Below are 57,671 nucleotides of genomic sequence, written 5' to 3'. Positions count from 1 at the left end.
GCGGCCCAGCCCTTCTGGTTGCTCGCGACCAACGCGACCCGCTGGGTTGGGCCAGGGGCGGCCGACAACCGGAGAACGCCCCCGCCCACGACCACGGCGGCGACCGCGGCGGCGACCAGCGTGATGCGGGGCCGGAGGGTCGCGATGGCCGTCGGGATGAAGAAGACGAGGAACTCCACGCCCCACGGGCCGAGGACGGACGCGGTCTGGGTGACCACCGGCACCTCGGCTTCGCTGGTCACGAGGGTGCCTTCGATTCCCATCGGACTGATCACGTATGCCAGGTACAGCACGGAAACCCACGCGGCGGGCGCGGCGATCACGGCCAGCGGCGGCGGGAGCGCGCGGTAGACCGTGACCGCCAGGGCGAACGTGACACCGAACCCCGTGGTGACGACCAAACCCCATGGCCACAGGGAAAGGTCATGCGACCCGGCTGACCAGTACCAGAAATTGGTCGAGCCGGCGAAGCCCGCCACGAAACCGGCTCCCGCCGCGGCCCAGCCGGACAGCTTCCTGGCCACCAGTAACAGCGGTAAGGGGAACAACCAGGCCAGTGCCGGGATCGGGGAGAGTCCCGTGCCGAAGTACAACAGCGCGGCCGACGCGACGGTCGCCGCTGGAGGAAGCCACTTAGCGGAGCCCATTGAGCACCCTTTCGACGGTTCGGGCGCACAGTGCGCGGAACTCCGGCTCCGGCAGGTCGATCCGGCCGCCGTGGTACTGCTGGAGCAGGCCGACCACCGGACTGGTGATGGCGAGCGTGACCTCGAGGATGTCGTCCTGGCGCAGTGCGCCGTCCCGCATCGCCCGCGCCACCGTGTCGAGCATCGGGGCGAAGGCGGGGGAACCGCCCGCCCGGAAGTCGTCTGGGAACTGCCGTGCGTCCGGACGCCGCTCGGCGACCAGGTAGACGTACAGGTTCGGTTTCCCGAGTGCGAAGTCGAGGAACAGGTTCAACAACTGTTCGGTTCGAGTGGTGAAATCACCTTCCGCGGCTGCGGTTGCCCAGCCGGCGGTGATCTCTCCGACGGCGTCGTCGACAGTTTTGTGGAGCAATGCTTCGCGATTGGGGAAGTGTCGGTATGTGGCCATGGTGGTCACGCCCGCGTCGGCCGCGACCCTGCGCATGGTGACCGCCTGTGCGCCCTCGGCCAGGAGGATCGTCAGCGCCGCGGCGGTGAGCCGGGCTGGCGTCGGTGTCATGTGTACAACGTACACGTCTCATGTGTACGTTGTACACCCGCGCTCTTCGCGCTACTGACCATTGACGTGACCGTAGCGCGTCTGTAACGCTTGGTCTTCCGACCGCAAAAAAATGACAACCGGCCGAAAAATCTGTGGTAGACGGCCGGAAGATCCAGCTTCTCGTGCAACCTGCTCCCGGACGAGAGGTCAGCCACCATGACCAGATTCCGGCTGTCAGCCTTGTTCGTCGCCACGAGCCTTGCCCTGGTGGGCCTGGTCACGCCCGCCGTCGCGGGCCCGGGTGGCGACGTCGGCAGCATCAACGACGGCAATCAGAACACCTATTGGCGAAGCGACGGCCGCCCCGCTCAGCTCGACCTCGGCCAGTCGCGCAGCATCTCCGGCGTCGTGCTCAAACTGCCTGCCACGTGGACGGCGAGGACGCAGCACCTGTCCGTGCAAGGCAGTCACGACGGCGTCGGCTTTTCGACCATCGTGTCCGCCAAGGACTACAAGTTCCAGCCAAGCGACAACAACACCGTCCAGATACCCTTTGCCGCCACGGTAACCCGGTACGTCCGCGTCGACTTCGCCGGAACCGGAGGCGCGCTCGCCGAGATCGAGACGACCCCGACGATTCTGGCAGGCCCGAACCTCGTGCTGGGCAAAACGATGACCGCGAGTGGCTCGGCCGGCGGCTACGGACCCGGCAACAGCAACGACTCGAACCAGAGCAGCTACTGGGAAAGCACGAACAACGCGCTCCCGCAGTGGCTGCAGGTCGACCTGGGCGCCTCGGTCAGCACCACCCAGATCGTGCTGAAGCTCCCGGTGGCCAACTGGGGCGCCCGCACGCAGACGTTGGCCGTGCAGGGCAGCACCAACGGCAGCACGTTCACCGACATCGTCGGCTCGGCCGGGTACCAGTTCAACCCGGCGACCAACAACACGGTCACCATCAACTACTCCGCGACGACGCAGCGGTACCTGCGGCTGAACATCACCGCGAACACAGGCTGGCCCGCGGGACAGGTGTCCGAGTTCGAGGTCTACGGCCCCGCCACCGGCGACACCCAGGCGCCGAGCGCACCGGGGAACCTGCGGTACACCCAGCCGGGCTCCGGCCAGATCGACCTGGCGTGGAACGCGTCAACGGACAATGTCGGTGTCATCGGGTACGACGTGTACGCCAACAACGTCCTGCGCACCACGGTCACTGAACTGTCCTACACGGACAACCAACCGGACAGCGCGACGGTGACGTACTTCGTGCGCGCCAAGGACGCAGCGGGAAACCAGTCACCCAACAGCAACGGCGTCACGCGAGCGGGAACCGGCAACGGCGGCACGAACCTTGCTGTCGGCAAACCGATCACCGCGTCATCCACTGTACACACGTTTGTCGCGACGAATGCCAACGACAACGACGTGAACACATACTGGGAGGGCGCGGGTGGTTCATATCCGAACACACTGACCGTCCAACTGGGTTCCAATGTGGATACTAGTGCGGTTGTCGTGCGGCTCAACCCGGCTGCGGTCTGGGGGCCGCGTACGCAGACGATCGAAGTGCTCGGCCGCGAGCAGGGCGCTTCCGGGGTGACCAGCCTGGCCGCCGCGAAGGCGTACAGCTTCGACCCGGCGACCGGCAACTCCGTGACGATCCCGGTCTCCGCGCGGGTCGCCGACGTGCGGCTGCGGTTCACCGCGAACTCCGGCGCGCCCGCGGGCCAGGTCGCCGAGTTCCAGGTGATCGGTGCCGCGGCGCCGAACCCGGACCTGACGATCCCGACGTCGTCGTGGTCGCCGTCGTCCCCGGTGGAGACGGACTCGATCACGGCGAGTGCGACCGTCCGCAACGCGGGCGCAGTCGCCTCCGCCGCCACGGAAGTCAACTTCTACCTGGGCACGAACAAGGTCGGCACCGCCCAGGTCAGTGCGTTGGCGGCTGGTGCGCAGGCCACGGTCTCGACGAACATCGGTGCCCAGACGGCGGGTTCGTACCAGTTGATCGCGAAGGTCGACGAGACCAACCGCGTGATCGAGCAGAACGAAACCAACAACACCTTCACCAACGCCACCGCGCTCACTGTCAGCCCCGTGTCCAGTTCGGACCTGATCGCCTCGCCGGTCGGGTGGACGCCGGACAACCCGTCGGCAGGCAACACCGTCAACTTCTCGGTCGCGATCAAGAACCAAGGCACCATCGCGTCAGCGAGCGGCGCGCACAACGTCACCCTGCAGGTGGCGAACGCGGACACGGGCGCTGTCGTCGCCAACCTCAGTGGTGCCCACAATGGCGTGATCGCCGCTGGAGCCACGACGGCGCCCGTGGCCCTTGGCACGTGGACCGCGGCCAACGGCCGGTTCACGGTCAAGACCGTGATCGCCAACGACGGCAACGAGTTGCCGGTCAAGCAGGGCAACAACACCACCACGCAGACGTTGTTCATCGGCCGGGGCGCGAACATGCCCTACGACCACTACGAGGCCGAGACGGGCGTACTCGCGGGCGGTGCTTCGGTCGTCGGTCCGAACAGGACGATCGGAGACCTCGCCGGTGAGGCGTCCGGGCGGCGGGCGGTCACGCTGAACTCGACCGGCGCGTCGGTGGAGTTCACCACCCGGCAACCGACCAACACGCTGGTGACGCGGTTCTCCATCCCCGATTCGGCCGGTGGTGGCGGCATCAACGCCACGCTGGACATCTTCGTCAACGGCACGTTTCACAAGGCGATCAACCTGACCTCGCGTTATTCGTGGGTGTACGGCAACGAGGCCAGTCCGGGCAACAGCCCCGGCGCGGGTCCGCGGCACATCTACGACGAGGCCAGCGTGCTGCTCGACAGCACGATCCCGGCCAACAGCAAGATCAGGCTGCAGAAGAGCGCGTCGAACACGAGCACGTACGCGATCGACTTCGTGGACTTCGAGCAGGTGGCCGAGAAGCCCAACCCCGACCCGGCCAAGTTCACCGTGCCCACCGGCTTCACCCACCAGGACGTGCAGAACGCGCTCGACAAGGTGCGGATGGACACCACGGGCACGCTGGTCGGCGTGTACCTGCCGCGGGGCGACTACCAGACCGGCAGCAAGTTCCAGGTGTACGGCAAACCGGTCCAGGTGGCCGGTGCGGGACCGTGGTTCTCGCGGTTCCTCGCGCCGGGCAACCAGGAAGGCACCGACATCGGGTTCCGCGTCGATGCCGCGGCGGGTGCGTCCCAGTTCTCCGGGTTCGCCTACTTCGGCAACTACGTCAACCGGATCGACGGGCCGGGCAAGGTCTTCGACGCCAACGGCGTCAGCGGCCTGACCATCGACAACGTCTGGACCGAGCACATGGTGTGCCTGTTCTGGGGCGCGAACGTGCAGAACCTGACGATCACCAACTCGCGCATCCGCAACATGTGGGCCGACGGCATCAACATGACCAACGGCAGCAGGAACAACCGGCTCAGCAACATCGACGCCCGGTCCACCGGTGACGACAGCTTCGCGCTGTTCGCCGCGACCGACGCCGGCGGCAGCGGGCAGAGCGGCAACGTGTACGAGAACCTGTCGTCCACCACGACATGGCGTGCGGCCGGCCTCGCGGTGTACGGCGGGCAGAACAACACCTTCCGCAACCTGTACATCGCCGACACGTTGACGTACTCCGGTGTCACCATCAGCTCGCTGGACTTCGGCTACCCGATGGAGGGCTTCGGGCCGGGCGTCACGTCGTTCGAGAACATCTCGCTGGTCAGGGCGGGCGGGCACTTCTGGGGCGCGCAGACGTTCGGCGCGATCTGGATGTTCTCGGCCAGCAAGACCTACCGGGGCATCCGGGTGTCCCATGTGGACATCGTCGACCCCACCTACAGCGGGATCATGTTCCAGACGAAGTACACCGGCAGCCAGCCGGAGAACCCGATCACCGACACGGTGCTGACCGACATCTCGATCAGCGGCGCGCGGCTGTCCGGTGACCAGTTCGAGGCCAAGTCCGGATTCGGGTTGTGGGCCAACGAGATGCCCGAGCCCGGCCAGGGTCCGGCGGTCGGCGCCGTGACGTTCGACAACCTGAGATTCGCCAACAACCACCAGGACGTCAGGAACACCACGACCACCTTCACCATCACCATCGACAACTGACGTCCCCCGTCCCCGGGGCCGTGCCGCCAGCGGTGGCACGGCCCCGGTTCCACGTCCCTCGTCGGATGATCCATCCAGACGTTGGGTGTGACCAGCACTAATGGGGGCTTGACGGGAGCACGCCCACCCGCAAACTGATGGAGCAGGATGTGGAGGGGGTGCGAGGATGCCGTTGTCCTCGGTGGTGCGCGGCCGCTGTCGGGAGTTGTTGCCCGACGGCGAGAAGATCAGATATCTGTTCCCGGCGAGTTCGGTCGCCGCGATGGCGGACTACTTCATCGTGGTCACCGACAACACCGTCACCGTGCTCGGATGCCGGTGGTTCAGCCGTCACCGGCCGTCGAACGTGCGGGCGACCTACCCGCGGCGGACGAAGCTCGGCCCGGTCGAGCTGTACGGCTCGTTGTCGCCGACCGTCACGATCGGACCGCTGCTGCTGGAGATCGACGACGAGTACGTGTCGGTCGTGCGGGCGGCGGACGCGGAGATCCTGACCCCGGACTACCTGCCGCCGGACCCGCTGCCGGATCTTTAGTCCAGAATTTCCGAAAGTCTGCGGGTCATTGGCCAGGCGCCTTCGGAATCGTTGGCGATGACCGTGTAGGTGAGGCCGGATTCCGGCTCGTGCGTGCTGCGGAACGACACACCCGCGTCGTAACCCTCGAGCATCACGTTCTTCGTGCCGACCGGCAGCCAAAAGCCAAGTCCATAGTGGAGTTTCTCGTCGTATTCACTGCGCGGACGGGTCATGGACCCGACCCGATCGGGAGGCACGATCGCCCCTTTGTACAGCGCCGACCAGAACGCGGTGAAGTCCGCCGCGGTCGAGTAGACGCCGCCGTCGCCGTTACCGCGTATCGGCAGGTGAAAGATGTTCGTCCGTTCGCCGATATACCCGACGGCCGTTCGCGGACCCGGTTCATCTGTCCGCAGGAAGTCGGTCGACGTCATTCCGGCCGGAAGGCACACGCGTTCGCGCACGAGATCGTGAAACGGTGTTCCCGACACGCGTTCGGCGATCAGGGCGAGTACGACATATCCGCCGTTGCAGTACGAGAACTCAGTGTCCGGCGGGGACTTCTGCGGATGGCCGTCGAGTATCCGCACGTAATCCTCGGTGTTCACCAATTCGTGTGGCCCGACAGGCAGGAGATAGGGCAGTTCGTCGCCGTCGAGGTCCTCTTCCTCGTAGAACTCGCCGATGCCGGACCGGTGCCCGAGCAGGTGTTCCACGGTGACCGCGTCGTCGATCAGCGGCAGGTCCGCGCCGAGCACCGAACGCGCGGTCGTGCCCAGCTCCAGCGCGCCTTCGTCGACGAGGCTCATCACGGTCAGCGCGGTCAACCCCTTGGTGCCGCTGGCGATCGCGAACCTCGTGTCGAGCGTGTTGGCGACCTGGTAGCCGCGGTGGGCGAGGCCGTAGGCCTTGGCGAACTGGACCGTGCCACGCCGGTCGACGGACACGACTCCGGCGAATCCGGTCTCGACGGCGATTCGGTCGACTTCCTCGGCGAGCATGCGCGCAGCGTAATCGGAGCTTCAGCCGATCTCGCAATCATTTACCGGTGTACCCGGGTACCCTGGGAAGGGTTCGGATCGGGGACTGGGGGATGCCTTGATCGGATCCATACCGCAGGGGGCGGGATGATGGGGGTCAAATCGTGGGCGATATGGCGAGAACTACGACCAGCTCAAGCCGGTTACGCCCTGCTCGTCGGGGTGGCGGCGGCGGCTTTGTCGATCAACGCGGCTATTCGGTGCACACCGGACCGCCATGAGTGGATCGTCTTCGGCGTGCTTGTCACGTGCGTGCTGATCTACACGGAAGCGTCCCGGCCGATCGAGCGGGAATGGCGCACGCTCACCGACAGTCCGCATCTGGACGTGCATGCGATCTGGGTCTTCGCAGGTGCGCTGACACTGCCGCCCGGATTGGGCGCGGTGGCGATCGTGGCCTGTTACGGCTATCGGTGGCTGCGTGTCGACGGGCAACTGCCGTACCGGGAAGTGTTCGGTATCGGGTCGGCGGTCGTCGCGGCATTCGGGGCGCAACTCGTGCTCACGCTGACCGGCAACGAACAATTCCTCGGTACGCGTGATCTGCGGACTTTCGCTGTCGTGGTCGCGGCCGCGGTGGTGTTCCTCGTGGTGGAGACGACGCTGACCACGATCCTGGTGCCCGGCAGCGTGGACTACGCGCACGAGGCGGCGAGCGTCGGTCTGGGGGTGCTGGCGGGGTGGGCGTTGACCGAGTGGCCGCCGGCGATGCTGTTGATCATCGGTGTGACGCTGGTGCTGCACCGGAGTGTGCTGATCCGCCAGCTGCGGGAGTCGGCGAGGTCGGACGGGAAGACCGGTCTGCTCAAGCCGGACGCGTGGCACACGGCGGCGTCGACCGCGCTCGGCCGTGACGTCGACGCCAGCCTGTTGATGATCGACGTGGACCACTTCAAGCGGGTCAACGACGTGCACGGCCACCTCGTCGGCGACACGGTGCTGCGCACGGTCGCGCAGACGCTGAAAGCCGAAGTGCGCGAGGGGGACCTGATCGGCCGCTACGGCGGTGACGAGTTCGTGGTGTTCCTCTCGGACACCACGGGTGAGGACGCGATGGCGATGGCCGAACGGATCCGCCGCAGTATCGTCCGCACCGTGTCGCACTCCATCGTGGACATCTCGGTGTCCATCGGGGTGGCGGCCCGCGTCAGACCGAACCAAGGCCGCCTGGACGACCTGCTGCACGCCGCGGACGTGGCGCTGTACGCGGCGAAGGGCGGCGGCCGCAACCAGTCGGCTATGTCGACAGCGTGACGACCTGGTTGCGGCCGTTGGACTTGGCTGTGTAGACCGCCGAGTCCGCGGTCAGCATGAGTTGTTCGAGCGTGGTGCCGCTGGTCGGGTAGATCGCCACGCCGATGGACGCGCTGAGGTTCTTGATCAGCGTCTCGCCGTTCTCCGTCTGCGCCAGCACCTCGAGTTCGGTCACGCGCTTGCGCAGGCGCTCCGCGGTGGTGACGACATCGGTCGGTTTCGAGTCGGGGATCAGCACCGCGAACTCCTCGCCGCCGAACCGGCCGGGGGAGTCGTAGTCCCGCAGTTCCTCCTTGAGCATTCGGGCGATGGCCTTCAGCACTTCGTCGCCTGCCAAATGGCCGTAGGTGTCGTTGACCCTTTTGAAGTAATCCAGGTCGACCATGAGAACACCGAAACCCGAGCTCTGCCTGGCCGCCCGGGACAGCTCGTTGCGGGCCGCCTCGTGCCACGCGGTCGCGTTGAGCAAGCCGGTCTTCTGATCGGTAATCGCCAACTCTTCCAACTGCTTGACCAGCACCGCGCGGTGCAGGACCAGCAGGGGCGGCAGGATCAGCACGATCAGGTACGGCACGTTGTCCAGTGCCAGCGCGGCGAGCGCACCGAGGCACAGCGTCGCGATCTCCAGTGCGAACTCGGCGCCCGCGACGATGATGTGGCCGGACCGGCCGTGCATCACCGCCGCCATCGCGGCGAGCAGGTAGTTCACGACGATGAAGATCAGCGCCGCGATGATCACGATGATGGGCAGCGCGACCGCCGGGGGCCAGCCGTTCATCCGTTGCAGGAAGGTGCCCACCGCGAGCACACCGGCCGACGCGTAGGCGCTGAGGATGATGATCGCCGCGGAGAACACCACCCGGTGCTCCGGACGCGTCCCCAGCTTGCGCTGGACGCGCAGCCACAGGTGGCCGTAGATCACGGTGATCAGGACGCCAGTCAGGATCGGCGGCAACACGATCACGCCCGCGAAGGTCCAGACGGACGTCATGTTGCCGTGGATGGCTCGGGTGATCAGCCGCCGGGCCTTCTCGATTCTCCGGCTGGCTTCGGCTTGCAGCACGGCGAGTACGGAGAGTGCCGCGAACTCCCACCACTCGCGGGGTTCCACCTCGGCGTTGACGAGAAACACGACGGACAGACCGAGTACGGTCGCTTCGACGGTCAGAAAGTACCGCACGAGGGAGCGTGGTTGTTTCCACAGGCTCCACTTGGTGATCGAAAACCTGCGTTCGTCGTTCCTGCTCGGACCGCTCACCGTAGTCGCCGTTCGACTGGTAGAACTTGGGCAAGCTCACGCTACACTGTCGTTGCCGAATCAAGCTCCGGAAGAGGTATCGGCCATGCGCGGTTTTGAGTACTGAAATTCGCAGCTCAGCTGGCGATGTTTCATCAACCGGTGAGTTTCTGAACGGCGGTGGTCTTTGCCAGGACCACCGCCGCAGGGAGCGCCGCGACCGCCGCGACCGCGCCCAAGACGGCGACGGTCTGCGGGACACCGATCCCCTCGGCGATCACCCCACCCAGCACAACGCTGATTCCCTGCGCTGTCAGGGCGCCTGAGCCCAGCAGGCCCATCACCTGGGCCCGCCCGTCGGCCGGGGTCAACGTCCCGAACGACGCGCCGACCTGAACCTGGAACGCCGCCAGGATCCCGCTCAGCGTCAGGATCACCAGCACCATGGGCAAGGTCGGCTGGAACGCGCAGAGCGCCAGGACCAGACCGGTGAGGATGGCCATCGGGCCGATGAGCTGTACCCGCCGCTCGGGCCCGAGGAACTTGGTGAACAGCCAGGCGCCGATGACCAGCCCGGCGGCCGGTGCGCCCATCACCAGGCCGACCGTCCTGGTCGGCTCGCCGAGTTCGGCCACCCACGCCACGGCCAGGCCTTCCGGCGCCACGTACAGCCCGGCGATCATGGCGAGCACGAACAGCGACCGCAGCTCGGGAACCTTGCCGATCAGACGTGCGCCGTGGATCGACGACGACCAGAAGGGACGCCGGGCGCTGGGGTGCTGCGGGGCGGGCCGGTAGGGCACGCCGAAACGCACCAGCAGCGCGGACGCGATGAACGTGATGGCGTCGAGCGCCAGTGCGACGTACGGGTTGATCAGGGCGACGACCACACCGCCCGCGGCGAAGCCGAGCAGCTGCGCGGACTGGATCGTGATGCTGCGGACGGCTAGACCGGCGACGTACGCCTCGCCGCTGAGCACTTCCGGCAGCAAGGCCAACCGCGCCGATCTGAACGGTCCGCCGACCAGCGCGACGCCTGCCATCGCCACGCAGACGGCACCGAGCGGCATCCAAGGCAGCGCCATGAGTACGACGAGGGTCGCGGACACGACGTCGCAGACGATCATGACCTCGCGCCGCGGGAAGCGGTCTGCCAGGCCGGACAGCAGCGCGGAGCCCAGGAACGAAGGGGTGTAGCTCAACGCGATGGTGAGCGCGGCGAGCGCCGCCGAGTTGGTGCGCGCGTAGACCAGGACGGCGAGCGCGACCCTGGCGAGCTGGTCGCCGATCTGGGAAAGCGCTTCAGCCGCCCACAGCGCGCGGAACTCGCGCACGCCGAAGGCCGCCCTGAAGCCAGAACGCTGCTGCGCCAACTGCCCCATGCTCCCCCGTCACCGGCTGCTTGTCATGTCGACACCCAATGTAGGTGCCGACGGTCACTAAGCCAATACCGCGCGGAACCGGCAGTTCACGCGTCTGGTGTATGTGAACACACAGGGTGATCGACAGCGGGGGCCGGGTCGGCGCCAACGCGCCGACCCGGCACCTACCTCCTGTGGAGTGGCCATCGAGCTGTCGTCGATCCGGCGGCGAATCGGACCGGATAGCGAAAATATGACGCTGGGGGCTAGCTCATGCTCATCCGAAAGGGGTATCAAGAACCCTTATGGCTGAGTTGGAGCTACGCCACCTCCGAGCGGTCTGCGCGATCGCCGAAGAGGGCAGTGTGACGAAGGCCGCAGCGCGGCTCGGACTCACCCAGCCCGCACTGAGCGCCCAGTTGCGCTCGGTTGAGCGGCTGGTCGGTGGGCAGTTGTTCGAGCGAACGCCCGCGGGCAGCGTGCCGACCGATCTCGGTAGGTACGTGATCCGTTCGGCGCACGTGGTCCTCGACGACCTGTCCCAGCTGCTGTCCTCCGCACGCGAACGTGCCAGCGTCCCGTCGCAGGGCCCGTTCGTCGCCGCGGCGATGCCCATGTTGTGGGTCAGCCAGCTGGTGGACGAGTTGCGCGCCCGGTTCCGATGTACCGAGGTGCGCACCGAGATCGACTGGTCGTGGCAGACCCTGCTGGACATGCTCGTGTCCAAACGCGCCAACCTGGCGGTCTTCGACTACTTCGAGGGTGTCGATCGCAGGCACCTCACCGGCATCGAGGTCCGCACGCTGCTGCACGAGCCGCAGTTCGTGGCGGTCTCCGCGGAGAGCCCGTTGGCCGGTTACGAGGTCGTGCCGTTGGGTGAGCTGGAGAAGTACGACTGGGTGGCGTTGCCCCCGGAGTACGACAGCGCCCGCATGCAGCTGCACACCGCCTGCGCCGCGCTCGGGTTCACGCCCCGGATCACGCACCACGTCATCGAGACCGGCAACGCGCGGGCGCTGGTCGCCAACGGCGCTGTGTCGTTGGCCTCGCCCGCGTCCCGCAACTGGGACGGGATCGCGATCCGGCCGCTGGCCGGTGACCCGATCTCGATCCGGGTCATGGTCGCGACCCGCAACGACGGCCTGGTGGCCGGCCGGGCGCACGAGGCGTTCGCGTGTGCCGCGCATGCGTACCGGGCTGTGGTCGACCGGAATCCGCACTTCACGAAGTGGTGGGCGGACCACCCCGAGGCGCATGTCGAGCTGGACGCGGCGCTGCGGCTGGCCCGCCCCAGCTCACCCCAGTGACTCCCGGTAAAACATGAAAATAGCTCATGTGGTGGCTGACGGCTGAGCGTGCGCCCCGGTATGCAGGGGCGCATGCGCAGAGTTGCTGTTGTAGCCGCCATCGCGGCCGTGAGCATGTCTCTGGTCCCTGCCGTAGCGGTCGCCGCCCCGCCCGTGGGGCCGTGGAACCCGGTCGGCTCCGACCGGGCCCGCCCCCTCGACGAGAGCCAGGGCCTCGCCAGCGTCGTCCGTCCCAGCGGGACGACGTTCCGTTACACGGGGATCGGCACCATCCCGTCGGGTGTGTCCGGTCGCGGGTGGAACCACGTCGGCGACCCCGGTGCGGGACAAGGCTTCTACGTGGAGCCGTACCAACGCGACGACCGCGGTGCCAAGCTGTTCCGCGTACAAGCACCGGACAACTCGTGGTCGGAGTACACGCACGCACTGGAATCGTGGGAAGCCAACAACAACTCGTTCTCGGCGGTGTCGCCGGACGGACAGTGGATGGTCGCGGGCGAGTGGGGCACGATGAGCCGCCTGCTCGTGCACCCGATGCCGGGGATCGCGTTCACCACTCCCGGTCGCAACCTGCCGCTCGCCGGGCAGATCCGGCTGTCCAGGCCGGTCAGGGACGTCCAGGGCTGCGACTTCACCTCGCCGACGCAACTGCTGTGCTCATCGGATGATCCCGAAGGGACACTGTTCGGCACCACGAAACCGTTGCTGCAGGTGGATTTGGCGTCCCCGTTGACCGGGGGCGACGTCACCGGCACGGTCACCGCGCTGGGGCAGCTGCCCATGGAAAGCGGTTGTGGCGGCGATTTCGAGGTCGAGGGAATCGACTACGACGAACGCGACGGCACACTCCGGGTGGTCGTGTTGTCGCCGGGCATCTGCCTGTTGTTCGACAGCAAGACGTGGCGGTTCAGGAAATAGCTTTGACCTTCCAGCAACCGGAGACTTTAACGTCGCTCGCCGTCGGGAGAAAGGACGGCGAGCGATGCCACCCAAGAAACAAAGCCACCAGGTGACGATGGCGCTTCCCGCCGGTGAGGCGCCGGTCGCCGAGCTCGGCAAGATGCTGGGCATGACCGGGGTCAACCTGGTCGCGTTGAAAAAGGAATACGACTCGCTGACCGCGGCGCAGCGCGGCGAGATCGTGCCCGCCGTGATCACGATCTTCGACGACCGGTCGTTCCAGTTGACGCTCAAGACACCGCCGACCTCGTTCCTGATCAAGCAGGCGGTGAACGGAAGCAGGACGTTGACCCGCGAGCAGTTGCGGGCGATCGCGCAGCGCAAGCTGCCGGATCTGAACACCGTCGACATCGACGCGGCGATGCGCACGGTCGAAGGGACCGCGCGCTCGATGGGCGTGCGGGTCAGCTAGTGGTTCGTGACCACTGGCCCGGCCAGCGCTCGATCGAACCGAGGGTGCCGTCGCCAAATCCGGTTGTCCACAACCGGTCGGTAACCCTATGACCAGGGGCTATCGCCGGTAGACTGGAGCGGGGACGCCCCCCGGGTTGGGTGGGGGACTGTGTTGGGGCTTGGCGGCGGCAGCGGTTTGTTGCTGGCTTGTCGTTTCAGGAAACGGGCTGCCAGGTTCGGCGGCCCGTTTCCCGTGCGGAGCCAAGGATTTGAGCTTGTGCGGTGGGGTCAGCGGTTCGGGCGCAGCGTCCAGAGCACGACCACCTCGGCGGTCGTCTCGCCGTCGGCGTTGCGGATGGTCACGTTCACCGGGAACTCGGGCCGGGTGCCGCTGTCCAGTTCGGCGACGACCTCGTCGGCCGGGCGGCCGAGGACGGCCTCCGCGGTCAGGTCGCCGGTCGCGACCTTCCGGTAGTTGATCTCCGAGCGCTTCACGAGCGGGATCGCCTTGGCCATCTGCTCGCTGAACGACGCGAGCGCCACCGCGCCGGACGCGGTCTCGGCCAGGCCGAACGCGACGGCCGCGTGCGCGCCGCCCACGTGGTTGTGGTTCGCCGGGTTGTCAGGGAGTGCCGTGACCACGCGGGTCGCGGTGATCTCCTTGAACTCGATCCCGGCGGTGTTCACCCAGGGCACGGTAGATTTCATCGCTTCGCCGATCATGCTCAAGTCCATAGCGCCGATATTACCCGTCGGTAACTTAGCCGCAAGATAGGATGCGTCACCGTGCATCAGCCCGCGATAACCGAACTCGCCGCCGCGGACCCCGAGATCGCGGGTCTGGTCGAGCAGGAAGCCAAGCGCCAGTACGAGAAGATCCGGCTCATCGCGTCGGAGAACTACGTGTCCACCGCGGTCCTCGAAGCGACCGGCACGGTGCTGACCAACAAGTACTCGGAAGGGTACGCAGGAAAGCGGTACTACGAGGGTCAGCAGGTCGTCGACCCGATCGAGAACCTCGCCATCGAACGCGCCAAGTCCGTGTTCGGCGTCGAGCACGCCAACGTCCAGCCGTACTCCGGCTCCCCGGCCAACCTGGCCGTCTACCTGGCGTTCCTGCAGCCGGGCGAGACCGTGATGGGAATGGCGCTGCCCGCGGGCGGCCACCTCACGCACGGCTGGAACGTCTCCGCGACCGGCAAGTGGTTCCGCAGCGTCGCGTACGGCGTGCGCAAGGACACCGGCACCGTCGACTTCGACGAGGTCCGTGACCTGGCGTTGGCCGAGCGGCCCAAGCTGATCTGGTGCGGTGGCACCGCGATCCCGCGTACCATCGACTACGCGGCGTTCGCCCAGATCGCGAACGAGATCGACGCGATCCTGGTCGCCGACATCGCGCACATCGCTGGCCTGATCGCCGGCGGCGCCCACCCGTCCCCAGTCGGGCACGCCCCGATCATCTCGACCACGACCCACAAGACCCTGCGTGGCCCGCGCGGCGCCATGCTGATGTCCACGGCCGAGCACGCGAAGGCGCTCGACAAGGCCGTGTTCCCGGGTCTGCAGGGCGGCCCCCACAACCACACCACCGCGGCCATCGCCGTCGCTCTTGGCGAGGCGGGCAAGCCCGAGTTCTCCGCGTACGCGCACGGCATCGTGGCCAACGCCAAGGCGCTGGCCGAGGCGCTGACCGAGCGCGGCTTCGACCTGGTGTCGGGTGGCACGGACAACCACCTGATCCTGATCGACCTGACCAACAAGGGCATCGCGGGCAAACCCGCGGCCAAGGCGCTGGACCGCGCGGGCATCGAGCTGAACTACAACTCGGTCCCGTTCGACCCGCGCAAGCCGTTCGACCCGTCCGGCCTGCGCCTCGGCACCGCCGCGATCACCACCCGCGGCCTCGGCACCGAGCACATGGCCAAGATCGCCGAGTGGATCGACCAGACCGTGCAGGCCGAGAACGCCGGTGACGAGGCCGCCGTCGAGCGCATCGCGGGAGAGATCCGCGAACTGCTCGCCGCCTACCCGATGCCAGGCTGGGCGTAACACCTCGCGAGTGTTCAGCCGGGTTCTGACCCGGCTGGACACTCACGAGATGAGCTGGGCTGTCAGGTCCGGGGTGTCCATGTCCGGGTCGAACGGGTAGAGCGGCCGGACGACCTGCTTGTGCCCCAGGCGGATCAGGTCCTGGTCGACGCCACCTGGGGTCAGCGCCAGCAGCCAGCCCTTGGCCAGGTCGTAGAGCTCCGGCTCCAGGTACCCGATCTTGACGACGGTCAGGTCCGCCTGCGCCGGGTCCAGATCGAGGTCGGTGAAGTCCTTGACCAGGTGGTACGGCTTGCGCCGCTCGGTGATGATCACGTGCAGCCCGCCGGACCGCACCACCACGATCGTCCCGCCGACCGGATCCTCGTGCACCTTGGCGACCGTGCCGGTCAGTGCCACCGGACCGGCCGGTCCGCCGTCGATCTTGCCGCCGATCCGCAACGAGACCTCGCCGCCCGCCTTGGCGATCGCGACCGACTCGGGATCCACAATGGACGCGTAGATGATGGTGCGCGACCGGTATGCGGTCAGCACCCGCAGTGTCCACGAGACGTCCCCGGCGCCACCCGCTGTGGGGTTGTCACCCGAGTCGCTGATGAAGAACGGCCTGATCCCACTGGCCAGGCCCTCGCGGACGCAGTGGTCGAGCGACCCGGTCGGCGCGACGAAAGCGAAGTCGTGCCTGGCTTTCCAGTAGTCGTTCGCCAGTTTGGTCGCCTGTGCCTCGACGAGCTCCGCGTTGTCACCCGTCACCACGACCGCCGCCTGGCAGCGGGGTTCGTCCGCCCACGCGTAGCCGACCCAGATGGCGGCGTCCAGGATCCCGTCCATGGCCTCGATCGCCTCGATCTGGCCGTAGAGGCTCTTCGCCGGTTCGATCCGGGTGCTGGTCTTCTCGCCGGGCAGCAGGACGGGGATCTGCACCCACGCCAGGTGCGGCTTGCCGCCGTCGCGAAGCCGGGCAACGAGGTTGCGAGCGGCCCTTTCCCTTGTCTCCCAGGTGTCTTCGTGCGGCGCCATCCGGTAGCACGTGACCAGGTCGAGCTGCTCGACGAAGTCACGCGACACGTTGCCGTGCAGATCCATCGACGCCGAGATCAGCACGTCCGGACCAACCGCCTTGCGCACGTCCCTGGCGAGGTCGGCTTCCGCGTCGAGCATCCCGACCACGCTCATCGCGCCGTGGATGTCCAGCAACACCCCGTCCAACGGCCCGGCCTCGCCGATCCGGTCGAGGATCTCGGCTTTGAGCCCGTCGTAGACGTCCTTGACGACCGCGCCGCCGGGCAGGGAAACCGCGTGCAGCAACGGAACCCACTCCACGTCCAGCGACTCGTCCCCGGTCCAGGCGTAGCGCGCGAGCAGGTCCGCGCCCCTGGTCACCCGGAAGTCGGCCAATCCCGTCCGGTGCGGTGAGAACGTACTGCTCTCGATGGCGATGCCGGCGATCCCGATACGCACTGGCCTAGTTCCTTTCCTTGCGGTGAACCTGATGCAACGCGAGCACGCCCGCGCCGAGCGGGCCCGCGTCCCTGCCCGCCTCGGCGACCGCGACCGTCAGGTTCTGCGTCGCCATCGGCAGGCATCGTTCGTAGAGAGCGCCGCGGACAGCGGCGACATAGGGCTCAACCGACGACAACCTTCCGGCCAGCAGCACGGCGTGCGGGTTGAAGAAGTTGACCACTGTGGACAGAACTTCGCCGAGGTGCCCGCCTGCCCTGCGGACGGCAGCGGTCGCGTGCGGCTCGGCGTCGTTGGCCAGGTCGACCAGGTGCCCGGTGTCCCGTGCGCCGACGCTCTTGGCCAGCGCGGCGCCGCTGGCGATGGTTTCGAGGCACCCGGTGTTCCCGCAGGCGCACAGCTTCTCGCCCGCCGCCTGGACGCGGACGTGGCTCACGTCACCGGAAACCCCGTTGGCGCCGCGGTGGACGACGCCGGAGAAGATCACGCCGCAGCCGACGCCGGTCCCTGCCTTGACCACGACCAGGTGCTCGGGGCCGAGGTTGCGGGTGTGCAACTCGCCGATCGCGACCACGTTCGCGTCGTTGTCCACCGCGACCGGGACGTCCAGCCGTTCGCCGAGCCAGTCCCTGACCTCGAAGCCGTGCCAGCCCGGCATTCTCGCGGGCCGTTCGACGCGGCCGTCCTCGAAGTTGACCGGACCGGGCAGTCCGATGCCGACGCCGAGCAGCCGTTGTCCCGGCAGGATTCCGCCGAGTGTGTCGAGCAGGGTGGTCAGGCACGTCTCCGGACCGGCCGCGATGTCCAGTTCGACTTCGGTGATGTGCTGCTGTTCGCCGGACAGGTCGTACGCGCCGATCCGGACGTGGTTGGCCCCGAAGTCCGCGCCGACGACGTACCCGCCGTCGCCTGCCGGTCGCAGGACTCGTGGCCTGCGACCGCCGCGCGACGGGCCGTCGCCGGTCTCGGTCAGCAGGCCCGCGTCGATCAGCTCCTGCACGCGCAGCGACACAGTGGACCGGGCGAGGCCGAGGATGCGGGCGAGGTCGGTGCGGGAGGAGGCCTCGCCGGACGAGACCAGTCGCAGGATCTCGGACGTCGGCGGGTTCGGCACGGGCGCCTCCCTTTGATCTTTGTTCGATATCGAACCAAGTTACGTCGAAAACACTACCTCAATCAGCGACTTACGACGAGAGGGCTTGTGTTTTGTTCGCATCAGGGATTAGCGTCCGGCCATTCACCGACTTTGACCCGGGAGGCGCGATGTCCCGCCGTTTCCTGACCGCCGCACTCGCTGTGGCACTGCTTGCGGCCGGCTGTAGCAGCTCGCCGGAGTCGAAGCAGTCCACAGCGCAGAGCGGAACGGTCACCTTCGCCCTGCCGCCGAACGCGACGCCGAACTGGATCATGCCGCTGGGCATCCCAGGCCACCTCGCGTCGTACAACTCGGCCATCTACCAGCTGTTGTTCGTCCCGTTGGTCACCTACAACGGCACATCGGGCACGGTCGCGATGGACGAGAAGGCAGGCGCGGCGAAGCAACCGCAGTACAGCCCGGACGGCAAGAGCGTCACGATCACCCTGAAGGACGAGCTGACCTGGGGCGACGGCTCGAAGCTGACCACGAGAGACGTCGAGTTCTGGTTCAACCTGGTCAAGTTCAACAAGACCAAGTGGGGCGGCTACGCCAAGGGGCGGCTGCCGGACAACATCGTCGAGTTCAAGACGATCGACGAGAAGACGTTCCAGTTCGTCCTCGACAAGCCCTACAACCCGGACTGGTTCACCGCCGTCCAGCTGGCCAACGTCCGCCCGATGCCGCAGAAGCTGTGGGACAAGACGTCGCCTGACGGCCCGATCGGCGACCACGACCGCACGGAGGCAGGCGCCCAGCAGGTCTTCGACTTCCTGGTGGCGCAGGCGAAGGACCTGCCGACCTACCAGACCAATCCACTGTGGAAGGCGGGCAACGGCCCGTACTCGGTGCAGGAGTACACCACCGGCGGCCAGGTCACGCTGGTGAAGAACCCGAAGTACACCGGCGACGACAAGCCGTCGGTGGAGAAGGTCACCTTCAAGCCGTTCACCAGCGCGGACGCGGAGTTCAACGTTCTGCAGACCGGCGGCGTGGACTACGGCTACCTGGCGTCGGCCAACCTGAACCAGCGGTCCTCACTGGAGTCGAAGGGGTACCAGGTCCAGCCGTGGAAGGGCTGGGCGATCTCGTACATCCCGTACAACTTCAACAACCCGCAGGCCGGGCCGATCTTCAAGCAGCTGTACGTGCGCCAGGCGATCCAGCACGCGGTCGACCAGGAGTCGATCGTCAAGAACATCTGGCGTGACATGGCTGTCGCGGGCTACGGCCCGGTCCCGCAGGACCCGTCGTCGCCGTTCCTGTCCGACACGCAGAAGAACAACCCGTACCCGTTCGACATCCCCAAGGCCAAGTCGCTGCTCGAGTCGCACGGCTGGACCACGGGTTCCGACGGGATCGCCGCGTGCAGCGACCCCGCGAAGTGCGGCCCCGGCATCCCGGCGGGCGCGCAGCTGAAGTTCACGCTGCTGGCCGAAAGCGGGTCGAAGGAAACCGACAACATGATGGCGGAGCTGAAGTCCTCGCTGTCGAAGATCGGTGTCTTCCTCGACCTGAAGCAGGCCCCGCTGAACACCGTGCTGGGCAACAGCAAGGCGTGCCAGCCGTCAGCCGCCGAGTGCTCGTGGCAGATGTCCTTCTTCGGCACGCAGGGAAGCTGGTACTTCAACGCGTACCCGAGCGGTGAGCGGATCTTCGGCACCGGTGCGACGTCGAACCTCGGCAGCTACAGCGACCCGAAGGCAGACGAACTGATCAATGCGTCGACGTCGACCGCCGACCACGACTCGATCAAGGCGTACGGCGACCACCTGACGAAGGACCTGCCCGTGATCTGGCTGCCGAACCCGGTGTACCAGATCTCGGCGGTGAAGAAGAGCGTGAACATCGGCAACCAGGACCCGCTGGCAGCCATGCAGCCCCAGCGCTGGACCGTGAAATGACAGCAGTTCCCACCAGCAGCCGCGCGCAGGCCAGTCGCGCGCAAGCGCAGAGTGGTGCTTCGGGGGTGCTCCTGCTCGGTGGTCTGCCCGCCGGCGAGGCTTCTTTCCCCCGAAGCATCGCGCCTGGGCCTGTTGCCGGCCCGCTGGAGACCCGACCAGGTGAAAAGAGAGTCCTCGCCGGACGGCAGACCACCGAAAGGGAACGAGGCGGTACAGGTTCCAGCCTCGGGCTCGGCTTTGTCGTCGGTGTGAGTGAGCGCGGTCGGTCCCCTTCCGTATGGCCTGCCGGAGGCAACCACACGCGTCAAGGGGATTCGTCGGGTTCCCAGCCTGGTCGGCTTGCGAAGGCGGACCCCTTGACACGTGCGGTTGGGCTTCGCCCAGGCCATACGGAAGGGAACCAACCACGAAGGCGACCTCTGTGCATACTGCTGCACGGGCCGGACAGCGTGGGGATGCGGCGTGGCTAGGTTCCTCTTCTGGCGGGTTGTCCAGGCGGTCGTGGTGATCTTCGTGGTCACCGTTGTCGTCTTCTTCCTGCTGCACCAGATTCCCGGTGGTCCGGCCAGGGGCATCCTCGGCATCCAGGCGACCGAGGACCAGATCCAGGCGTTCGAGCACGAGCAGGGATTCGACCAGCCCGTGCCGATCCAGTACCTGCACTACCTCGGTCGCCTGCTGCAGGGCGATCTCGGCGAGTCGTTCCAGCTCAACCAGAGCGTCGCCGACCTGATCGGGCAGCGGCTGCCGAAGACCCTCGTCCTCACTGTGCTGAGCACTCTCGTGGCGTTGCTTGTCGCGATCCCGCTTGGGGTGTGGCAGGCCGTCAGGCGCAACCGGCCGACCGACTACCTGCTGAGCGCGCTCACGCTGCTGATCTACTCGACGCCCGTCTTCCTTGTCGGGTTCGTGTTCATCATCGTGTTCGCCATCAATGCCGCGTGGTTCCCTGTCGAGGCGCCGCAGGCTGACACGCTCGGGGGGATCTTCGCGGATTCCCAGGCGCTTGTTCTTCCTGTGCTCACCGGGGCCGGGGTCGTGCTCGCGGTGTTCAGCCGGTATCTCCGGTCGTCCGTTGTGGACAACCTCGACGAGGACTACGTGCGCACCGCGCGGGCCAAGGGTGCTTCGGAGACCAGGATCGTCACCAGGCACGTGCTGAAGAACTCGCTCACGTCGCTGGTCGCGATGCTCGGCTACTACCTGCCGGTGCTGTTCAGCGGCGCGCTCGTCACCGAGAAGCTGTTCAACTACCCCGGGATGGGCTTGTTGTTCTGGAACGCCGCGCAGACGAGCGACTTCCCGATCCTGCTCGGTGTCGTGCTCGTCATCTCCCTCGCCACGGTCACCGGCAGCCTGCTGGCTGACGTCGCGCAGGCGCTGATCGACCCGAGGACCAGGCGGGTGAAGGCATGAGTGGACCATTGGCCAGGCGGTTGAGGGTTTTCCGGCGCAACAAGCTCGCGGTCGTCGGTATCACCATCCTCGGACTGCTGATCCTGTTCTGCTTCGTCGGCCCGCTCGTCTACCACACCGAGCAGACGCTCACGTCGCTCGCGAACAGCAAGCTCGGGCCCGGCGTCGACGGGCACCCGCTCGGCACCGACGACCTCGGCTACGACCTGCTCGGCAGGCTCATGCTCGGCGGGCAGACCTCGCTGATCATCGGGTTGGCCGCCGGTCTGCTCGCCACGCTGATCGGCACGTTGTGGGGCACTGTCGCCGGTTACGCGGGCGGCTGGGTCGACGCGGTGATGATGCGGATCGTCGACGCGGGCATCGCGATCCCCGCGTTGTTCCTCCTTGTCGTCGCCGCCGCGATCGCGACGCCGAGCGTGCCGATGCTCATCCTCGTCATCGGGTTCGTGTCATGGCTTGTTCCGGCCCGGCTCATGCGGGCCGAGTCGATCGCGTTGCGCAGCAGGGCATACGTCGAGTCGATGAAGGTGATGGGCGGCGGCAGCGTTCGTGCCATCGGCAAGCACATCATCCCGAACGCGATCGGCACGGTCATCGTCAACGTGACCTTCCAGATCGCCGACGCTGTTCTGCTCGTCGCGTACGTGAGCTTCCTCGGCCTCGGGATCCCGCCGCCCGCCGCCAACTGGGGCGGCATGCTCAGCGACGGCCTGACCTACGCGCACGACGGCGCGTGGTGGCTCATCCTGCCGCCCGGTCTGCTGATCGTGATGACGGTGTGCGCCTTCAACTTCATCGGTGATGGGCTGCGGGACGCGTTCGACGTGAGATTCGAGGGCCGCTGATGCTCGGCTATGACCACCTTTCCATCACGTTCGGCGACGTCGAGGCGACCAAGGAGGTCAGCTTCGAGGTGAAGCCGGGTGAAGTCGTCGCGGTCGTCGGCGAGTCCGGCTCCGGCAAGAGCGTCACCGCGATGTCCGCGCTCGGCCTGCTGCCGCGCAAGGCGAAGGTCACCGGGCGGATCATGCTCGGCGGGCGCGACGTCCGCGGGTTGTCCGGCAAGGAACTCCGCGAGTTGCGCGGCAACGAGATCGCGATGGTCTTCCAGGAACCGATGACCGCGCTCAACCCCGTGCACACGATCGGCTGGCAGCTCGCCGAGGCGATCACCTTGCACCGAGCCGATCGGAAGGGGGGAGTTCCAGACCCGAAACAGAAAGCCGTCGAGTTGCTGAGGATGGTCGGGCTCGATCGGCCGGAACACCGCCTCAAGCAGTACCCGCACGAGTTGTCCGGCGGGATGCGGCAACGCGTGATGATCGCGATGGCGATCGCCTGCGACCCCAAGGTGATCATCGCGGACGAGCCGACCACCGCGCTCGACGTCACCGTGCAGGCCGAGATCCTCGACCTGCTCAGGGAACTCAGGGACCGGCTCGGCACCGCCATCGTGCTGATCACGCACAGCATGGGCGTTGTCGCCGACCTGGCCGACCGGGTCGTCGTGATGTACCGCGGCGCGGTCGTGGAAACGGGCGGCGTCGACGACGTGCTGCTGCGGCCCTCGCACGACTACACCAAACGCTTGCTCAAAGCGGTGCCGCGGCTGGGCTCCGGTGCGCGGCAGGCCGAAGACGTCGTCGAACCCGTGCTGAGCGTGCGGAACCTGGTGGTGTCCTTCGGCGGCCAGCGGGCCGTCGACGACATCTCGTTCCAGATCGGCAAGGGCGAGGTGGTCGGCCTGGTCGGCGAGTCCGGCTCCGGCAAGACGACCGCGGGCCGGTGCACGGTCGGTCTGCAGAAGCCGACCGACGGCAGCGTCGAGCTGTTCGGGCAGGACATCGCGAAGCTGTCCGCCCGCAAGATGCGACCGCTGACCGCGCGGATCGGGATGATCTTCCAGGACCCCGCGTCCTCATTGGACCCGAGGATGACCATCGCCGAGTGCGTCGCCGAGCCGCTTGTCCTGCACAAGGCCAAGGACCACCGCAAGCGGGTCGACGAACTGCTTGACGCGGTCGAGCTCGGCGCCGCGACGCGTGACCGTTACCCGCACGAGTTGTCCGGCGGGCAACGGCAACGCGTCAGCATCGCCAGGGCACTCGCGCTCAACCCCGATCTGCTGATCGCGGACGAGCCGACGAGCGCACTGGACGTCTCGGTGCAGGCCAGCATCCTCGAGCTGTTCCTCGACCTGCAACGGCGGTTGAAGTTCTCCTGCCTGTTCATCAGCCACGACCTCGCTGTCGTGGACATGCTGGCCAACCGGGTCGTCGTCATGCACCGCGGCAAGATCGTCGAACAGGGCAGCAGAGCGGACGTCTTCGGTGCGCCACGGGAGGACTACACCCGCAGGCTGCTCGCCGCCGCGCCTGTACCGGACCCGGTCGAGCAGCGCGAACGACGGGCTAGCCGCGGATGACCGAACACAACGCCGCCACTCCGTCGGCGTCGGTGTCGAAGTGGTCGAAGCCCTCCGGCACACCGACGCCCGCGTACGACACCGCCCCGCCCGCGGCTCCGCGAACAGCCTGGCGAGCGCCCGCGTGGACGTCGGAAACCCCGGTCGCCGCAACGACTTCCAGGACGTTCACGGCACGGACACCACCGCACGCCATCACCTGGATGACGTCGTCCGCTTGCTCCACGAGCGACTTGATCACCGGCGCGCCGTCCAGCGCCGACCGCTGCTGCCCGGAGGTCAGCACCCGTTTGAACCCCATCCGGATCGCCTGGTCCAGTACCTGGCGTGGCGACGAGCTCACGTCGATCGCGCGGTGCAGCGTGACCGGCCTGCCGTCGGCCGCCTCGATCAACTTCTCGCACACGGGATCCAGCAGCCCGTCGGCGCCGAGCGCGCCGATCACGACGCCGTGCGCCCCGGCGGCGACGAGGGCGCGGACGTCACCGACCATCACCTCGACCTCGTCGGCGTCGTACCGGAAGTCCCCGGGGCGCGGCCGGATCAACGGGTGCACCTCGGTGCTCCCGGCGTGCCGCACGGCCAGCTCGGTCAACGCAAGACTCGGCGTCAACCCGCCGTCGGACAGCGCACCGCACAGCTCCACCCGGTCGGCGCCGTTGCGCGCCGCGATCCGGACACCGTTGATCGACTCGACACTGATCTCCACCCGAACTCCCATGATCGCGAGTATCCATTGAGCTGGCTTGGTGTGGACATCGGAGGCACGAAGATCCAGCTCGTGCTGTGCGACGACGAACTGCGCATAGTGGACAGTCGGCGCGCGGAGTCGCCGAAGGGCAAGATCCTTGCCACGGCGATAGAAATGGCCGCCGAGCTGGCAGTCGGCGCGCGCGGGATCGGGATCGGCGCGGCGGGCGTGATCGACCCGAACGGCGCGGTCGCCGCGACGACCGAGGTCTTCCCCGGCTGGGAGGGGACGAATCTCACTGAGGGCGTCAGCCGGGAACTCGGCCTGCCGGTGGTCGTCGACAACGACGCGAACGCGTTCCTGCACGGCGAGGCCACGGCCGGAGCGGCGCGCGGCTACCGGCACGCGTTCGGCATCACGGTCGGCACGGGCATCGGCGGCGCGCTGATCAGCGACGGCGTCCTGCTGCGTGGCGCGGGCGGCGGGGCGGGGGAGATCGGCCACACGCCGGGCTTCGGAACCGAGCTCTGCACGTGCGGCGCTCGGGGGCACCTCGAGTCCGTGGCGTCCGGCCTGTCCATCAGCCGGCGCTACGGGGCGGGCATCAGAGCCGGTTTGGTCGCCGAGCGGGCGCGGAACGGTGACGAGGACGCGGTGCGTGTCTTCGCCGAGGCCGGGACCGCGCTCGGGCAGGCGATCGCCGTCGTGGCGACCGTCCTGGACAGCCAGATAGCGGTGCTCGGCGGCGGTGTGATCGGTGCGTGGGACCTGCTCGAACCCACGTGCCGGGAGACCGTCCAGGCGACCGTGTTGCCGACCAACGCGGACCTCGTCATCCAACCCGCCGAGCTCGGCGACCACGCCGTCGCCATCGGCGCGGCCGCGCTCGCCCGCGCCGCAGGTCGAGCCTCGTGAGTGGTTGGCCGGGTCAGAACCCTGGTAACCACTCACGAGAGACCTGTGTGAGTTGAGTCGCAGGTAATTCGGTTGCCGGAATAACGCCGCCAAGCGCATGCTTGTATCGAGCAATTAATTGGGTGATGCAAGCAAGTCAGGGGTTGGCATGCTCGGCACAGGAGCGGACACCGAACCGGCCACACAGCTCGGCCAAGCCGAAATCGAGTTGGGGACGCGTCTGGGCAACGCGATGATGGGGCTCGGCAGGCAGTGGGCTTCGGTGGCTTCCCAGCTGAGCAAGGTAGGCATCGACAAGACGTCGATGATGCTGTTGGGGACGCTCGACCAGACCGGTCCGGTCCGGTCGAACGTGCTCGCCGAAGCGGTGTACTCGGATCCGTCCACGATCTCCCGGCAGGTCGCCGGGCTGGTGAAGGACGGGTTGATCGAACGCCGCGCCGATCCGGCGGACGGGCGAGCCAGCCTGCTCGCCGTCACGGAGAAAGCACGGGTCCTGCTGGAGACCCGGCACCGCCAGCGCAGTTGCTCGCTGGCCCGGATGCTGGCGCACTGGCCGACCGACGACCGCGAGCGGTTCGTGGAACTGCTCGAACGGTTCGTGGCCGACCACGAGCGCTACATCCCCACCTTCATCAACGAGCACGCCGAGCTCATGGCGCGCTCCAAAGGAGAGAACTGATGTCCGACCAGGCGACAGCCGCCGCTGGGGAAGCCGCACCGCGGTCCGGCGCGCTGAGCCACCGCCAGATCTTGACGATCCTGTCCGGGCTGATGCTCGGCATGTTCCTGGCGGCGCTCGACCAGACCATCATGGCCTCGGCCATGAAGACCATCGCTGACCAGTTGCACGGTCAGACCATCCAGGCGTGGGCGACCACCGCCTACCTGATCACGGCGACGATCTCGACGCCGCTGTACGGCAAGCTCTCGGACATCTTCGGCCGCAAGCCGATGTACCTGACCGCGATCACGTTCTTCCTGGCCGGCTCGTTGCTCTCGGGCATCGCGACCTCGATGTACGAACTGGCCGCGTTCCGCGCGGTGCAGGGCCTCGGTGCCGGTGGCCTGATGTCGCTCGCGCTGGCGATCATCGCCGACATCACGTCACCGCTCGAGCGCAGCCGCTACACCGGTTACTTCATGGGCATCTGGGGACTGTCCAGTGTGGCCGGTCCGCTGGTCGGCGGCATGTTCGCCGGCTTCGACACGTTCCTCGGCATCACCGGCTGGCGCTGGGTGTTCCTGATCAACGTGCCGATCGCGCTGGTCGCACTCGTCGTGGTCAGCCGCGTGCTGAACGTGCCGCACACCAAGGTGCCGCAGCGCATCGACTTCTGGGGCGCGGGCACGCTCACCATCGGCCTGGTGCCGTTGCTGATCGTGGCCGAGCAGGGCCGCGAATGGGGCTGGGGCTCCGGTGCGTCGATCGCCATGTACGCGACCGGTGTGATCGGCCTCGTGGCGTTCGTGTTCGTCGAGCGGTGGATGGGTGACGCGGCGCTGCTGCCGATGCGGCTGTTCAAGCGGCCGGTGTTCGCGCTGACCAACGTCATCAACTTCATCATGGGCATCGGCATGTTCGGCATGATGATGTCGCTGCCGCTGTACCTGCAGATCGTCAAGGGCGCGACGCCGACCGAGTCCGGGCTGATGACGCTGCCGATGACGTTCGGCATCCTCGTCGCGGCGATGGGCAGCGGCCGGATCACCTCGAAGACCGGGCGCTACCGGGTCTTCCCGATCGTCGGCCTCGGCGCGACGGCGGGCGCGCTGTTCCTGTTCGCCCAGATCGGGACGGACACCGCGCTGTGGCAGACCATGCTGATCATGTTGCTCGCCGGGATCGGCCTCGGCCTGTGCATGCAGAGCCTGCTGCTGGCGATCCAGGCGGACGCGCCCGCGAAGGACATGGGTGTGGCCACCTCGTCGGCGACGTTCTTCCGGTCCATCGGTGGCACGGTCGGTACCGCGGTGTTCCTGTCGATCCTGTTCGGCATCGTGGCCGACCGCATCTCGGCGGCGCGCGCCGCTGCGGGCCTGCCCGCGATGCCCGCGGGTGCCGGTGGCATCGACCTGAACAACACGGAGTTCATCAACGCGCTGCCGCCGCGTGACGCCAGGCCGGTGCTCGACGGATTCGCCAGTTCGTTGGACACTGTGTTCATGGTCGGCGGGATCGTCGTGCTCGTCGCGTTCGCGCTGATCTGGTTCCTCAAGGAGGTGCCGCTGTCGAACAAGTCGGGTCTGCAGCGGGTCGCCGAGAACGACGAGGCGGCACCTGTCGCCGCGATGCACTGACGTTCTGGGGTTTTCCCACCACGGAGAACAGAGGGCCCTGCTCCTTGCGGAGCAGGGCCCTCGCTCGTGGTCCTGTCAGTGCTCGGTGTGCTCGGGGTGCTCGACCTTGAGCCGGTCGTACGAGCGCTTGATCTCGGCCTCGGCCTCGGTCCGGCCGACCCAGGTCGCGCCCTCGACGCTCTTGCCGGGCTCGAGGTCCTTGTAGACCTCGAAGAAGTGCTGGATCTCCAGCCGGTAGAACTCGTTCAAGTGGTGGATGTCGCGCAGGTGCTCCGAACGCGGGTCGTCCGCGGGCACGCAGAGGACCTTGTCGTCGCCGCCCTTCTCGTCGGTCATGCGGAACATGCCGATCGCGCGGCTGCGGATCAGGCAGCCGGGGAACGTCGGTTCCTGCACGAGTACGAGCGCGTCCAACGGGTCGCCGTCCTCGCCGAGCGTGTTGTCGACGAACCCGTAGTCAGCCGGGTACTGGGTGGCGGTGAACAGAGTCCGGTCCAACCGGATCCGCCCCGTCTCGTGGTCCATCTCGTACTTGTTGCGTACGCCCTTGGGGATCTCGATCGTGACGTCGAACTCCACGCCTGTTCCTCGCTCATCATCTTTGGTCGGTGCTCGCTACTAGTCTGGACTACGACTCGCGCTCGGCCGGCATCACGGCGGTCGGTCACCGATGTGATGTTGGACAGGGGAGAACACCAGTGCCAGACCAGGACGACCCGGCATGGCCGACGGCGGACGACGATCGGCCGACGCCCGGTTTTCCGCAGGTAGACCCGGATAAACCCGCGCCGTCGCAGCAGCGGGGGACCCCGCGGGAACTACCGCGCGCGCTGCCCATGCGCATCGAACCGGGACAGCCTCCCCGCCCCGCGCAGCTCAAGAGCGACCCGCCCGCGGGCGCCTCAACGTGGTTCGAATCACCCGACTCGCCCGACGAACCACCCCGCGCCGCCCCGGTCCGCATCGAACCGCGGGACCCCAAGAAGGCGCCGAGGAAGCCGGAACCGGTTACGGCACCCCCGGTGGACAAGCGCCAGCCCGTCACCGGTTCAGGTGAAAAAACGGTGAGTGTGCCGTCCCTGTTCACCCCGCAGCCCGCCGAAGCGACGGCGCGCACCGAGCCGGTGAAGCCGCCGGAAGACGAGGAGCGGGGACAGCCCCAACCTCCTGCGCCCGACACGGACGAACCCGGCAAGTCGGCTACCGAAGGCCTGGACGAGCCGGAGGAGAAGAGCGAGCCCGCCCCTGTCGAGCCCGCCCCTGCCGAGCCCAACCCTGTCGAGCCCGCTCCCGTCGAATCGGCGACCGAGTCGCTGTTCACGGTGGCCGCTCGTGACTCGGCGGAAGCGCCACAGCACCAGGGCGCTGACGACAGCCGGGACAACGGTGACGACCAGCGCCCTTCCAGCTCCGAAGAGAGCGCGGCTGAGGCGACGGTTCGCAGCGGGCCTGTGAAGGCGTCGCAGAGTCAGCGCGCCGATTGGCCCGAGGCCGAAGAGCCGAGTGGACCGCGGTCGCCCGGGGAGAACGCGGCGGAATCGACGGAACGCGGTGAACCTGCCCAGCCGTCGCGGGCTGCCGAATCCGGTCGATCCGATCAGGTTCCGGCTGCGGCGTGGCCCAGTTCCACTGCGCCAAGCGGTGCGGAGCCGCCGGGGGACGGCCGGTTCTCCACCGCGGCCCGCACTGAGCCGGTCCGGCCGCAGGAACAGGGCGGCGGTGGTGAGCCGGAGGGTTCTGCCGACGGCGATGGCTCGGCTGAGGCGACGATGCGCAGCTTGCCGGTGCAGCCGCCGCCATCGCGGCGTGAGGTGAGTGGCGGCTCGGAGAAGGCCGCGAAGGAGCCCGAACCAGACGAAAACTCCCTTTTCGCCCCTACGCGCAACGAGCCGACACGGCCTCCTCAGCTGCCCAGGGGAGGTGCGGCCATGGGCCTCGAGTCGTCGGGTGAGGGTGTGTTCGACCAGTCGACGCGCCGTGAGCCGATGCGGCCCCGGGCTGGTGCGCCGATGGGCTTGGAGACGTCCGGGGAGGGGCCGTTCGCCGCTCCGACCCGGAGCGAGCCGATGCGTCCGCCTCAGCGGCAGGAGCCGGGTGAAGGCGCCTTCGCCAATCCCACGCGCAGTGAACCCATGCGGCCTCCGCAGCGGCCCCGTGCCGGTGCGCCGATGGGCCTGGAGACCTCGGGGGAAGGGCCGTTCGCCGCTCCGACTCGCAGCGAGCCCATGCGTCCGCCAGGTGCCAGACCCGGTGCGCCGCAGCGGCCGAGTGGTGAACCCGTGCGTCCGCCCGTGGACCGGGGGCAGAGCGAGGCGACCGTCCGCACCGAACCCGTGCGGCCACCTGCCGAAGAGACCGAGCCGCCGTTTCCCCTGGGATTCGAGGACGACCCGCCCGAGCCACCGTCCGATGACGACACTCCCAAGGGCAGGAGGCCACGCAAGGGCTTGTTCGTCCTCGCCGCTCTTGTCCTGGTGATCGCGGTCGGGGCCGGGGTCGTCTTCTTCGTTCCCGGCGTCAGGGAGAAGCTCGGGCTCGGTGGGTCCGATGCCGATACCGCTGTGGCTCCGCCACCTGCGCCCGTTGCTTTCACCCCCAGCATCAAGGGCGCGGACGGCGGCGCGCCCACGCCGACCAAGCAAGGCGTGCAGGGTGTGCTGGCCGGTCCGGCGGGCAATGCCGCGTTGGGCACGCTGACGGGTACCGTCATCGACCCGGCAACCGGGGATGTTCTGTGGGACAAGGCGTCCAACACCCCGCTCACGCCCGCTTCCACCACGAAGCTGCTCACCGCGGCCGCCGCGTTGCTCAAGCTGCCGCACGGCCAGCAGTTCAGCACCAAGGTCGTCGCCGGCCCGCAGCCCGGCAGCGTCATCATCGTCGGCGGTGGGGACGGCACGCTGAACTCCTTGCCCGCGGGCAAGAACTCCGTGTTCCCCGGCTCGCCGCGGCTCGACGACCTCGTCGCCCAGGTGAAGGCCAAGGGGCCGGTCAGCCAGGTTTTCGTCGACCGCACCCGCTACACCACCGACAACCTCGCCCCCGGTGTCCTTCCCGGTGACGTCGCCGAGGGGTACATCTCGCCGATCACGCCGCTGATGATGGACGGTGCGCGCCAGGACCCGACCAAGGACAAGAGCCCGCGTAGCACCAACCCGCCGCGCACGGTCGCAGCCGAGTTCGCCAAGCGCATCGGCGCGAGTGTGGCGGCCAGCCCCGAGGTCAAGGCGCCCGCCGACGCCCAGGTGCTGGGTGAGGTCCGGTCCGCGCCGCTGACCGAGCTCGTCGACCAGTTCCTGCAAGCTTCCGACAACGTCCTCGCCGACGTCGTCGCCCGCGAGGTCGCGATCGCCGCCGGGGAGGAGCCGTCGTTCCAGGGTGTCCACAAGGCCACGCTGAAGGTGTTGGCCGAGAACGGTTTCGACGTCACAGGCGCCGAACTGTTCGACGGCAGCGGCATGTCGACGAGCAACAAGACCCCGTCGCTGCTGCTGGCCAAGGTCCTCGCGACCGCCGCGGGCGACGGCAAGGACGAGAAGTCCGCCAAGCTGCGTCCGATGCTCGGCGGTCTGCCGGTCGCCGGTGGCAGCGGCACGCTGGAAGGCCGGTTCGCCGTCGGGCAGGCCGCCGCGGGCGGCCGTGGCTGGGTCCGGGCCAAGACGGGCACGCTGCCGCTCGCCGGGATCAACTCGCTCGCCGGCGTGGTGCTCGACAAGGACGGCAGGCTCCTGGTGTTCGCGCTGATGACCAACGGCAGCGACACGATCCAGGCCCGGCCCGCGCTCGACGCCGTCGCCGCGGCACTGCGCACGTGCGGCTGCAAATAATGAGCGCGCAATCACACAGAGCGTAAAGGCTCAGGTAGCGTCGGGGTTGTGGAAGCGGCGACTGAGTTCAGGCGAGGGACGGGTTCGCCGGTCGACTGGTCACTGGCCATTTCGACCGGGCAGCGCCTGGTCCGGCGCGGACCCGACGTACCGATGGCGGAGGCCGAGGCGGCGGTCAGGGATCTGCGGAACGCCACCGACGTCGCCGAAGGGCACGTCCGTGACCTCACGGGCCTCGGCCACGGCCTGCCGTTGCCGCCCGGCGAAGTGGTCGACCGCCCCGGCTGGATCAGGGCCGCGGCCGAGGGCCTCGAAGTCCTGACGGACGGCGCGTTGCCCCGCGCCTACGCGGGCCCGGTCGGCGCCGTGATGGCGGGCAGTGCCGGTGTCCAGGCGGGAATGGTGCTCGCCTTCCTCGGCGCACGCGTGCTCGGCCAGTACGACCCGTTCAACGACGGTCGCCTGCTCCTCGTCGCGCCCAACATCATCGGCGCGCAGCGCGCGCTCGACGTGCCAGCCGGTGACTTCCGGATGTGGGTCTGCCTGCACGAGTGCACGCACCGGCTGCAGTTCACCGCCGTGCCGTGGCTCAAGGACTACTTCGCGGGCCAGGTCAAGAAGTTCCTGTCCGGAATGGACGACAGCGCGGCCAGCGCGCTCAACCGGTTCCCCGACGTCATCAAGGAGGCCCGGCGCCGCTCGCTCGACCCGGACGCCTCGTCCGACCCGGTGACGTTGATGGAGCTGCTGCAGTCCGCCGAACAGCGCGAGGTGTTCGACCGGCTGATCGCCCTGTCCACACTGCTGGAAGGGCACGCGGATTACGTGATGGACGCGGTCGGCCCGTCGGTCGTGCCGACGGTGGACGTCATCCGCGGCCGGTTCACCGAACGCCGCCGCGGCGGCGGTCTGCTGGACCGGGTGCTGCGCACGCTGCTCGGCGTGGACGCCAAGGTCAAGCAGTACGCCGCGGGTGCCGCGTTCACCAGGCACGTCGTCGGCGAGGCCGGGATGGCCGGGTTCAACGCCGTGTGGACCTCCGCCGACACCCTGCCGCGCCGCTCGGAGATCTCGGACCCGGACGCATGGCTGCGCCGAGTGCGACCCTGACCGTCCGCAAGGCCGTCAAGGATCTGCTGAGCACAACCTCGCACGGACCGGTCGCGGTCGCGGTGTCCGGCGGCGCGGACTCGCTCGCGCTCGCTGCGGCGACGGCGACGTTGACCGAGGTCACCGGCTTGATCGTGGACCACGGCCTGCAGCACGGCTCGGCCGACGTGGCCGACGAGGCCGCGGCCCAGCTCAAGACCGTCGGTGTCGACGCCCGCGTCCTGCGGGTCGAGGTGACCGGCCCTGGCGGCATGGAGGCGGCGGCCCGACGGGCGCGCTACCAGGCGCTCCGCAACGCCCATGATGGTCTGGTCCTGCTCGGCCACACCATGGACGACCAGGCCGAGACGGTCCTGCTGGGCCTCGGCCGGGGCTCCGGGCCGCGGTCCATCGCCGGTATGCGCGCGTTCGACCCGCCGTGGGGCCGTCCGCTGCTGAAGGTCCGCAGAGCCGTCACGGTCGCCGCGTGTGCGGAACTGGGGCTCGAGCCGTGGACCGATCCGCACAACAGCGACCCGTCGTTCACCCGGGTGCGGCTCAGGCACGACGTGATCCCCCTCATGGAGGAGGTGCTCCAGGGCGGCGTCGCGGGAGCGCTCGCCCGGACCGCCGAGCAACTCCGTGAGGACCTCGACGCGCTCGACGCGATGGCGGCGAGAATTCGCCAGGACAGCCAGAACATGCTGGTCACCGGCCTGTCGCCACACCCGTCGGCGCTGCGCCGCCGGGTGCTGCGCGGCTGGCTGAAGGACGCCGGGGTGCCGGAACTCACCGACGGCCACCTCCGCGCCGTCGACGCACTGGTGGGTGAATGGCGTGGTCAGGGTGGGGTCTGGCTGCCCGGTGGCTTTGTGGTGTGCCGCCGCCATGGCAGGCTCTGCGTGCAACCGCCGGCAGGGAAATCAAGTTGAGGGAGAGACGGCGTGTACGACGGCGACATCGCCTCCGTGCTGATCACCGAGCAAGAGATCAACGAGAAGATCGCCGAACTCGCCAAGCAGATAGCCGAGGACTATCCGGCCGGCGGCGCGCGGCAGGATCTGGTGCTCGTCGGTGTGCTCAAGGGCGCGGTGATGTTCATGACAGACCTGGCGCGTGCGCTGCCAGTACCCGTCCAACTCGAGTTCATGGCGGTCAGCTCGTACGGCTCGACCACGTCGAGCTCGGGCGTGGTGCGGATCCTCAAGGACCTCGACCGGGACATCGCCGGTCGTGACGTGCTGATCGTCGAGGACATCATCGACTCGGGCCTGACGCTGTCGTGGCTGCTCAAGAACCTGGCCTCGCGTGGCCCGGCCACGCTGCGCGTCTGCACGCTGCTGCGCAAGCCGGAAGCGGTGCGGGTCGAGGTCCCGGTCGAGTACATCGGCTTCGAGATCCCCAACGAGTTCGTCGTCGGCTACGGCCTCGACTACGCCGAGCGCTACCGCGACCTGCCGTACATCGGCACGCTGGAACCAGCCGTCTACTCATCCTGAGGACTCCCTCAGGATGGCCGGGAACCGAACAGGGGAATCCAGCCGTTATCTGCACTGTCAGGCGCACGCGTGCCGGGAGAACGGGCTACGCTCGTTCACTTGGCGCGTGAAGCGCTGGAAGTGGGCGGTACGCTGGATGGACCGGATTGCCCCGCCGGCCGGGTAGTGGGGCTCACTACCCGAAATGCAAGTCAGGGAGGGTCGAGGCCGCCCGGCGGCCGTAAGTGAATGGACCGCAAGCGACTGCTCCGCAACCCGCTGCTATGGATACTGGCAGTGGTCCTGCTGTACCTCGCGTTCAGCACGATCTTCGACTCCAACCGCGGGTTCACCCAGGTCTCCACGACCAAGGCGATCGCCCAGATCAACAGCGGCAACGTGGAGAAGGCGACACTCGAGGACAAGGAACAACAGCTCAAGCTGGTCCTCAAGGACGCGTCGAAGGCGGACAACCAGAAGCAGCTGATCACCTCGTACCCGGCGCAGGCCGGCGACGACGTGTTCAACGTACTGCGCACGAACAACGTGGAATTCGAGACGAAGGTCACACAGGACTCGATCTTCACCCAGATCCTGTTGTTCGCGATCCCCCTGGTGCTGCTCGGCCTGCTCCTGCTCTGGATGATGAACAACGTCCAGGGCGGCGGGAACCGGGTGATGAACTTCGGCAAGTCCAAGGCCAAGCAGCTGTCGAAGGACATGCCGAAGACCACGTTCGCCGACGTGGCCGGGGTCGACGAGGCCGTGGAAGAGCTGTACGAGATCAAGGACTTCCTGCAGAACCCGGGCCGCTACCAGGCACTCGGCGCGAAGATCCCGAAGGGCGTGCTGCTCTACGGGCCGCCGGGGACCGGCAAGACCCTGCTGGCCAGGGCCGTCGCCGGTGAGGCCGGGGTGCCGTTCTACACGATCTCCGGCTCCGACTTCGTCGAGATGTTCGTCGGTGTCGGCGCCTCGCGTGTCCGTGACCTGTTCGAACAGGCCAAGCAGAACGCTCCGTGCATCATCTTCGTCGACGAGATCGACGCGGTGGGCCGCCAGCGTGGCGCGGGCCTCGGCGGCGGTCACGACGAACGCGAGCAGACACTGAACCAACTGCTGGTCGAGATGGACGGCTTCGACGCGCGCGGCGGGATCATCCTGATCGCGGCGACCAACCGGCCCGACATCCTCGACCCGGCGCTGCTGCGCCCCGGCCGGTTCGACCGGCAGATCCCGGTGTCCGCACCGGACCTCACGGGACGCCGCAAGATCCTCGAGGTGCACGCCAAGGGCAAGCCGATGGCCGCGGACGTCGAACTGGCCAGCCTCGCCAAGCGCACGGTCGGCATGTCCGGCGCGGACCTGGCGAACGTGCTCAACGAGGCGGCGCTGCTCACCGCCCGCCAGAACGGCTCGTCGATCGACAACGCCGCGCTGGAGGAGTCGGTCGACCGCGTGATCGGCGGTCCGGCCCGCAAGAGCCGGATCATCTCCGAGAAGGAGAAGAAGATCACGGCCTACCACGAAGGTGGGCACGCGCTGGCCGCGTGGGCGATGCCGGACCTCGAGCCGGTGTACAAGCTGACGATCCTGCCGCGTGGTCGTACCGGTGGGCACGCGTTGGTCGTGCCCGAGGACGACAAGGGCTTGATGACCCGTTCGGAGATGATCGCCCGCCTGGTGTTCGCGCTGGGTGGCCGCTCGGCCGAGGAACTGGTCTTCCACGAGCCGACCACGGGCGCCTCGTCCGACATCGAGCAGGCCACCAAGATCGCCAAGGCGATGGTGACCGAGTACGGCATGAGCGCCAAGCTCGGCGCCGTGAAGTACGGCTCGGACCACGGGGACCCGTTCCTCGGCAGGTCCATGGGCACGTCACCGGACTACTCGCACGAGGTCGCGCAGGGCATCGACGAGGAGGTGCGCAAGCTCATCGAGGCGGCGCACACCGAGGCGTGGGAGGTGCTCAACACCTACCGCGACGTGCTCGACGAGCTCGTGGTCGAACTGCTCGACAAGGAGACCTTGCAGCGCAGGGATCTCGAGCGGATCTTCTCCCGCGTGGAGAAGCGGCCCCGGATCACCGCGTTCAACGACTTCGGTGAGCGCGTGCCGTCCGACAAGCCGCCGATCAAGACCAAGGGCGAGCTGGCGATGGAGCGCGGCGAGCCGTGGCCGCCGATCCAGGAGGAGCCGGAGCCGACCCCGGTCGGTGCCGTCGGTGGTGCCAAGGACCTGCCGAAGGAAGCCAACAACGGCTCCCTGCCCAACGGGCTGCCGTCGACTCAGGGGCCGTACGTGCCGCCGGAGGGCAGGCCGGGCGGTCCGCCGCACTACGGTGCCCCTCCCGGCTGGCGTCCGGCGACGTCACCGCCGCAGCCGGACCAGGACGACCGGGACGGTAAGAACTGAGCATCGAGTCAGTGAACGGCGCGGGCGCCTCCCCAGTGGACGGCGCCCGCTCCGTTCGTCCCGTTTTCGACCAGGCACGCGCCGAGCGCGCCGTGCGTGAGTTGCTGCTGGCGTGCGGAGAGGACCCGGACCGCCAGGGGCTCGCCGAGACACCGGCCCGGGTGGCCCGTGCGTACCGCGAGATGTTCGCCGGTCTGTACATGGACCCGGACGCGGTGCTTGCCAAGACGTTCGACGAGGCCCACGAGGAACTCGTGCTGGTCACCGACATCCCGATGTACAGCTACTGCGAACACCACCTGCTGCCGTTCCACGGTGTCGCGCACGTCGGCTACATCCCGAACGAGCACGGCAAGGTCACCGGGCTGTCCAAACTGGCCAGGCTGGTCGACGCGTACGCCAAGCGCCCGCAGGTGCAGGAGCGATTGACCTCGCAGATCGCGGACTCGCTGATGCGGACGCTGGAACCGCGCGGCGTGATCGTCGTCGTGGAGGCCGAGCACCTGTGCATGTCCATGCGCGGCATCCGCAAGCCGGGGGCGCGCACGACGACTTCGGGCGTACGCGGCCAGTTCAAGACGTCCGCGTCGTCGCGTGCGGAGGCGTTGGACCTGATCAAGGCCCGTCGATGACGCATCGGCTGCTGCCCGATCCCGGCCGTTGCGTGGTGATGGGTGTCCTGAACGTGACGCCCGATTCCTTCTCCGACGGCGGCCGGTACCTCTCGGTCGACGACGCGCTGCGCCACGCGCACCAGATGTGGGACGCGGGTGCGGACCTGATCGACGTGGGCGGTGAGTCGACCCGGCCCGGTGCCGAGCGGGTGGCCGCGGACGTGGAGATCGGCCGGATCGAGCCGGTGATCAAGGAGCTGACCGCCGCGGGCGTGCGGATCAGCGTGGACACCACGCGGGCGCGGGTCGCGGAGGCCGCGCTGGCGGCGGGCGCGACTGTCGTGAACGACGTCTCCGGCGGCCTCGCGGACAAGGACATGGCCAGCGTGGTCGCCGACGCCGGCGTGCCGTGGATCCTGATGCACTGGCGTGGCCACAGCAAGGACATGAATTCGCTGGCCGAGTACGGCGACGTGGTCGCCGAGGTGCGTGCCGAGCTGTGCCAACGCGTCGACGCGGCGCTGGCCGCCGGTGTCGCGCACGACGCGATCGCGATCGACCCGGGCCTCGGGTTCGCCAAGCGGGCCCCGCACGACTGGGCGTTGCTGCGGCGCCTGGATGTTTTCATCGACCTGGGGTATCCCGTCCTGGTCGGGGCGTCGCGCAAACGTTTCATCGGCAGGCTGCTCGCTGACGAAGACGGCACACCGCGGCCCCCGGACGGTCGCGAGGACGCGACCGCGGCGATTTCGACGATGGCCGCTGCCAAGGGCGTTTGGGGCGTCCGCGTGCACGACGTGGTGCGATCACTGGACGCGGTCCGGGTAGTGGCGGAATGGGAGCGGGTGTGAGCGACCGGATCACGCTCACCGGGCTGCGGGTACGGGGCAACCACGGTGTGTTCGAGCACGAGAAGCGCGACGGGCAGGACTTCGTCGTCGACATCACGGTCTGGCTCGACCTGGCCGAGGCGGCCGCGACGGACGACCTCACCAGGACACTGCACTACGGCGAACTGGCCGAACGCGCGGCGGCGATCATCGCCGGTCCGGCGCGGGACCTGATCGAGACGGTCGCGGGCGAGATCGCGGACGAGGTCCTCAGCGACAAGCGGGTCACCTCGGTCGAGGTCACCGTGCACAAGCCGTCCGCACCCATCCCGCTCACGTTCGCCGACGTGGCGGTCACTGTGCGGAGGCACCGGACGTGACCACCGCGGTCCTGTCGATCGGGTCCAACATGGGCGATCGGCTGGCGAACCTGCAGTCCGCCGTGGACGGTCTGCCCGCGTTGGCGGTGTCGGCTGTGTACGAGACAGCGCCGTGGGGCGTGACCGATCAGGACGATTTCCTCAACGCGATCGTGGTCGCCTCGCGTGAGGACCTCGACGAATGGGACTGGCTGCGCCGCGCGCACGAGCTCGAGAACGCCGCCGGGCGTGTCCGCGAGGTCCGGTGGGGTCCGCGTTCGCTCGATGTGGACGTGATCACTGTTACCGGCGTCACGAGCACCGACCCGAAGCTGGAACTGCCGCATCCACGGGCACACGAACGGGCGTTCGTGCTGGTGCCGTGGCTGGATGTGCAGCCGGACGCGACACTGCCCGGACACGGCTCGGTCGCCGAGCTGCTGGCGGTGCTGGGCGACGGGGGCGTGCGGCGCCGGGACGATCTCAAGCTGGAGGCGGCGTGAAGTTCACCAGGCCACGCGACCTGGTCATCGCGGGGCTGCTCGCCGCGGTCGTGCTGTACGTGATCCTGCAGTCGGCCTACGGCTCCATGCCGCCGTTGCCCACGCTCGCCGGTGTCACGCTGGTGGTCATCGCGGCGGTCGACGTGGTGTTGGCTTTCTCACTGCGGTCGCGCATCCGCGGGACCAGGCGGGACAAGCCGGTTGAGGCGCTGACCGCCGCCCGTGCGGTCGCGCTGGCGAAGGCGTCCTCAGTGCTCGGTGCGATCATGCTCGGCGCATGGGTGGGTGTGTTCGTCTACGTGTTTCCCAAGCGTTCGGACGTCGTGGCGGCGGGCAACGACACGTCCAGTGCCGTGATCGGTGCGCTCTGTGCTGCCGCGCTGATCGCGGCGGGACTGTGGCTCGAACACTGCTGCAAGACCCCGGACGAGCCGAAGGAGCCTGACGACCGTTGATCGACGCAAAGCGCAGGTTCATCGCACCTTCGGCCACGAGCAGGTCTCGGAGCGATAACTGACAGGTACGGTGTTAGGCATGTCCGGCCGAGCCTCCTCGACGCGCGACTCCTTCAAGGTGCCGAGTACCGCGCGCCTTCTGCTGGGCGGCGCGCTTGTCCTGGTACTCGGAGCGACGCTGATCCTGGTCCTCACCGACGACGCCCGATTCCTCAAGATGGGCATCCTCGCCGCGTTGTGGGCCGCGCTCGTCGGGGCGTTCCTGGCCGCGCGGTTCCGCCGCCAGGTGGCCGACAAGTCCGATGACGCGCAGAGCATGCAGGCGATCTACGAGCTCGAACTGGAGCGTGAGATCGCCGCGCGGCGCGAGTACGAGCTGGAACTGGAGGCCGAGGCCAAGCGCAAGGCCGAGGAGCAGTCCCGTGCGGACATCGACGCCCTGCGCACCGAGCTCGGCCAGCTGCGGGAGACGTTGCAGTCGCTGCTCGGCGGTGAGGTCCTCGTCGAACGGTTCGCGCTGCAGGCGCAGGCGACCAGGATGCGGTCGTTGCCCGACGAGTCGCACCAGCTGCCGCAGTCCGCGCAGGTGGTCAAGCGGCTCAACCCGTCGTCGAACCAGCAGCAGCCGGTGGTCATCCCCAGCGAGCCCCAGACTGAGCTGATCGAGCGCGTGCCCGAGCGGCCCCGCAGCGCCGGTGGGGGCACAGGTCATGGCGGCGGCAGTGCCCGCCCGCAGCCGCAGCGGCCACAGCAGCAGCGTCCCCCGCGTGAACCGGCCGAACGCCAGGTGCAGCTCCGCCAGCCCCGGCGCGACGACCCGGCCGACCCCGGTTCGGGCTGGTGGGACCCGGTCACCCCGGTGGGACGGCCGGACAACCCGTACCACCAGCCGGTGGCCGGTGATTCGGCGAACAGCCTCGGCGAGGGCATCGACCCGAACTGGACGCCGTCGTGGGAGCGCACCACGCAGCCTCCGGCCGCCGGGCAGGCCCGTCAACAGAGCGGGCGCCCGCCGCGTCCGCCGAAGAAGCCGGAGCCCCAGATATCGGCCCAGATATCGGCACAGGTCAGTCGTCCGATGCAGCGGCCGGACGCCGAGGCACAGCCGAGCCGCCCGATGCCGCAGCCCGAGGCGCCCACGCGGGTCCAGCCGCAGCCTTCGCTGTCGCAGCGGCTGGAGTCCGAGCGTCCGGCGCAGCGCCAGGAGCCCGAGGCGCCGACGCGGATCCAGCCGTTGCCGGAGTCCCCGGAGCCCACGGTCGTGCGTGCGCCCGCCGCTCGGACCACCCCCGAGCCGCCTCCGCCGCCTCCGCCTGTCCGCAAGCCCGAGCCGTCCACCCGGGTCGTCGCCCCCGCCGCCGCGCAGTCCCCACCGGCCGAGGAGAGCGGTGGACGTCGCCGGGCCGCCGAGCCCCCGGCCGCCGCCGAGAGCACGGGAGGCGGGCGTCGGCGCCGCGCGGAGGACGCTCCTTCCTGGCAGGAGACCTACCAGGCCCGGCAGCAGCAGTCCGCCAGCCACACCCGGCCTGCCCCCGAACCCGACCCGGAGCCGAGCGGATCGCACGCCGCGGGCAAGTCCGTGAACGAGCTGCTGGCCGCGTACGGATCAGGCGGGGAGACACCGCGACGCCGTCGTCGCCGCGAGGACTCCTCGTGAGTGGAAATACCGGTTAGAACCGGACCAACCACTCACGACCGGGCAGCTAAGGTTTTGCGCTGTGATCAACCAGGAGCCGGCCGTGTCTGTTCGGCCGACGCCGCGGCGCAAGACCGTTCTGCTGCCCATCGTCGGCCTCGTTCTGCTCAGCCTCGCCGGTATCGCGGTCTTCGCCTACCTCACCGCACGGGTCGGCATCGTCGCCGAACTGGTCGGAGTCGCCGGTGCGCTGCTGCCCGTCGGGCCCGTCGTCGCCGTGTTCCTCTGGATCGACCGGTGGGAGCCGGAACCGGCCAAGTTGTTGTGGCTGGCGTTCGCGTGGGGTGCGTGCGGCGCCACGCTCACCGCGCTGCTGATCAACAACACCGCCGAGGCCGTCGGTGACCTGCTGCTCGGCAAGGGCGGCGGGGACACCATCGCCGCCGTCGTGTCCGCCCCGCTGATCGAGGAAGCGGCCAAGGCCGCGTTCGTGCTCGGGATCTACCTGTGGAAGCGGCAGGAGTTCAACGGTGTCATCGACGGCATCGTCTACGCCGGGATGTGCGCGGCCGGGTTCGCGTTCACCGAGAACATCTACTACTTCGGGCGCATCTTCGGCGAGCACGGCTTCGGGACCGCGCAGACCGCCGGGGTCATCGCCGCGTTCATCCTGCGCGGCGTGATGTCGCCGTTCACCCATCCGCTTTTCACCGTCATGACGGGCATCGGGATCGGTGTTGCCGCCGGTTCCAGGACGAAGTGGGTCAAGGCCGCCGCACCGCTCGCCGGGTACCTGGCCGCCGTCGTCCTGCACTCGCTGTGGAACTCCGCCGCCACCCTCGGCAGCGCCACCACCTTCCTCAACGTGTACTTCCTGATCATGCTGCCGGTCTTCGTGCTGGCGACGGTCCTGGCCAACTGGGCACGCAAGCGGGAGCAGAAGATCATCGCCGCCGCACTGCCCCGGTTGGTCAGCGACGGGCTCATCGCCGCGAGCGAGGTGGAAGTGCTCGCCAACCTCAAACGCAGGCGCGAGTGGCGCAGGAAAGTCGCCCGCAAGTCCGGGCCGGAGGCGGGCCGGGCGGTCGCGGACTACCAGACGGCCGTCACCGAATTGGCGTTCCACCGGCACAGCCACCCCGATGACGAGGTGGAACGCCTGCTCGAACAGGCAGTTCGCGTGAGCCGGGCCACGGCGGTCAGCGCTGCCAGGCGCCAATAGTTACGCTCTCACCTTGGTTTGACGAAAGGACAACTGGCATGAGCCGTCCCGCGCGCCTCGGAGTGGGCGTCGTGTCCGCCGGCCGAGTGGGCGCGGTGATGGGTGCCGCGCTGGCCAGAGCCGGGCACGCGGTGGTCGCCGCGTCCGGCGTGTCGCGCGACTCCGTGCGGCGAGCGGAGGACCTGCTGCCCGGGGTGTCGCTGCTGCCGCCGGACGAGGTCGTCAGCAAGGCTGACCTGGTTCTGCTGGCGTTGCCGGACGACGCGCTCGAAGGCATGGTCCGCGGGCTCGCGGCTGCCGGTGCGTTGCGGCCGGGGCAGATCGTGGTGCACACGTCGGGTGCCTATGGCGTTGACGTGCTCCAGCCCGCCGCCGACCAGGGAGCGTTGCCCCTGGCGCTGCACCCGGTGATGACGTTCACCGGTCGTGTCGAGGATCTTGACCGTCTTGTCGCCTGTTCGGTCGGCGTGACCGCGCAGGAGGGCGACGAGGCCGCGTGGAACGTCGGCGAGGCGCTGGTGGTGGAGATGGGTTCGGAGCCGATCCGGGTCCCGTCGCAGGCCCGTCCGGCGTACCACACCGCGTTGGCGCACGCCGCGAACCACCTGATCACACTGGTCGCCGACTCGGCCGACCTGGTGCGCGAGTCCGGTGTCGGCGCGCCGGAACGCCTGCTGGGACCGCTCCTGTCGGCCGCGTTGGACAACGCGCTGCGGCACGGCGACCGCGCGCTGACCGGTCCGGTGGCTCGTGGTGATGCCGGTACAGTGCGCAAGCACCTGAACGTGTTGCGGGACAACGCGCCCGAGTTGCTGGCGAGCTACCGGGAACTGGCGAGGCGAACCGCGCGCCGGGCCACCGACAGCGGCCTGCTGCGCGGGGATCTCTCGCCGGACGTCTTCCAGGCCATCGACGAGGAGCGCTGAGTGACCACACCGAAGGCACCCGAGTTCACCCGCGGCGCGCTGCACGTGCACAGCAAGCCGCAGGAGGTCGCCAGGATCACGCGTGCGCTGCGCGCGGCCGGCACCAAGATCGTCCTGGTGCCGACGATGGGCGCGCTGCACGCCGGTCACCGCGAGCTGATCCGCCGGGCGCGCAACATCCCGAACACCGTCGTGGTCGTGTCGATCTTCGTGAACCCGTTGCAGTTCGGGCCGAACGAGGACCTGGACAAGTACCCGCGCAGGCTCGAAGCGGATCTGGACGCGTGCCGGGACGAACGCGTCGAGATCGTGTTCACCCCGGAGCGCGAGGACATGTACCCGCCGGGCTCGCAAGTGACTGTCCACTCGGGACCATTGGGCGACGAGCTGGACGGTAGCGTCCGAAAAGGACACTTCGACGGCGTGCTCACCGTCGTGAACAAGCTGTTCAACATCGTCCGCCCGGACTTCGCGCTGTTCGGCGAGAAGGACTACCAGCAGCTCGTGCTGATCAAACGGATGGTCGCTGACCTGGACATGGACACCCACGTGATCGGTGTGCCGACCGTCCGCGAACCCGACGGCCTCGCGCTGTCGTCGCGCAACGTCTACCTCGACGCCGCCGAACGGAAGAGCGCGGTCGCGTTGTCCGCGGCGTTGTCCGCAGGGGCTTTCGCGGGCCGTTCGGGCGGGCAGGAGGTCGTCAGGGCCGCGCGGGAGGTCCTGGCGGAGCACCCCGAGGTCGTCGTCGACTACCTCGAGTTGCGCGCGCCGGACCTCGGTCCCGCGCCGGAACAGGGAGAGGCAAGGTTGCTCGTCGCCGCCCGGGTCGGCACGACGAGACTCATCGACAACACCGGCCTGCGCCTGGGCGAACCGCCCGAGCCGGGGCTGTGAAGGGGGCAACACCATGCAGCGCACCATGTTGAAGTCCAAGATCCACCGGGCCACGGTCACGCAGGCCGACCTGCACTACGTCGGCTCGGTCACGGTGGACGCCGACCTGATGGAAGCCGCCGACCTGCTGGCGGGCGAACAGGTCACCATCGTGGACGTGACCAACGGCGCGCGCTTGGAGACCTACGTCATCGAGGGCCCGAGGGGCAGCGGCGTGATCGGCATCAACGGCGCCGCCGCGCACCTGGTGCACCCCGGCGACATCGTGATCATGATCGCCTACGGGATCATGGACAGCGCCGAGGCCGCGTCCTTCCGGCCGAGGGTCGTGTTCGTCGACGGCCAGAACAAGGTCGTCGACCTCGGTGCCGACCCGGCCGCTGTGCCCGCGGGCTCCGGCCTGTTCAGCGGCGCCGACCTCGAATCCCCGGCGGAGACAGCGGACGCCGCCGCGCTGGACGCACTGCTCCAGCCGGAGAATTCCTGACGTGCTCTTCGCGATCGACGTCGGCAACACCAACATCGTCCTCGGCCTGTACTCCGGCGACCGGCTGATCCGCGACTGGCGGATGCGCACGGTCGCCGGGATGACCGCCGACGAACTGGCGCTCACCATGAGGGGCCTGCTCGGCGAGTACGCCGACCAGGTGACGGCGGTGTCGGCGTTGTCGACCGTTCCCGCTGTGCTGCGGGAGATGCGGGTGATGCTCGACCGTTATTACGCCGACGTGCCGCAACTCATTGTGGAGCCGGGGGTCCGCAGCGGGGTGCCGTTGCTTGTGGACAACCCCAGGGAGGTCGGCGGCGACAGGGTGATCAACACGCTGGCGGCGCACCACCTGTACAGCACCGCCTGCGTGGTCGTCGACTTCGGCACGTCGACGAACATCGACGTGATATCGGCGAAAGGCGAATTCCTCGGCGGGGTTTTCGCGCCGGGGATCGAGATCTCGGTCGACGCGCTGGCCGCGCGGGCGGCCGCGCTGCGCAAGGTGGAGTTGGTCAGGCCGCGGTCGGTGATCGGCAAGAACACCGTGGAATGCCTGCAGTCCGGCATTCTGTACGGTTTCGCCGGACAGGTCGACGGCCTGGTGAGACGGATCATCGCGGAACTGCGGGCGCAGAGCCACGACGAAGCCGCACCGGTGGCCGTGATCGCCACCGGTGGCCTCGCCCCGCTGGTGGTCGCCGAGTCCGAGACGATCCAGCACCACCACCCGGATTTGACCCTCCTCGGTCTACGACTGGTGTTCGAACGCAACGTCAGGCAGTGACGGCGCGTGCGGACCGGTAACTCAGGGTCTTGAAGGGAAAGTCGAACTCGCCTGCCGAGGTTTCCGGCTGTTCGGTCAAGAACGCGCGCAACCGGTCGACGACTTCCGCGCGTTCCCCGGCACTCGCCACGAGCATCTGGGAATGCGTGCAGATCATCCCGATCAGGCTTTCGGTCGTGTGCCGCACCGAGTGCCGGAAATCACGGCGCTCGAACGGGCCGAACATGGGATGGTCCGGGAACGGTTCATCCCCGGTGTGCGCCCTGCCCATACCGGTCTGCCGCAAGTCGTCGAATGCGGAAACCCACGGCACGTCGGCGTCCTCGTCGTTCCACAGCGCGGCGAGCGTCCCACCCGGCCGCAACACCCGGCCAATCTCGGTAAGGGCGGCCGGCACGTCGAACCAATGGAACGCCTGGCCGACGACGACCGCGTCGAAGGTGGAATCGGGCAGCGGGATCTGTTCGGCCGTGCCGATCAGCGCGCGGACGGGCGGAAATCGTTTTCCGAGTTCGGCCAGCATCTCCGCGTCGGGTTCGACAGCGGTGACGTTCAGTCCGCGTGCGACCAATGACTCGGTGAGTTTTCCGGTCCCGGCGGCGAGATCGAGAACGTCGACGGCACCTTCCGGCACCGCCCAGTCGACCGCCTCGGCGCTGTAACCGGGACGGTAGCGCGCGTACAGCTCGGCGCTGGCCCCGAAGGAACCGGCACGCCGGGTACGCAGTTCGGTGTCTGGTTCGGTCACAACGGCCACGCTATCGATATCCGGTTCGCCCCGTCGCCAGGCTTTTCCGTACCCTTTGCAGCCGTGAGTGACGAGCACGTTTCCCCGGCGCCCGAGCAAGACGACCTCCCCGAGCAGATGCGCATCCGCAGGGAGAAGCGGGAGCGGCTGCTCGCCGCGGGTGTCGAGGCCTATCCGGTCGAACTGCCGCGGACCCACTCGCTCGCGGAGGTCCGGGCGAAGTACCCGGAGCTCGAACCGGGCGCGTCCACCGGTGAGGTGGTCGGGATCACCGGCCGGGTGATGTTCATGCGCAACACCGGCAAGCTGTGCTTCGCCACCCTCCGCGAGGGCAACGGCGTCGAGTTGCAGGCGATGCTGAGCCTTGCCAACGTCGGCGAGGAGTCGCTCGCGTCGTGGAAGGCCGATGTCGACCTCGGTGACCACGTGTTCGTGCGCGGCGAGGTGATCGCCTCCAAGCGCGGCGAGCTCTCGGTGATGGCCGAGGAATGGCGAATGGCTGCCAAGTCGCTGCGCCCGCTGCCGGTCGCGCACAAGGAGCTGTCCGAGGAGACCAGGATCAGGCAGCGCTACGTCGACCTGATCATGCGCCCGCAGGCCCGCAGGATGGTGGAGATCAGGGCGGAGATGGTCCGCTCGCTGCGGGACAGCTTCCACCGGCGCGGGTTCACCGAGGTGGAGACGCCGATGCTGCAGACGCTGCACGGCGGTGCGGCGGCCCGGCCGTTCACCACCCACTCCAACGCCTTCGACATCGACCTCTACCTGCGGATCGCCCCGGAGCTGTACCTCAAGCGCTGCGTGGTCGGCGGGATCGAGAAGGTCTTCGAGATCAACCGGAACTTCCGCAATGAGGGAAGCGATTCATCGCATTCACCCGAGTTCGCGATGCTGGAGTACTACCAGGCGTACGCGACTTACGACTCGGTCGGCGTGCTGACTCGCGAGCTGGCGCAGGAGGCCGCCGAGGCGGTTTTCGGTACTCAGGTGGTCACGTTGGCCGACGGGTCGGAGTACGACCTTTCCGGGGAATGGACCGCGCTGACAATGTACGGCTCGTTGTCGGAGGCGCTCGGCGAAGAGGTCACCCCGGAGACCCCGGCTGAGCAGTTGCGCGAGTTCGCCGAGCGGGTCGGCCTGGAAGTGGCCCCCAAGCTGGGCCACGGCAAGCTGGTCGAGGAGCTGTGGGAGCACCTGGTCGGCGATCACCTGGTCGCGCCGACTTTCGTCCGTGATTTCCCGGTCGAGACTTCCCCGTTGACACGCCAGCATCGCGACACGCCGGGAGTGGCGGAAAAATGGGATCTTTACGTGCGCGGTTTCGAACTCGCCACAGGATACTCCGAGCTGGTCGACCCGGTCGTCGAACGGCAAAGGCTGGTCGATCAGGCCAGGTTGGGCGCGGCAGGTGACGATGAGGCGATGCAGTTGGACGAGGACTTTCTGCGCGCACTGGAGTACGGAATGCCACCCAGCGGTGGAGTCGGAATGGGGATCGACCGACTACTGATGGCGCTCACCGGACTCGGGATCAGGGAGACGATCCTGTTCCCACTCGTTCGCCCGCAATGAAACCTGGGTGAGTGACTATCCACATCATTCTCGATTTGCGCTAACCTACCTCCAAGCGAGAATCATTCCGTACCCGGCAATCACCCCGAGGAGGCGGCGTATGGCGCAGAAGGTCACGGTGACCCTCGTTGACGACATTGACGGTTCGGAAGCCGAAGAGACCCTCGAGTTCGGTCTGGACGGCGTTTCCTACCAGATCGACCTGTCTGGTGACAATGCCGGAAAGCTCAGGGACATCCTGAGCGACTATGTCGACCACGCCCGCCGTTCCGGAGGTCGTAAGCGCGCGGCGGGCAAGCTCGCCGTGGGCGGCCGGGTAGCGCGGACCGCGTCGGTGGACAGGGACCAGAACCAGGCAATTCGGGAGTGGGCGCGGAAGAAGGGATACAAAGTTTCCGACCGTGGCCGTATCCCGAAGGAAGTCACCGAGGCGTACCACAACAACAGGGACTGACAGGCGACATCGCATAAGGCCCGCGGCCGGTGGCCGCGGGCCTTTAACGTGCCCGATTCCGGGGTTGGGCCAGGCCAGGAGGGTCAGTTAGCCTTACCTAACCAGTCGGGAGCTATGCTCCAGGCGGATCTCCGGGAGGCGTGGGTGACGACGAGCAAGGTGCGGTTGCGGGCGAGCGGGCTCGGGCTCGGGTACGGCGAGCGGCTCGTGGTCGACGGCCTCGACCTCGACGTCCCGCAGGGCACGGTCACCTCGGTGATCGGCCCGAACGGCTGCGGGAAGTCGACACTGCTGCGCGCCCTCGGCCGTCTGCTGAGCCCACGAGCGGGTGAAGTCCTGCTCGACGGCAAGCGGATAGACAGACTGCCGACGAAGGAAGTGGCGCGGACGGTCGGCCTCCTGCCGCAGACCCCGGTGGCCCCGGACGGCCTGACAGTGGCCGATCTGGTGGCGAGGGGCAGGCACCCCCACCAGACCTGGTACCGCCAGTGGTCGGTGGAAGACGAGGCGGCGGTGACCGACGCCCTCCGCCTGACGAAGATGGACGAGCACGCCAACCGCGTGGTCGACGAACTCTCCGGCGGCCAGCGCCAGCGAGCCTGGATCTCGATGACCCTGGCGCAGGGAACGGAACTGCTCCTGCTGGACGAGCCGATCACCTACCTCGACCTGGCCCACCAGGTCGACGTACTCGACCTCGTTCACGACCTGCACACCACCAGGGGAACAACGGTGGTGATGGTCCTGCACGACCTGAACCTGGCAGCCCGCTACTCCGACCGCCTCGTGGCGATGCGCGCGGGAAAGATCGTGGCCCAGGGCGACCCGGGTGACGTGCTGACCGAAGACCTGCTCCGAGACGTCTTCGACCTGGACGCGAAGATCCTGACCGACCCGGTGGCAGGCACCCCGATGGTCGTCCCGATCGGCTCCCGCCACCGCGCGGCTCACGCCGCCGCCAAAGCCAGCTGACACGAAGCCGCACCCCGAGCGGCGCTGCGGCCGGTGCGCCGAGCCCACCAACAGCCACACCGCCGCGGAGTCACTGAGCCGAACTCACTGGAGTGCCCGATTCGTCCCATGCAAGATCAACATCATCGCTGGTCATCATTGAGCCGATCGGGTGAGAAAGTGACTGCGGTCACTCTTGGACGGCACCTGTTCGCGGACAGCGGACACGTCCCATTTGATGGAATCCAGCCCGGTGAACGCACGTTGTAAGGGGTGTCAGCGGGTACCAGAAGCCGAAGTGCCTGGTCTGTCACCAATCTGTGGTCGTGAGTGGCACTGAGCGCGACAGGCCGGGCGACTACAGTGGTCCTACGGTGCTGAATCCACCAACATGACGAGTGGTGAAGGGCCGCCGGCGCAGCAGTCAGGGAGTGCGAATGTTCGAGAGGTTCACCGACCGCGCGAGGCGGGTGGTTGTCCTGGCCCAGGAAGAGGCCCGGATGCTCAACCACAACTACATCGGCACCGAGCACATCCTCCTGGGCTTGATCCACGAGGGTGAAGGTGTCGCGGCGAAGGCGCTCGAGTCGCTCGGGATCGCCCTGGAAGGCGTGCGTCAGCAGGTCGAGGAGATCATCGGCCAGGGCCAGCACGCGCCGTCCGGTCATATCCCCTTCACGCCTCGGGCGAAGAAGGTCCTGGAGCTGTCGTTGCGTGAGGCGCTGCAGCTCGGGCACAACTACATCGGCACGGAGCACATCCTGCTCGGGCTGATCCGTGAGGGCGAGGGCGTGGCCGCGCAGGTGCTGGTCAAGCTCGGCGCTGACCTCAACCGGGTCCGTCAGCAGGTGTTGCAGCTGTTGTCGGGTTATCAGGGCAAGCCGGAGACCGAGCCCGGCAGCCGTGGTGAGGGCACGCCGTCCTCGTCGCTGGTGCTCGACCAGTTCGGCCGCAACCTCACCGCCTCCGCGCGGGAGGGCAAGCTGGACCCGGTGATCGGCCGGTCCAAGGAGATCGAGCGGGTCATGCAGGTGCTGTCCCGCCGTACCAAGAACAACCCGGTCCTGATCGGCGAGCCGGGGGTCGGTAAGACCGCGGTGGTCGAGGGTCTGGCGCAGATGGTGGTCAAGGGCGAGGTGCCCGAGACGCTGAAGGACAAGCAGCTCTACACGCTCGATCTCGGGTCGTTGGTGGCGGGTTCCCGCTATCGGGGTGACTTCGAGGAGCGGTTGAAGAAGGTCCTCAAGGAGATCCGCACCCGCGGCGACATCATCCTGTTCATCGACGAGATCCACACGCTGGTCGGTGCGGGTGCCGCGGAGGGCGCGATCGACGCGGCCTCGATCCTCAAGCCGATGCTGGCCCGGGGTGAGTTGCAGACCATCGGTGCGACCACCCTGGAGGAGTACCGCAAGTACGTGGAGAAGGACCCGGCCCTCGAGCGCCGGTTCCAGCCCATCCAGGTCGGTGAGCCGAACCTGGAGCACACGATCGAGATCCTCAAGGGCCTGCGCGACCGCTACGAGGCGCACCACCGCGTGTCGATCACCGACGGCGCGCTGGTGCAGGCGGCGACGTTGGCTGACCGGTACATCAACGACCGGTTCCTGCCGGACAAGGCGATCGACCTGATCGACGAGGCCGGGGCGCGGATGCGGATCCGCCGGATGACCGCGCCGCCGGACCTGCGCGAGTTCGACGAGAAGATCGCCGACGTGCGCCGGGAGAAGGAATCGGCGATCGACGCGCAGGACTTCGAGCGCGCGGCGAAGCTGCGGGATTCGGAGAAGCAGCTGCTGGGTCAGAAGGCCGAGCGGGAGAAGCAGTGGAAGGACGGCGACCTGGATGTGGTCGCCGAGGTCGACGAGGAGCAGATCGCCGAGGTCCTCGCGCACTGGACGGGCATCCCGGTGTTCAAGCTGACCGAGGAGGAGACCACCCGCCTGTTGCGGATGGAGGACGAGGTCCACAAGCGGATCATCGGCCAGGAAGAAGCGGTCAAGGCGGTGTCCAAGGCGATCCGCCGGACCCGCGCGGGTCTGAAGGACCCCAAGCGCCCCAGCGGCTCGTTCATCTTCGCCGGCCCGTCCGGCGTGGGGAAGACCGAGCTGTCCAAGGCGCTGGCGAACTTCCTGTTCGGCGAGGACGACGCGCTGATCCAGATCGACATGGGCGAGTTCCACGACCGGTACACCGCGTCGCGGCTGTTCGGTGCCCCTCCCGGCTACGTCGGCTACGAAGAGGGCGGCCAGCTGACCGAAAAGGTCCGCCGCAAGCCGTTCTCGGTGGTGTTGTTCGACGAGATCGAGAAGGCGCACCAGGAGGTCTACAACACGCTCCTGCAGGTCCTGGAGGACGGTCGGCTGACCGACGGGCAGGGCCGCACGGTCGACTTCAAGAACACGGTCATCATTTTCACGTCGAACCTGGGCACGCAGGACATCTCCAAAGCGGTGTCGCTCGGGTTCGCCGGTGGTGGTGAGCAGTCGAACAACTACGAGCGGATGAAGCAGAAGGTCAACGACGAGCTGAAGAAGCACTTCCGCCCGGAGTTCCTCAACCGCATCGACGACATCATCGTGTTCCACCAGCTGACCGAGGACGAGATCATCCGGATGGTCGATCTGATGATCGGCCGGGTCGAGGTCCAGTTGCGCAACAAGGACATGGCGCTGGAGCTGACTCCGTTGGCGAAGAAGCTGCTGGCCAAGCGGGGCTTCGACCCCGTGCTGGGTGCCCGGCCGCTGCGCCGCACCATCCAGCGCGAGATCGAGGACCAGCTGTCGGAGAAGATCCTGTTCGGCGAGCTCGAGCCGGGTCAGATCGTGATCGGCGACGTCGAGGGCTGGGACGGCGAAGGCGCGGACGACAAGGCCCACTTCGTCTTCCGCGGCGAGGCCAAGCCGAAGAACGTGCCGGACTCACCGCCGGTCGACCTGGCCGCGTCGTCCGGTGCTCCGGCCGGTGAGGCCGAGGGCCACGAGGACTGACACAACCAGAGGCGAACGAACACCGGAAGGGCGGCTCCTCGGGGAGCCGCCCTTCCGCGTTCGTGAGGTGACATGCTTGCGGATGTGCGAGTAGCTGTCCTGGGGCCGCTGTGCCTGACGGATGCCGCCGACCAGGAGATCGAGGTCGGTGGTCCACGGCTGCGCATGCTCCTGGTGCGCCTTGCCCTCGAAGCCAACCGGATCGTGCCGACCGAGGCGTTGATCGACGGCCTGTGGGGCACGCAGCCGCCCGCCGACGCGACCAACGCACTCCAGTCGCTCGTGTCCCGCCTGCGCAAGGCCGGACTGGCCAAGCGGATCGAGTCCTACCCGGCCGGATATTCGCTGGCGGCAACGGAAGTCGATGCCGAACAGTTCGAACGCCTTGCCGCGGAAGGCAGTCGGCTGCTCAAGCGCAACGAGGCCGCGAAGGCTGTGGACGTGCTGACCGCCGCGCTGGCGCTGTGGCGCGGCCCGGCGCTCGTCGACGTCGCCGAGGCACCGTTCGCCGCGGCGGCCGTGGCACGTCTGGCGGAACTGCGGCTGACCGCGTTGGAGGACCGCGTCGAAGCGGACATCCTGTGCGGCCGCGAAGGCGGTGTCATCGCCGAGCTGTACGCGTTGACCAGGGAACATCCGCTACGGGAACGCCTGACCGCGCTGCTGATCCGTGCTCTGCGACAAACCGGGCGTCAGGCGGACGCGTTGGCGGCGTACGAGACCGCCCGCCAGAACCTCGCGATGGAGTTAGGCGTCGACCCGAGCCCGGAATTGCAGGAAGCACACTTGGCCCTGCTCAGGGCGGCACCCGCGGAGATCCCGAACAACGGCACCAAACTGCCAGCCCAGCTGACCAGTTTCGTCGGCCGCCTGCACGAGATGACCGAACTGGAGGCGCTGCTCGGCCGGGACCGGCTGATCACGATCGTCGGCCCCGGCGGTGCCGGGAAGACAAGGCTGGCAACGGAAGCGGCGGCCCGCACGGCGAACCGGGTGTGGTTCGTGCACCTCGCAGGACTGCGGGAGGCCGTTGACGTGCCTGTCGCGCTGGCGTCGGCGCTCGGCCTCGGTGATTCGCGGCTGTCGGAGAAACCACAGGTCTGGCATCCGCAGACGGACGTCATGACCCGGCTGCTCGAAGCGCTCGCGGACCGGTCCGAACTCATCGTGCTGGACAACTGCGAGCACCTGGTGTCAGCCGTGGCGCACCTGGCGGAGACGCTGCTCGCGAGCTGTCCGCGGCTGAGGATCCTCGCCACCAGCAGGGAACCGCTGACGATCATCGGTGAAACCCTTGTCCCGCTCGGTCCGTTGGACCTGCCGGAGGAGAACGCGTCCGCCGAGCAGGCCGTGCGGAGTGCCGCCGTCCAGCTTTTCCTCGACCGCGCCAGGTCCGTGCGCCCCGGGTTCACAGTGGACGAGACCAACGTCGGCTCGGTGGTCGCGGTCTGCCGTCAGCTCGACGGTCTACCGCTGGCGCTCGAACTGGCCGCCGCACGGCTGCGTTCGATGACGGTCGGCCAGGTCGCGGAACGCCTCGACGACCGGTTCCGCCTGCTGACCGGCGGCAGCCGGACGTCGTTGCCACGGCACCAGACCCTCGGGGCCGTCGTCGAGTGGAGCTGGAGCCTGCTCACCGCCGCCGAACGCACACTGGCCAGCCGGATGTCCGTATTCGCCTGTCCGTCCACTTTGGAATCGGTCGTCGCGGTCGGGGCGGACGAGGACCTCGCCGCGGACGACGTGCTGTACGTCCTGACGTCGCTGGTGGAGAAGTCCCTTGTGGAAGCGGGCGAAGGTGTCGACGGTGTGCCCCGCTACCGGATGCTCGAGACCGTCAAGGCGTTCGCCGCGGAACGGTTGACCGACACAGAGCAGGCCGTGACCCGGTTCACCGCATGGGTGCTGGGCATGGTCGAGAAGGCTGAGCCGATGCTGCGCGGCCACGACCAGGTCCGTTGGCTGCCGATGCTGGACGCGGAACGGGACAACGTGATCGCGGCGGTCCGCATGGCGGTCGACCGCGACGACGCCGACACGTCGTTCCGGATCCTGGCCGCGTGGACGTGGTACTGGTTGCTGCGCCAGGGTGTCTTCGGTGAGGCGCTGACCGAGCAGGTGCTGCCGCTGGCCAGGATGCACCCGATGGAGGAACGCGCGCCGGACGGCGCACGCCTGCTTTTCCGGATGCTGACGGTCATGGGCGGCGTCGAGGAACCGGACCCGTCGCAGATCGCCACCGTCGTCGAACTCTGCCAGTCCGAAGAGGCCAAGGCGATGCCGTTGGCCGCGATGATCGAGATCATCGCGCTCGCGATCGTGCAGGACTCCGACGGCGCGGACGCCGCCTTCCGGCGGTCGTTGCGTCACCCCAACGAATGGGCGAGGGCGGTCGTGGCCTTCGGTGGCGCGATGACTGCCGAGAACCTCGGCGACGTGGCCAAAGCGAGACGGTGGCATGAGCTGTCGATCCGCCGGTTCCGCAAGCTCGGCGACCGCTGGGGACTGGCGATGGCGCTCAACGCCATGGCCGACATCCGGTCGGCGGACGGGGACGTCGCCGCGGCGATCGAACTGCACGAGGAGGCGCTGCGCGTCGAGGTCGAACTGGGCTCGTCGACCGATCCTGCGATGACCACGGCCCGGCTGGCCGAGCAGCACTACCGGATGGGTGACTTGGACAAGGCACACCGGATGCTGGTGCGGACGGCCGCGACCAGCCAGGGCGAGGGCCAGCGCGCGGTCACCGTGGCGATCCTGATCCGGCTCAGCACGGTCCTGCGGGCCCGCGGTGACATCGCCGAGGCACGGGCCAGGCTCGACGAGGCCAGGCGCGAGATGCTGGACTGGCCCGAGTCGATGAACGACCCGTTGAAGTGCTGGGTGGAGATCGCGGAAGCCCACCAGCGGATGGCCGAAGGAGACCTGGACAAGGCGTGGGCCGCCGCGGCCGTGGCGGACATGGCGACCCGGCGGTCGGCCGGATACCTGCGGGACGCGCAGAGCGTGGCCGACGTCGCCGAGACGATGGCCAAGATCGCCGCCGCGTCGGGGGATCTGACGCTCGCCGCCCGTCTGCTCGGCGCGAGTGCCGTGATCGCGGGAACTCTGGACGTCGGCTCGCCCGACAACCGCGCAATACTCGACGGATTCGGTCCCGCCGAACGGGAAGTCCTCGCCGCGGCGAGGAAGATGACCGCGGACGAGGCGACCGAGTTGCTGAGGAAGGGCGTCCCCGCTCCCCCTGCGGAGACACCCTGAGCTCAGCGCATCCGGCGCCGGTACGTGACCATCGCCAACGGGTAGAACACCGCGACGAACCCGGCCATCCACGCCAGCGTGCCCAGCAGCGGGCCGCCGACCGGGCCGCCGGTCAGCAGGCCGCGGTTGACCTCGGCCAGCAGGCTCACCGGCTGGATGTCGGCGAACGCCTTCAGCCAGTCGGGCAGGGTGTTGGTCTGCACGAACACGTTGCTGGCGAAACCCAACGGCATGATGAACGCGACCATCACGCCGGGAACCGCCTGCGGCGACTTGACCAGCATGCCGACCCACGCCGAGATCCAGCACAAGCACAGTCCGAACGCGACAGTCATGGCCACGGCGAGCACCGCCGACGCCGGGTCCGTCGTGATGTCGAAACCGAGGATCAGGCCGAACACCAACAGGATTGACGACGACGCGACGTACCGGATCACGTCGCCGAGCACCGCGCCGAACAGCGGCGCCGAGCGGGCGATCGGCATGCTGCGGAACCGGTCGAACACACCCTTGGTGATGTCCGTGCACAGCCCCACCCCCGTGCCGAGGGTGGCGAACAGGATGGTCTGCGCCATCATGCCGGGCAGCAGCATCTGCAGGTACGCGTCCCGATCGCCGCCCCCGATCGCGCCGCCGAACAGGTACACGAACATCAGCAGCATGATCAACGGCATGATCGTGACGTCGAGCAGCTGCTCCGGGCTCTTGAGCGTCTTGCGGAGGTTGCGTCCGGCAAGGACCATGCCGTGCGCGAGCGCCTTGACCGGGCCGACGGACGTGGTCGGGACGGCAATCGCGGTGGTCATGCCCTTGCTCCTTCCTTGCTACCGGTGATCGCGAGGAACACCTCGTCCAGGCTGGCCAGTCGCAGGCCGAGTTCGTCGACGCCGACACCCGCCTCGTCCAGCCGCTTGATCACGGCGGACACCAGCATCGTGTCGTCAACCGGGGTGTTGAGCACGCCGCTGTCGACGTCCCTCGACGGCTGCGCCCCGGTCAGGTCGAGCAGGATCTTCGCGACGATCTCGATGTCGTCCCGGTTGGTCGGCCTGACCTGCAGGGTCTGGCCGCTGATCTTGCGCTTCAACTCGCCGGGCGTGCCGTCCGCGACCACGCGGCCGTGGTCGAACACGGTGATGCGGTCAGCGAGCTGGTCGGCTTCCTCCAGGTACTGCGTGGTCAGCAGGACGGTCACGCCTTCGTCGGCGAGCCTGCGCACGATGTCCCACACCTCGTTGCGGCTGTGCGGGTCCAACCCGGTCGTCGGCTCGTCCAGGTACAGCACGCGTGGCCTGCCGACCAGGCTCGCCGCCAGGTCGAGCCGCCTGCGCATACCGCCCGAGTACGTCTTGACCGGGCGGTCGGCCGCCTCGCTCAGGTCGAACCGGGCGAGCAGTTCGGCGCCGCGCGTCCGGGCGTCCGCTTTGGACATGTCGAGCAGGCGGCCGATCAGGACGAGGTTGTCGCGGCCGGACAGGTCCTCGTCGACCGAGGCGTACTGCCCGGTCAGGCCGATCAGGCCACGGACCGCGACCGGATCGCGCAGCACGTCGTAACCACCTACTCGGGCGGTACCGGCGTCAGGACGTAACAGTGTCGCCAAGATGCGGACCGCGGTGGTCTTGCCCGCGCCGTTGGGCCCCAGCACACCCAGGATCTTTCCCGCGGGCACTGTCAGGTCCACGCCGTCGAGCGCGGTTGTCTCCCCGTAGCGTTTGACCAGGCCCTCGGCTTCGATCGCGTTGGACACCTTGTCCCCCTCTCATCATTTGCCGTGGCCACTGTGCGGCGCGCCGCTGTCGAGCCGCGCACAGGACGCTGTCAGGAGCTTTCGGGCAAGCTGGTGTCGTGACAGTGGAGCTGAAGGGGCCTCGACCGCCGGTCAGGACGTGGATCGTCGCGGCGTGGGCGGTGCCGTCGGTGCTCTTCACGGCGTTCGCGGCGCTTCGGCTGCTGGGGGTGACCGGCAACCGGTACATAATCGCCACGGTCGCGTTGACGCCGTACATCGGCGTTGTCGGGCTGGTGCTCGGCGTTGTCGGCCTTTTCATGCGCCGCTGGATCTTCGGTGGCGTGGTGCTCGCGTTCGCGATGATCGTCAGCGCCGCTGTCGTGCCACGCATGGTCTCCCACGAACAGTCCACGGTGTTCGGGCCACGACTGACCGTGATGACAGCGAATCTGTACGTCGGCCGAGCCGATGCCGTGGCAGTGCTCGACATGGTCCGGCGCAACGACGTGGAAGTGCTCAGCATGCAGGAACTCAGCCCGGCGATGGTCCAGGACCTCGACCGGGCCGGCATCGACCGCGTGCTGCCGTACCGGCTGTTCGAGCCGCAGCGCGGCGGGGCGGGGTCCGGACTGGCGTCGAGATATCCGCTGCGTCCGACCAAGATCGCGGACCCGGCGACGTTCGCGCAGCCCAGCGCGATCGTCGACCTGCCTGGCGTGGTCGACCCCGAGGTGCTCGTGGTGCACG

At 68.1% G+C, this 57,671-nt stretch carries 49 protein-coding genes (2 of these 49 cut by a window edge); 36 read left to right on the top strand and 13 right to left on the bottom strand.

Features of this window, described 5'->3' with window-relative positions; all coding sequences use genetic code 11:
• Both ALI144C_RS29390 and ALI144C_RS29385 read right to left on the bottom strand, forming a co-directional pair.
• Positions 1 to 647: the 5' portion of a nitrilase-related carbon-nitrogen hydrolase gene (locus ALI144C_RS29390; protein WP_076990405.1), read on the bottom strand. 733 nt of this gene lie to the left of the window's left edge; only the first 647 of its 1,380 coding nucleotides appear in the window; its start codon is at positions 645 to 647; its stop codon lies beyond the left edge, outside the window.
• Positions 634 to 1,206 carry a TetR/AcrR family transcriptional regulator gene (locus ALI144C_RS29385; protein ID WP_076990404.1) on the bottom strand — a complete coding sequence of 191 codons (573 nt, stop codon included), beginning with the start codon at positions 1,204 to 1,206 and terminating at the stop codon, positions 634 to 636. The genes ALI144C_RS29390 and ALI144C_RS29385 overlap by 14 nt, the downstream gene beginning before the upstream one ends.
• A gap of 198 nt (positions 1,207 to 1,404) precedes the next feature.
• Here ALI144C_RS29385 and ALI144C_RS29380 point away from each other — a divergent pair, with 198 nt between their 5' ends.
• Together ALI144C_RS29380 and ALI144C_RS29375 are read left to right on the top strand one after the other, a co-directional pair.
• Positions 1,405 to 5,322: a discoidin domain-containing protein gene (locus ALI144C_RS29380; protein WP_076990403.1), complete on the top strand. Its 3,918-nt coding sequence runs from the start codon at positions 1,405 to 1,407 to the stop codon at positions 5,320 to 5,322.
• A gap of 166 nt (positions 5,323 to 5,488) precedes the next feature.
• Positions 5,489 to 5,857, top strand: coding sequence for a hypothetical protein (locus tag ALI144C_RS29375; RefSeq protein WP_076990402.1), 369 nt, complete (start codon positions 5,489 to 5,491; stop codon positions 5,855 to 5,857).
• On the opposite strand, the gene ALI144C_RS29370 is transcribed toward ALI144C_RS29375, so the two are convergent.
• Positions 5,854 to 6,840, bottom strand: coding sequence for a serine hydrolase domain-containing protein (locus ALI144C_RS29370; protein ID WP_076990401.1), 987 nt, complete (start codon positions 6,838 to 6,840; stop codon positions 5,854 to 5,856). The two genes, ALI144C_RS29375 and ALI144C_RS29370, sit on opposite strands and share 4 nt — an antisense overlap.
• A gap of 129 nt (positions 6,841 to 6,969) precedes the next feature.
• Here ALI144C_RS29370 and ALI144C_RS29365 point away from each other — a divergent pair, with 129 nt between their 5' ends.
• Positions 6,970 to 8,133, top strand: a complete 1,164-nt coding sequence (locus ALI144C_RS29365; RefSeq protein ID WP_076990535.1) for a GGDEF domain-containing protein — start codon at positions 6,970 to 6,972, stop codon at positions 8,131 to 8,133.
• On the opposite strand, the gene ALI144C_RS29360 is transcribed toward ALI144C_RS29365, so the two are convergent.
• Both ALI144C_RS29360 and ALI144C_RS29355 read right to left on the bottom strand, forming a co-directional pair.
• Complete coding sequence (locus ALI144C_RS29360) at positions 8,117 to 9,313, bottom strand: GGDEF domain-containing protein (RefSeq protein ID WP_237774364.1); 1,197 nt, start codon at positions 9,311 to 9,313, stop codon at positions 8,117 to 8,119. The genes ALI144C_RS29365 and ALI144C_RS29360 overlap by 17 nt on opposite strands.
• A gap of 212 nt (positions 9,314 to 9,525) precedes the next feature.
• Positions 9,526 to 10,752 (bottom strand): MFS transporter, encoded by a 1,227-nt coding sequence (locus tag ALI144C_RS29355; protein WP_076990400.1) that lies wholly within the window; start codon positions 10,750 to 10,752, stop codon positions 9,526 to 9,528.
• Positions 10,753 to 11,036: 284 nt separating this feature from the next.
• Here ALI144C_RS29355 and ALI144C_RS29350 point away from each other — a divergent pair, with 284 nt between their 5' ends.
• The 3 genes from ALI144C_RS29350 to ALI144C_RS29340 all read left to right on the top strand — a co-directional run bounded on the left by ALI144C_RS29350 (position 11,037) and on the right by ALI144C_RS29340 (position 13,410).
• A complete protein-coding gene (locus ALI144C_RS29350) occupies positions 11,037 to 12,038 on the top strand; it encodes a LysR family transcriptional regulator (RefSeq protein WP_076990399.1) in 1,002 nt (333 codons plus the stop codon).
• Between the two features lie 72 nt (positions 12,039 to 12,110).
• Entirely contained in the window at positions 12,111 to 12,956 is an 846-nt protein-coding gene (locus ALI144C_RS29345; RefSeq protein WP_076990534.1) for a hypothetical protein, read from the top strand.
• 64 nt (positions 12,957 to 13,020) lie between these two features.
• Entirely contained in the window at positions 13,021 to 13,410 is a 390-nt protein-coding gene (locus ALI144C_RS29340; protein WP_076990398.1) for an uL11 family ribosomal protein, read from the top strand.
• 269 nt (positions 13,411 to 13,679) lie between these two features.
• Here ALI144C_RS29340 and ALI144C_RS29335 read toward each other — a convergent pair whose 3' ends face one another.
• Positions 13,680 to 14,099 (bottom strand): DUF4442 domain-containing protein, encoded by a 420-nt coding sequence (locus ALI144C_RS29335; RefSeq protein ID WP_269086709.1) that lies wholly within the window; start codon positions 14,097 to 14,099, stop codon positions 13,680 to 13,682.
• A 78-nt stretch (positions 14,100 to 14,177) separates the two neighbouring features.
• On the opposite strand from ALI144C_RS29335, the gene glyA reads away from it, so the two are divergent.
• Entirely contained in the window at positions 14,178 to 15,440 is a 1,263-nt protein-coding gene (gene glyA / locus ALI144C_RS29330; protein ID WP_076990396.1) for a serine hydroxymethyltransferase, read from the top strand.
• A 42-nt stretch (positions 15,441 to 15,482) separates the two neighbouring features.
• On the opposite strand, the gene ALI144C_RS29325 is transcribed toward glyA, so the two are convergent.
• Both ALI144C_RS29325 and ALI144C_RS29320 read right to left on the bottom strand, forming a co-directional pair.
• Positions 15,483 to 16,901 (bottom strand): M81 family metallopeptidase, encoded by a 1,419-nt coding sequence (locus tag ALI144C_RS29325; protein ID WP_076990395.1) that lies wholly within the window; start codon positions 16,899 to 16,901, stop codon positions 15,483 to 15,485.
• A 4-nt stretch (positions 16,902 to 16,905) separates the two neighbouring features.
• On the bottom strand, positions 16,906 to 18,015 hold the full coding sequence (locus tag ALI144C_RS29320; RefSeq protein ID WP_076990394.1) for an ROK family transcriptional regulator: 1,110 nt from the start codon (positions 18,013 to 18,015) through the stop codon (positions 16,906 to 16,908).
• 149 nt (positions 18,016 to 18,164) lie between these two features.
• On the opposite strand from ALI144C_RS29320, the gene ALI144C_RS29315 reads away from it, so the two are divergent.
• The 4 genes from ALI144C_RS29315 (at position 18,165) to ALI144C_RS29300 (ending at position 23,784) form a co-directional block, all read left to right on the top strand.
• Positions 18,165 to 19,940 (top strand): peptide ABC transporter substrate-binding protein, encoded by a 1,776-nt coding sequence (locus ALI144C_RS29315; RefSeq protein WP_076990393.1) that lies wholly within the window; start codon positions 18,165 to 18,167, stop codon positions 19,938 to 19,940.
• A 462-nt stretch (positions 19,941 to 20,402) separates the two neighbouring features.
• Positions 20,403 to 21,356 carry an ABC transporter permease gene (locus ALI144C_RS29310; RefSeq protein ID WP_076990392.1) on the top strand — a complete coding sequence of 318 codons (954 nt, stop codon included), beginning with the start codon at positions 20,403 to 20,405 and terminating at the stop codon, positions 21,354 to 21,356.
• Positions 21,353 to 22,204, top strand: a complete 852-nt coding sequence (locus tag ALI144C_RS29305; protein WP_076990391.1) for an ABC transporter permease — start codon at positions 21,353 to 21,355, stop codon at positions 22,202 to 22,204. Before ALI144C_RS29310 ends, ALI144C_RS29305 begins: the two co-directional genes overlap by 4 nt.
• Entirely contained in the window at positions 22,204 to 23,784 is a 1,581-nt protein-coding gene (locus ALI144C_RS29300) for an ABC transporter ATP-binding protein (RefSeq protein WP_076990390.1), read from the top strand. The genes ALI144C_RS29305 and ALI144C_RS29300 overlap by 1 nt, the downstream gene beginning before the upstream one ends.
• Here ALI144C_RS29300 and ALI144C_RS29295 read toward each other — a convergent pair.
• On the bottom strand, positions 23,771 to 24,505 hold the full coding sequence (locus tag ALI144C_RS29295) for a copper homeostasis protein CutC (protein ID WP_076990389.1): 735 nt from the start codon (positions 24,503 to 24,505) through the stop codon (positions 23,771 to 23,773). The two genes, ALI144C_RS29300 and ALI144C_RS29295, sit on opposite strands and share 14 nt — an antisense overlap.
• 30 nt (positions 24,506 to 24,535) lie before the next feature.
• Between ALI144C_RS29295 and ALI144C_RS29290 the strand changes: the two genes are divergently transcribed.
• The 3 genes from ALI144C_RS29290 (at position 24,536) to ALI144C_RS29280 (ending at position 27,691) form a co-directional block, all read left to right on the top strand.
• A complete protein-coding gene (locus tag ALI144C_RS29290; RefSeq protein ID WP_202819081.1) occupies positions 24,536 to 25,390 on the top strand; it encodes an ROK family protein in 855 nt (284 codons plus the stop codon).
• A 148-nt stretch (positions 25,391 to 25,538) separates the two neighbouring features.
• The gene (locus tag ALI144C_RS29285; protein ID WP_076990387.1) at positions 25,539 to 26,072 is read left to right on the top strand and encodes a MarR family winged helix-turn-helix transcriptional regulator; all 534 of its coding nucleotides are present in this window, start codon (positions 25,539 to 25,541) and stop codon (positions 26,070 to 26,072) included.
• Complete coding sequence (locus tag ALI144C_RS29280; RefSeq protein ID WP_076990386.1) at positions 26,072 to 27,691, top strand: MDR family MFS transporter; 1,620 nt, start codon at positions 26,072 to 26,074, stop codon at positions 27,689 to 27,691. The genes ALI144C_RS29285 and ALI144C_RS29280 overlap by 1 nt, the downstream gene beginning before the upstream one ends.
• Before the next feature lie 75 nt (positions 27,692 to 27,766).
• On the opposite strand, the gene ALI144C_RS29275 is transcribed toward ALI144C_RS29280, so the two are convergent.
• Positions 27,767 to 28,270, bottom strand: coding sequence for an inorganic diphosphatase (locus tag ALI144C_RS29275; protein ID WP_076990385.1), 504 nt, complete (start codon positions 28,268 to 28,270; stop codon positions 27,767 to 27,769).
• Between the two features lie 485 nt (positions 28,271 to 28,755).
• On the opposite strand from ALI144C_RS29275, the gene dacB reads away from it, so the two are divergent.
• The 16 genes from dacB (at position 28,756) to ALI144C_RS29195 (ending at position 45,216) form a co-directional block, all read left to right on the top strand.
• Entirely contained in the window at positions 28,756 to 31,518 is a 2,763-nt protein-coding gene (gene dacB / locus ALI144C_RS29270; RefSeq protein ID WP_143230935.1) for a D-alanyl-D-alanine carboxypeptidase/D-alanyl-D-alanine endopeptidase, read from the top strand.
• Positions 31,519 to 31,566: 48 nt separating this feature from the next.
• Positions 31,567 to 32,628 (top strand): zinc-dependent metalloprotease, encoded by a 1,062-nt coding sequence (locus ALI144C_RS29265; RefSeq protein ID WP_076990383.1) that lies wholly within the window; start codon positions 31,567 to 31,569, stop codon positions 32,626 to 32,628.
• A complete protein-coding gene (gene tilS, locus ALI144C_RS29260) occupies positions 32,604 to 33,539 on the top strand; it encodes a tRNA lysidine(34) synthetase TilS (RefSeq protein ID WP_076990382.1) in 936 nt (311 codons plus the stop codon). Before ALI144C_RS29265 ends, tilS begins: the two co-directional genes overlap by 25 nt.
• A 12-nt stretch (positions 33,540 to 33,551) precedes the next feature.
• Entirely contained in the window at positions 33,552 to 34,106 is a 555-nt protein-coding gene (gene hpt, locus ALI144C_RS29255; RefSeq protein ID WP_076990381.1) for a hypoxanthine phosphoribosyltransferase, read from the top strand.
• A gap of 228 nt (positions 34,107 to 34,334) precedes the next feature.
• Positions 34,335 to 36,500, top strand: coding sequence for an ATP-dependent zinc metalloprotease FtsH (gene ftsH / locus ALI144C_RS29250; RefSeq protein WP_076990380.1), 2,166 nt, complete (start codon positions 34,335 to 34,337; stop codon positions 36,498 to 36,500).
• 11 nt (positions 36,501 to 36,511) lie between these two features.
• Complete coding sequence (gene folE, locus ALI144C_RS29245) at positions 36,512 to 37,132, top strand: GTP cyclohydrolase I FolE (protein ID WP_237774362.1); 621 nt, start codon at positions 36,512 to 36,514, stop codon at positions 37,130 to 37,132.
• The gene (gene folP, locus ALI144C_RS29240; protein WP_076990378.1) at positions 37,129 to 37,965 is read left to right on the top strand and encodes a dihydropteroate synthase; all 837 of its coding nucleotides are present in this window, start codon (positions 37,129 to 37,131) and stop codon (positions 37,963 to 37,965) included. The genes folE and folP overlap by 4 nt, the downstream gene beginning before the upstream one ends.
• Positions 37,962 to 38,324 carry a dihydroneopterin aldolase gene (folB, locus tag ALI144C_RS29235; protein WP_076990533.1) on the top strand — a complete coding sequence of 121 codons (363 nt, stop codon included), beginning with the start codon at positions 37,962 to 37,964 and terminating at the stop codon, positions 38,322 to 38,324. The genes folP and folB overlap by 4 nt, the downstream gene beginning before the upstream one ends.
• Complete coding sequence (gene folK, locus ALI144C_RS29230; protein ID WP_076990377.1) at positions 38,321 to 38,806, top strand: 2-amino-4-hydroxy-6-hydroxymethyldihydropteridine diphosphokinase; 486 nt, start codon at positions 38,321 to 38,323, stop codon at positions 38,804 to 38,806. The genes folB and folK overlap by 4 nt, the downstream gene beginning before the upstream one ends.
• A complete protein-coding gene (locus ALI144C_RS29225; protein ID WP_076990376.1) occupies positions 38,803 to 39,261 on the top strand; it encodes a DUF3180 domain-containing protein in 459 nt (152 codons plus the stop codon). Before folK ends, ALI144C_RS29225 begins: the two co-directional genes overlap by 4 nt.
• 79 nt (positions 39,262 to 39,340) lie before the next feature.
• Entirely contained in the window at positions 39,341 to 40,918 is a 1,578-nt protein-coding gene (locus ALI144C_RS29220) for a DUF6779 domain-containing protein (protein WP_076990375.1), read from the top strand.
• An 82-nt stretch (positions 40,919 to 41,000) separates the two neighbouring features.
• Positions 41,001 to 42,119: a PrsW family intramembrane metalloprotease gene (locus ALI144C_RS29215; RefSeq protein ID WP_076990532.1), complete on the top strand. Its 1,119-nt coding sequence runs from the start codon at positions 41,001 to 41,003 to the stop codon at positions 42,117 to 42,119.
• A 38-nt stretch (positions 42,120 to 42,157) separates the two neighbouring features.
• The gene (locus ALI144C_RS29210; protein WP_076990374.1) at positions 42,158 to 43,045 is read left to right on the top strand and encodes a Rossmann-like and DUF2520 domain-containing protein; all 888 of its coding nucleotides are present in this window, start codon (positions 42,158 to 42,160) and stop codon (positions 43,043 to 43,045) included.
• Positions 43,046 to 43,942, top strand: coding sequence for a pantoate--beta-alanine ligase (panC, locus tag ALI144C_RS29205; RefSeq protein ID WP_076990373.1), 897 nt, complete (start codon positions 43,046 to 43,048; stop codon positions 43,940 to 43,942). It begins immediately after the preceding gene.
• A 13-nt stretch (positions 43,943 to 43,955) separates the two neighbouring features.
• Positions 43,956 to 44,429: an aspartate 1-decarboxylase gene (gene panD / locus ALI144C_RS29200; protein WP_076990372.1), complete on the top strand. Its 474-nt coding sequence runs from the start codon at positions 43,956 to 43,958 to the stop codon at positions 44,427 to 44,429.
• A 1-nt stretch (position 44,430) separates the two neighbouring features.
• On the top strand, positions 44,431 to 45,216 hold the full coding sequence (locus ALI144C_RS29195; protein WP_076990371.1) for a type III pantothenate kinase: 786 nt from the start codon (positions 44,431 to 44,433) through the stop codon (positions 45,214 to 45,216).
• Here ALI144C_RS29195 and ALI144C_RS29190 read toward each other — a convergent pair.
• On the bottom strand, positions 45,206 to 45,964 hold the full coding sequence (locus tag ALI144C_RS29190) for a class I SAM-dependent methyltransferase (RefSeq protein ID WP_076990370.1): 759 nt from the start codon (positions 45,962 to 45,964) through the stop codon (positions 45,206 to 45,208). The two genes, ALI144C_RS29195 and ALI144C_RS29190, sit on opposite strands and share 11 nt — an antisense overlap.
• Positions 45,965 to 46,081: 117 nt before the next feature.
• Between ALI144C_RS29190 and lysS the strand changes: the two genes are divergently transcribed.
• From lysS to ALI144C_RS29165, 5 genes are all read left to right on the top strand, one after another.
• Complete coding sequence (gene lysS / locus ALI144C_RS29185) at positions 46,082 to 47,536, top strand: lysine--tRNA ligase (RefSeq protein ID WP_143230952.1); 1,455 nt, start codon at positions 46,082 to 46,084, stop codon at positions 47,534 to 47,536.
• A 100-nt stretch (positions 47,537 to 47,636) separates the two neighbouring features.
• Positions 47,637 to 47,990, top strand: a complete 354-nt coding sequence (locus tag ALI144C_RS29180) for a histone-like nucleoid-structuring protein Lsr2 (protein WP_076990368.1) — start codon at positions 47,637 to 47,639, stop codon at positions 47,988 to 47,990.
• Positions 47,991 to 48,134: 144 nt separating this feature from the next.
• Positions 48,135 to 48,962 (top strand): ABC transporter ATP-binding protein, encoded by an 828-nt coding sequence (locus ALI144C_RS29175; protein WP_237774361.1) that lies wholly within the window; start codon positions 48,135 to 48,137, stop codon positions 48,960 to 48,962.
• Positions 48,963 to 49,378: 416 nt separating this feature from the next.
• Entirely contained in the window at positions 49,379 to 51,931 is a 2,553-nt protein-coding gene (locus ALI144C_RS29170; RefSeq protein ID WP_076990366.1) for an ATP-dependent Clp protease ATP-binding subunit, read from the top strand.
• An 84-nt stretch (positions 51,932 to 52,015) separates the two neighbouring features.
• A complete protein-coding gene (locus tag ALI144C_RS29165) occupies positions 52,016 to 55,192 on the top strand; it encodes a BTAD domain-containing putative transcriptional regulator (protein WP_076990531.1) in 3,177 nt (1,058 codons plus the stop codon).
• 2 nt (positions 55,193 to 55,194) lie between these two features.
• Here ALI144C_RS29165 and ALI144C_RS29160 read toward each other — a convergent pair whose 3' ends face one another.
• Together ALI144C_RS29160 and ALI144C_RS29155 are read right to left on the bottom strand one after the other, a co-directional pair.
• Positions 55,195 to 55,998 carry an ABC transporter permease gene (locus tag ALI144C_RS29160; RefSeq protein WP_076990365.1) on the bottom strand — a complete coding sequence of 268 codons (804 nt, stop codon included), beginning with the start codon at positions 55,996 to 55,998 and terminating at the stop codon, positions 55,195 to 55,197.
• Positions 55,995 to 56,942: an ATP-binding cassette domain-containing protein gene (locus ALI144C_RS29155; RefSeq protein ID WP_076990364.1), complete on the bottom strand. Its 948-nt coding sequence runs from the start codon at positions 56,940 to 56,942 to the stop codon at positions 55,995 to 55,997. Before ALI144C_RS29155 ends, ALI144C_RS29160 begins: the two co-directional genes overlap by 4 nt.
• 98 nt (positions 56,943 to 57,040) lie before the next feature.
• Between ALI144C_RS29155 and ALI144C_RS29150 the strand changes: the two genes are divergently transcribed.
• Positions 57,041 to 57,671 carry the 5' portion of an endonuclease/exonuclease/phosphatase family protein gene (locus tag ALI144C_RS29150; protein WP_143230934.1) on the top strand. It continues 335 nt past the right edge of the window, so only the first 631 of its 966 coding nucleotides appear in the window; its start codon is at positions 57,041 to 57,043; its stop codon lies off the right edge, out of view.

The sequence above is a fragment of the Actinosynnema sp. ALI-1.44 genome, from assembly GCF_001984155.1.
GTDB lineage: Bacteria > Actinomycetota > Actinomycetes > Mycobacteriales > Pseudonocardiaceae > Kibdelosporangium.
Note: the sequence above shows the minus strand (reverse complement) of the source record. Positions and strands in the feature narration are given on the sequence as shown.

Coding starts and splice junctions, on each gene's coding strand:
- ALI144C_RS29305 (WP_076990391.1), top strand. CDS start 21,353: ATGAGTGGACCATTGGCCAGGCGGTTGAGGGTTTTCCGGCGCAACAAG.
- ALI144C_RS29355 (WP_076990400.1), bottom strand. CDS start 10,752: ATGGGGCAGTTGGCGCAGCAGCGTTCTGGCTTCAGGGCGGCCTTCGGC.
- ALI144C_RS29370 (WP_076990401.1), bottom strand. CDS start 6,840: ATGCTCGCCGAGGAAGTCGACCGAATCGCCGTCGAGACCGGATTCGCC.
- tilS (WP_076990382.1), top strand. CDS start 32,604: ATGGCTGCGCCGAGTGCGACCCTGACCGTCCGCAAGGCCGTCAAGGAT.
- ALI144C_RS29295 (WP_076990389.1), bottom strand. CDS start 24,505: ATGGGAGTTCGGGTGGAGATCAGTGTCGAGTCGATCAACGGTGTCCGG.
- ALI144C_RS29300 (WP_076990390.1), top strand. CDS start 22,204: ATGCTCGGCTATGACCACCTTTCCATCACGTTCGGCGACGTCGAGGCG.
- ALI144C_RS29335 (WP_269086709.1), bottom strand. CDS start 14,099: ATGAAATCTACCGTGCCCTGGGTGAACACCGCCGGGATCGAGTTCAAG.
- ALI144C_RS29220 (WP_076990375.1), top strand. CDS start 39,341: ATGTCCGGCCGAGCCTCCTCGACGCGCGACTCCTTCAAGGTGCCGAGT.
- ALI144C_RS29380 (WP_076990403.1), top strand. CDS start 1,405: ATGACCAGATTCCGGCTGTCAGCCTTGTTCGTCGCCACGAGCCTTGCC.
- ALI144C_RS29315 (WP_076990393.1), top strand. CDS start 18,165: ATGTCCCGCCGTTTCCTGACCGCCGCACTCGCTGTGGCACTGCTTGCG.
- ALI144C_RS29160 (WP_076990365.1), bottom strand. CDS start 55,998: ATGACCACCGCGATTGCCGTCCCGACCACGTCCGTCGGCCCGGTCAAG.
- ALI144C_RS29350 (WP_076990399.1), top strand. CDS start 11,037: ATGGCTGAGTTGGAGCTACGCCACCTCCGAGCGGTCTGCGCGATCGCC.
- panD (WP_076990372.1), top strand. CDS start 43,956: ATGCAGCGCACCATGTTGAAGTCCAAGATCCACCGGGCCACGGTCACG.
- ALI144C_RS29280 (WP_076990386.1), top strand. CDS start 26,072: ATGTCCGACCAGGCGACAGCCGCCGCTGGGGAAGCCGCACCGCGGTCC.
- ALI144C_RS29385 (WP_076990404.1), bottom strand. CDS start 1,206: ATGACACCGACGCCAGCCCGGCTCACCGCCGCGGCGCTGACGATCCTC.
- ALI144C_RS29170 (WP_076990366.1), top strand. CDS start 49,379: ATGTTCGAGAGGTTCACCGACCGCGCGAGGCGGGTGGTTGTCCTGGCC.
- ALI144C_RS29375 (WP_076990402.1), top strand. CDS start 5,489: ATGCCGTTGTCCTCGGTGGTGCGCGGCCGCTGTCGGGAGTTGTTGCCC.
- ALI144C_RS29180 (WP_076990368.1), top strand. CDS start 47,637: ATGGCGCAGAAGGTCACGGTGACCCTCGTTGACGACATTGACGGTTCG.
- ALI144C_RS29365 (WP_076990535.1), top strand. CDS start 6,970: ATGGGGGTCAAATCGTGGGCGATATGGCGAGAACTACGACCAGCTCAA.
- ALI144C_RS29210 (WP_076990374.1), top strand. CDS start 42,158: ATGAGCCGTCCCGCGCGCCTCGGAGTGGGCGTCGTGTCCGCCGGCCGA.
- ftsH (WP_076990380.1), top strand. CDS start 34,335: ATGGACCGCAAGCGACTGCTCCGCAACCCGCTGCTATGGATACTGGCA.
- folP (WP_076990378.1), top strand. CDS start 37,129: ATGACGCATCGGCTGCTGCCCGATCCCGGCCGTTGCGTGGTGATGGGT.
- ALI144C_RS29285 (WP_076990387.1), top strand. CDS start 25,539: ATGCTCGGCACAGGAGCGGACACCGAACCGGCCACACAGCTCGGCCAA.
- lysS (WP_143230952.1), top strand. CDS start 46,082: ATGCGCATCCGCAGGGAGAAGCGGGAGCGGCTGCTCGCCGCGGGTGTC.
- ALI144C_RS29345 (WP_076990534.1), top strand. CDS start 12,111: ATGCGCAGAGTTGCTGTTGTAGCCGCCATCGCGGCCGTGAGCATGTCT.
- ALI144C_RS29340 (WP_076990398.1), top strand. CDS start 13,021: ATGCCACCCAAGAAACAAAGCCACCAGGTGACGATGGCGCTTCCCGCC.